Annotated in this window: 58 protein-coding genes, 1 pseudogene and 1 riboswitch (2 of these 60 cut by a window edge); of the genes and pseudogenes, 48 read left to right on the top strand and 11 right to left on the bottom strand. The window is 44.4% G+C overall.

Annotated elements, in window-relative coordinates:
* Positions 1-1,401, bottom strand: the start of a protein-coding gene (locus KO518_RS15320) for an ATP-binding protein (protein WP_216026658.1). The gene continues 2,310 nt to the left of window position 1, outside the view; 1,401 of the gene's 3,711 nt are visible here — the first part of the coding sequence; its start codon is at positions 1,399-1,401; its stop codon lies beyond the left edge, outside the window.
* Positions 1,402-1,492: 91 nt separating this feature from the next.
* Between KO518_RS15320 and KO518_RS15315 the strand changes: the two genes are divergently transcribed.
* Both KO518_RS15315 and KO518_RS15310 read left to right on the top strand, forming a co-directional pair.
* Positions 1,493-2,440: a diguanylate cyclase domain-containing protein gene (locus KO518_RS15315; protein WP_216026657.1), complete on the top strand. Its 948-nt coding sequence runs from the start codon at positions 1,493-1,495 to the stop codon at positions 2,438-2,440.
* A 178-nt stretch (positions 2,441-2,618) separates the two neighbouring features.
* Positions 2,619-4,298: a response regulator gene (locus KO518_RS15310; RefSeq protein ID WP_371742338.1), complete on the top strand. Its 1,680-nt coding sequence runs from the start codon at positions 2,619-2,621 to the stop codon at positions 4,296-4,298.
* An 18-nt stretch (positions 4,299-4,316) separates the two neighbouring features.
* On the opposite strand, the gene KO518_RS15305 is transcribed toward KO518_RS15310, so the two are convergent.
* Positions 4,317-5,687: a DUF2252 family protein gene (locus tag KO518_RS15305; RefSeq protein WP_252736140.1), complete on the bottom strand. Its 1,371-nt coding sequence runs from the start codon at positions 5,685-5,687 to the stop codon at positions 4,317-4,319.
* A 247-nt stretch (positions 5,688-5,934) separates the two neighbouring features.
* Between KO518_RS15305 and ahpC the strand changes: the two genes are divergently transcribed.
* Both ahpC and ahpF read left to right on the top strand, forming a co-directional pair.
* Entirely contained in the window at positions 5,935-6,498 is a 564-nt protein-coding gene (ahpC, locus tag KO518_RS15300) for an alkyl hydroperoxide reductase subunit C (RefSeq protein ID WP_216026656.1), read from the top strand.
* A gap of 96 nt (positions 6,499-6,594) precedes the next feature.
* A complete protein-coding gene (gene ahpF, locus KO518_RS15295; RefSeq protein ID WP_216026655.1) occupies positions 6,595-8,181 on the top strand; it encodes an alkyl hydroperoxide reductase subunit F in 1,587 nt (528 codons plus the stop codon).
* A gap of 100 nt (positions 8,182-8,281) precedes the next feature.
* Here ahpF and KO518_RS15290 read toward each other — a convergent pair whose 3' ends face one another.
* Positions 8,282-8,755: a hypothetical protein gene (locus KO518_RS15290; protein WP_216026654.1), complete on the bottom strand. Its 474-nt coding sequence runs from the start codon at positions 8,753-8,755 to the stop codon at positions 8,282-8,284.
* 154 nt (positions 8,756-8,909) lie between these two features.
* Here KO518_RS15290 and KO518_RS15285 point away from each other — a divergent pair, with 154 nt between their 5' ends.
* From KO518_RS15285 to KO518_RS15265, 5 genes are all read left to right on the top strand, one after another.
* Positions 8,910-9,470 carry a TetR/AcrR family transcriptional regulator gene (locus KO518_RS15285; RefSeq protein WP_216026653.1) on the top strand — a complete coding sequence of 187 codons (561 nt, stop codon included), beginning with the start codon at positions 8,910-8,912 and terminating at the stop codon, positions 9,468-9,470.
* Positions 9,463-10,560: an efflux RND transporter periplasmic adaptor subunit gene (locus KO518_RS15280; protein WP_216026652.1), complete on the top strand. Its 1,098-nt coding sequence runs from the start codon at positions 9,463-9,465 to the stop codon at positions 10,558-10,560. Before KO518_RS15285 ends, KO518_RS15280 begins: the two co-directional genes overlap by 8 nt.
* Positions 10,557-13,610, top strand: coding sequence for an efflux RND transporter permease subunit (locus tag KO518_RS15275; protein WP_216026651.1), 3,054 nt, complete (start codon positions 10,557-10,559; stop codon positions 13,608-13,610). Before KO518_RS15280 ends, KO518_RS15275 begins: the two co-directional genes overlap by 4 nt.
* Positions 13,611-13,771: 161 nt before the next feature.
* A complete protein-coding gene (locus KO518_RS15270) occupies positions 13,772-14,356 on the top strand; it encodes a hypothetical protein (RefSeq protein WP_216026650.1) in 585 nt (194 codons plus the stop codon).
* A 10-nt stretch (positions 14,357-14,366) separates the two neighbouring features.
* On the top strand, positions 14,367-15,785 hold the full coding sequence (locus KO518_RS15265) for a PepSY domain-containing protein (RefSeq protein WP_216026649.1): 1,419 nt from the start codon (positions 14,367-14,369) through the stop codon (positions 15,783-15,785).
* Between the two features lie 7 nt (positions 15,786-15,792).
* Here the strand turns inward: KO518_RS15265 and KO518_RS15260 are convergent, their stop codons facing one another.
* Positions 15,793-18,000, bottom strand: a complete 2,208-nt coding sequence (locus tag KO518_RS15260) for a YgiQ family radical SAM protein (RefSeq protein WP_216026648.1) — start codon at positions 17,998-18,000, stop codon at positions 15,793-15,795.
* A gap of 153 nt (positions 18,001-18,153) precedes the next feature.
* Positions 18,154-18,585, bottom strand: coding sequence for a hypothetical protein (locus KO518_RS15255; RefSeq protein WP_216026647.1), 432 nt, complete (start codon positions 18,583-18,585; stop codon positions 18,154-18,156).
* A gap of 166 nt (positions 18,586-18,751) precedes the next feature.
* On the opposite strand from KO518_RS15255, the gene KO518_RS15250 reads away from it, so the two are divergent.
* The 4 genes and pseudogenes from KO518_RS15250 (at position 18,752) to soxR (ending at position 20,431) form a co-directional block, all read left to right on the top strand.
* Positions 18,752-19,231, top strand: a complete 480-nt coding sequence (locus KO518_RS15250; RefSeq protein ID WP_216026646.1) for an EVE domain-containing protein — start codon at positions 18,752-18,754, stop codon at positions 19,229-19,231.
* Positions 19,232-19,241: 10 nt separating this feature from the next.
* The gene (locus tag KO518_RS15245) at positions 19,242-19,457 is read left to right on the top strand and encodes a hypothetical protein (protein ID WP_216026645.1); all 216 of its coding nucleotides are present in this window, start codon (positions 19,242-19,244) and stop codon (positions 19,455-19,457) included.
* Positions 19,458-19,529: 72 nt separating this feature from the next.
* Positions 19,530-19,625, top strand: a pseudogene (locus KO518_RS20275) (catalase); the annotation flags it as partial.
* Between the two features lie 371 nt (positions 19,626-19,996).
* Positions 19,997-20,431, top strand: coding sequence for a redox-sensitive transcriptional activator SoxR (soxR, locus tag KO518_RS15240; protein ID WP_216026644.1), 435 nt, complete (start codon positions 19,997-19,999; stop codon positions 20,429-20,431).
* A 40-nt stretch (positions 20,432-20,471) separates the two neighbouring features.
* On the opposite strand, the gene KO518_RS15235 is transcribed toward soxR, so the two are convergent.
* Together KO518_RS15235 and KO518_RS15230 are read right to left on the bottom strand one after the other, a co-directional pair.
* On the bottom strand, positions 20,472-21,218 hold the full coding sequence (locus KO518_RS15235; RefSeq protein WP_216026643.1) for an MBL fold metallo-hydrolase: 747 nt from the start codon (positions 21,216-21,218) through the stop codon (positions 20,472-20,474).
* A 58-nt stretch (positions 21,219-21,276) separates the two neighbouring features.
* On the bottom strand, positions 21,277-22,194 hold the full coding sequence (locus tag KO518_RS15230) for a LysR family transcriptional regulator (RefSeq protein ID WP_216026642.1): 918 nt from the start codon (positions 22,192-22,194) through the stop codon (positions 21,277-21,279).
* 212 nt (positions 22,195-22,406) lie between these two features.
* On the opposite strand from KO518_RS15230, the gene KO518_RS15225 reads away from it, so the two are divergent.
* Together KO518_RS15225 and KO518_RS15220 are read left to right on the top strand one after the other, a co-directional pair.
* Positions 22,407-23,510 (top strand): L-dopachrome tautomerase-related protein, encoded by a 1,104-nt coding sequence (locus KO518_RS15225; protein ID WP_216026641.1) that lies wholly within the window; start codon positions 22,407-22,409, stop codon positions 23,508-23,510.
* A 68-nt stretch (positions 23,511-23,578) separates the two neighbouring features.
* Entirely contained in the window at positions 23,579-24,604 is a 1,026-nt protein-coding gene (locus KO518_RS15220; RefSeq protein ID WP_252736139.1) for a zinc-binding alcohol dehydrogenase family protein, read from the top strand.
* A gap of 103 nt (positions 24,605-24,707) precedes the next feature.
* Here KO518_RS15220 and KO518_RS15215 read toward each other — a convergent pair whose 3' ends face one another.
* The 4 genes from KO518_RS15215 to flgA all read right to left on the bottom strand — a co-directional run bounded on the left by KO518_RS15215 (position 24,708) and on the right by flgA (position 28,865).
* Entirely contained in the window at positions 24,708-26,897 is a 2,190-nt protein-coding gene (locus KO518_RS15215; RefSeq protein WP_216026640.1) for a prolyl oligopeptidase family protein, read from the bottom strand.
* Positions 26,898-27,184: 287 nt separating this feature from the next.
* Positions 27,185-27,634: a flagellar export chaperone FlgN gene (gene flgN, locus KO518_RS15210; RefSeq protein WP_216026639.1), complete on the bottom strand. Its 450-nt coding sequence runs from the start codon at positions 27,632-27,634 to the stop codon at positions 27,185-27,187.
* Positions 27,634-27,924, bottom strand: coding sequence for a flagellar biosynthesis anti-sigma factor FlgM (gene flgM / locus KO518_RS15205; protein WP_216026638.1), 291 nt, complete (start codon positions 27,922-27,924; stop codon positions 27,634-27,636). Before flgM ends, flgN begins: the two co-directional genes overlap by 1 nt.
* A 59-nt stretch (positions 27,925-27,983) precedes the next feature.
* Entirely contained in the window at positions 27,984-28,865 is an 882-nt protein-coding gene (gene flgA, locus KO518_RS15200; protein WP_216026637.1) for a flagellar basal body P-ring formation chaperone FlgA, read from the bottom strand.
* Positions 28,866-28,874: 9 nt separating this feature from the next.
* Between flgA and flgB the strand changes: the two genes are divergently transcribed.
* The 33 genes from flgB to fliF all read left to right on the top strand — a co-directional run.
* Positions 28,875-29,210 carry a flagellar basal body rod protein FlgB gene (gene flgB / locus KO518_RS15195; RefSeq protein WP_252736230.1) on the top strand — a complete coding sequence of 112 codons (336 nt, stop codon included), beginning with the start codon at positions 28,875-28,877 and terminating at the stop codon, positions 29,208-29,210.
* The gene (gene flgC / locus KO518_RS15190) at positions 29,210-29,626 is read left to right on the top strand and encodes a flagellar basal body rod protein FlgC (protein WP_216026635.1); all 417 of its coding nucleotides are present in this window, start codon (positions 29,210-29,212) and stop codon (positions 29,624-29,626) included. Before flgB ends, flgC begins: the two co-directional genes overlap by 1 nt.
* Before the next feature lie 9 nt (positions 29,627-29,635).
* Positions 29,636-30,298, top strand: a complete 663-nt coding sequence (locus tag KO518_RS15185; RefSeq protein WP_216026634.1) for a flagellar hook assembly protein FlgD — start codon at positions 29,636-29,638, stop codon at positions 30,296-30,298.
* Between the two features lie 18 nt (positions 30,299-30,316).
* Entirely contained in the window at positions 30,317-31,615 is a 1,299-nt protein-coding gene (locus KO518_RS15180; RefSeq protein WP_216026633.1) for a flagellar hook protein FlgE, read from the top strand.
* Between the two features lie 12 nt (positions 31,616-31,627).
* Positions 31,628-32,359: a flagellar basal body rod protein FlgF gene (locus tag KO518_RS15175; protein ID WP_216026632.1), complete on the top strand. Its 732-nt coding sequence runs from the start codon at positions 31,628-31,630 to the stop codon at positions 32,357-32,359.
* A gap of 15 nt (positions 32,360-32,374) precedes the next feature.
* The gene (flgG, locus tag KO518_RS15170) at positions 32,375-33,160 is read left to right on the top strand and encodes a flagellar basal-body rod protein FlgG (RefSeq protein WP_216026631.1); all 786 of its coding nucleotides are present in this window, start codon (positions 32,375-32,377) and stop codon (positions 33,158-33,160) included.
* The gene (locus KO518_RS15165; RefSeq protein ID WP_216026630.1) at positions 33,160-33,834 is read left to right on the top strand and encodes a flagellar basal body L-ring protein FlgH; all 675 of its coding nucleotides are present in this window, start codon (positions 33,160-33,162) and stop codon (positions 33,832-33,834) included. The genes flgG and KO518_RS15165 overlap by 1 nt, the downstream gene beginning before the upstream one ends.
* Before the next feature lie 21 nt (positions 33,835-33,855).
* Positions 33,856-34,947: a flagellar basal body P-ring protein FlgI gene (locus tag KO518_RS15160; protein WP_216026927.1), complete on the top strand. Its 1,092-nt coding sequence runs from the start codon at positions 33,856-33,858 to the stop codon at positions 34,945-34,947.
* Between the two features lie 8 nt (positions 34,948-34,955).
* Positions 34,956-35,384: a rod-binding protein gene (locus KO518_RS15155; protein ID WP_216026629.1), complete on the top strand. Its 429-nt coding sequence runs from the start codon at positions 34,956-34,958 to the stop codon at positions 35,382-35,384.
* Entirely contained in the window at positions 35,381-36,715 is a 1,335-nt protein-coding gene (gene flgK / locus KO518_RS15150; RefSeq protein WP_216026628.1) for a flagellar hook-associated protein FlgK, read from the top strand. Before KO518_RS15155 ends, flgK begins: the two co-directional genes overlap by 4 nt.
* Positions 36,716-36,723: 8 nt before the next feature.
* Complete coding sequence (gene flgL, locus KO518_RS15145; RefSeq protein ID WP_216026627.1) at positions 36,724-37,620, top strand: flagellar hook-associated protein FlgL; 897 nt, start codon at positions 36,724-36,726, stop codon at positions 37,618-37,620.
* Positions 37,621-37,624: 4 nt separating this feature from the next.
* Positions 37,625-38,668, top strand: a complete 1,044-nt coding sequence (locus KO518_RS15140) for a hypothetical protein (RefSeq protein WP_216026626.1) — start codon at positions 37,625-37,627, stop codon at positions 38,666-38,668.
* A 392-nt stretch (positions 38,669-39,060) separates the two neighbouring features.
* A complete protein-coding gene (locus KO518_RS15135; RefSeq protein WP_216026625.1) occupies positions 39,061-39,903 on the top strand; it encodes a flagellin in 843 nt (280 codons plus the stop codon).
* A gap of 69 nt (positions 39,904-39,972) precedes the next feature.
* Entirely contained in the window at positions 39,973-41,265 is a 1,293-nt protein-coding gene (gene fliD, locus KO518_RS15130) for a flagellar filament capping protein FliD (RefSeq protein WP_216026624.1), read from the top strand.
* Between the two features lie 20 nt (positions 41,266-41,285).
* Positions 41,286-41,672, top strand: a complete 387-nt coding sequence (gene fliS / locus KO518_RS15125) for a flagellar export chaperone FliS (protein WP_216026623.1) — start codon at positions 41,286-41,288, stop codon at positions 41,670-41,672.
* 286 nt (positions 41,673-41,958) lie between these two features.
* A complete protein-coding gene (locus KO518_RS15120) occupies positions 41,959-42,294 on the top strand; it encodes a hypothetical protein (RefSeq protein ID WP_216026622.1) in 336 nt (111 codons plus the stop codon).
* Entirely contained in the window at positions 42,291-43,643 is a 1,353-nt protein-coding gene (locus tag KO518_RS15115) for a flagellar hook-length control protein FliK (protein ID WP_216026621.1), read from the top strand. The genes KO518_RS15120 and KO518_RS15115 overlap by 4 nt, the downstream gene beginning before the upstream one ends.
* Before the next feature lie 28 nt (positions 43,644-43,671).
* Positions 43,672-44,100: a flagellar basal body-associated protein FliL gene (gene fliL / locus KO518_RS15110; RefSeq protein ID WP_216026620.1), complete on the top strand. Its 429-nt coding sequence runs from the start codon at positions 43,672-43,674 to the stop codon at positions 44,098-44,100.
* Positions 44,101-44,111: 11 nt separating this feature from the next.
* Positions 44,112-44,831 (top strand): FliA/WhiG family RNA polymerase sigma factor, encoded by a 720-nt coding sequence (locus tag KO518_RS15105; protein ID WP_216026619.1) that lies wholly within the window; start codon positions 44,112-44,114, stop codon positions 44,829-44,831.
* Positions 44,832-44,848: 17 nt separating this feature from the next.
* On the top strand, positions 44,849-45,706 hold the full coding sequence (gene motA, locus KO518_RS15100; protein WP_216026618.1) for a flagellar motor stator protein MotA: 858 nt from the start codon (positions 44,849-44,851) through the stop codon (positions 45,704-45,706).
* Positions 45,703-46,695 (top strand): flagellar motor protein MotB, encoded by a 993-nt coding sequence (locus KO518_RS15095; protein WP_216026617.1) that lies wholly within the window; start codon positions 45,703-45,705, stop codon positions 46,693-46,695. Before motA ends, KO518_RS15095 begins: the two co-directional genes overlap by 4 nt.
* Positions 46,692-47,102, top strand: a complete 411-nt coding sequence (locus tag KO518_RS15090) for a PilZ domain-containing protein (RefSeq protein WP_216026616.1) — start codon at positions 46,692-46,694, stop codon at positions 47,100-47,102. The genes KO518_RS15095 and KO518_RS15090 overlap by 4 nt, the downstream gene beginning before the upstream one ends.
* 1 nt (position 47,103) lies before the next feature.
* Positions 47,104-47,979, top strand: a complete 876-nt coding sequence (locus tag KO518_RS15085) for a FliM/FliN family flagellar motor switch protein (protein WP_216026615.1) — start codon at positions 47,104-47,106, stop codon at positions 47,977-47,979.
* Positions 47,976-48,335, top strand: coding sequence for a FliM/FliN family flagellar motor switch protein (locus KO518_RS15080; protein WP_216026614.1), 360 nt, complete (start codon positions 47,976-47,978; stop codon positions 48,333-48,335). The genes KO518_RS15085 and KO518_RS15080 overlap by 4 nt, the downstream gene beginning before the upstream one ends.
* Position 48,336: 1 nt before the next feature.
* A complete protein-coding gene (gene fliP / locus KO518_RS15075) occupies positions 48,337-49,077 on the top strand; it encodes a flagellar type III secretion system pore protein FliP (RefSeq protein WP_216026613.1) in 741 nt (246 codons plus the stop codon).
* A complete protein-coding gene (locus KO518_RS15070; RefSeq protein WP_216026612.1) occupies positions 49,074-49,343 on the top strand; it encodes a flagellar biosynthetic protein FliQ in 270 nt (89 codons plus the stop codon). Before fliP ends, KO518_RS15070 begins: the two co-directional genes overlap by 4 nt.
* Positions 49,340-50,119: a flagellar biosynthetic protein FliR gene (gene fliR, locus KO518_RS15065; protein WP_216026611.1), complete on the top strand. Its 780-nt coding sequence runs from the start codon at positions 49,340-49,342 to the stop codon at positions 50,117-50,119. The genes KO518_RS15070 and fliR overlap by 4 nt, the downstream gene beginning before the upstream one ends.
* 3 nt (positions 50,120-50,122) lie before the next feature.
* Positions 50,123-51,253 (top strand): flagellar biosynthesis protein FlhB, encoded by a 1,131-nt coding sequence (gene flhB, locus KO518_RS15060; protein ID WP_216026610.1) that lies wholly within the window; start codon positions 50,123-50,125, stop codon positions 51,251-51,253.
* Between the two features lie 17 nt (positions 51,254-51,270).
* Complete coding sequence (locus tag KO518_RS15055) at positions 51,271-53,343, top strand: flagellar biosynthesis protein FlhA (protein ID WP_216026609.1); 2,073 nt, start codon at positions 51,271-51,273, stop codon at positions 53,341-53,343.
* Positions 53,344-53,497: 154 nt separating this feature from the next.
* Positions 53,498-53,586: riboswitch (cyclic di-GMP riboswitch) on the top strand.
* A gap of 108 nt (positions 53,587-53,694) precedes the next feature.
* On the top strand, positions 53,695-54,582 hold the full coding sequence (locus tag KO518_RS15050) for an OmpA family protein (RefSeq protein ID WP_216026608.1): 888 nt from the start codon (positions 53,695-53,697) through the stop codon (positions 54,580-54,582).
* Between the two features lie 2 nt (positions 54,583-54,584).
* Complete coding sequence (locus KO518_RS15045) at positions 54,585-55,898, top strand: sigma-54 dependent transcriptional regulator (protein ID WP_216026607.1); 1,314 nt, start codon at positions 54,585-54,587, stop codon at positions 55,896-55,898.
* Positions 55,899-55,909: 11 nt separating this feature from the next.
* Positions 55,910-56,221: a flagellar hook-basal body complex protein FliE gene (locus KO518_RS15040; RefSeq protein WP_216026606.1), complete on the top strand. Its 312-nt coding sequence runs from the start codon at positions 55,910-55,912 to the stop codon at positions 56,219-56,221.
* 11 nt (positions 56,222-56,232) lie between these two features.
* On the top strand, positions 56,233-57,671 hold the 5' portion of the coding sequence (fliF, locus tag KO518_RS15035) for a flagellar basal-body MS-ring/collar protein FliF (protein WP_216026605.1). Its footprint extends 313 nt past the window's final position; the window shows 1,439 of its 1,752 coding nt (coding positions 1-1,439); its start codon is at positions 56,233-56,235; the stop codon falls past the right edge of the window.

Genomic DNA, 57,671 nt, shown 5'->3' with positions numbered 1-57,671 from the left:
AATGGTCACTACATCTTTTGTGTCTGGGTTGCGAAGCAAGTGTTCGATGTGGTGGCTCATTCTTTGTCGATCATGTGGGTGGATGAGGGTTTTTATTCCGTCTTCCAGGCTGTCGAGGTGAGCGTGGGTGTAGCCGGTGATAACACTAAACTGAGCGTTGATAAACAGGTTTCGCCGTTGTATTACGTCATAGATGTATACACCTGCAATGGATGCATCTATAACTCGCCGGTTGATGCTTTCTTTCTCAATGAGTTGCGCTTCAAAATGTCTTTGCTCGGTAACGTCGCTGAACATCATGACTACGTGAACTTGTGTGGCAGAAAATACGTTCAACTTTAGACTTTTATTTGGAGGAGGGCCGGGCAGGGTAACCATCAGAGCAGAAGGCGCGTTATTTTCGGTGAAAAAAGATTGGATTTCTGGCAAAGCAGTAAAATCGGTAAGATTGGTTTGTTCCAGTAATTCTTTGGCTCTGTTGTTTTTGTGGATCAATTGGTAGTTGTTATTTATCTGCTCATAGATGTGAATTCCCATTGGCAGGTTTACAATGAGCTTATCTGTTAGCAATTTGGCCAGAAAGAGCGCAGACTCTGTTGCCAGTTGCTCTGACATATCTTCCACAGATACGTACAGAAAATTACCGATACCGCTGCTGCGCGCCAGTTTTATCTTAACGGGAAGTTGGGATCCATTTTTCCGTGTGGCAAAACGGGGTTGGGTTTCATATTCTTCGGTATCGTCAGTCCCTGCACATTGTTCATTTAAGCCCAGAAAAGTATGAATATCCCTTATATCTATTACCTCACCGATGAATTTTGACTGCAGTTCTTCACTGTCGTACCCAAGCATGGTACAGACTTGGACGTTGGCAGTATCTATCACTCCGTCCGGTTGCAATACAAGAATGCCAGTATGGATGTTGTTGATACTATCTTTGCGAAGGATTCTTTGGTCACGGTGATGAGATGCACGCAACGTCTGAATTGTGATCTCATTGGCGTTTTCTAACGTTTTTTTAATGTGATCAGGATTTGATAATTGCAGAGCTCGCGGAATGGAACTATATACTTTATAAGCGGTTATGCAGGCAACGATTGCGATGAGAAATTTACAGATGCCGTAAATGCCTGATATATCATGCCAAAGACTAAAAATACTGATGGCATGGCTGAGGCCAAATAGTGCGAATAACAAAGCGGAAAATATGATCAGGCCGCGGAATTTAAGATCAGGGCGCTTGTTGAGAAAGAAGTATAGCGCCATGGCAACCGACAAACAGGTTATTGAAATAATTCCGTCTGATATTGCGTTTAGCCAAAGCATTTCAGGTGACGCCAGATTGAAGTGACCATGGTGGTTTAAGTTGCTATTGAACAAGTTATCCAGAGCTGATGACATAGATAAGCACGGTGACTAATGATAGTTACATAATAGGAAAATAATATTGTGACAGCGAGTTTTACAACAAATAAACATAGGGATTGTTGATATGCCGATGTCTAAATCACGTGTTCTTATCGTAGATGACGATATCACCACAATTAGTCTTATAGCGGATGCGTTATCTGTAGATTACGAAGTTTTGGTTGCAACTGAAGCAAAAGAAGGGCTGACATTAGCAGCATTTTCGAAACCCGATTTGATTTTGCTTGATGTCATGTTACCAGGAACCAGTGGTTTTTCATTGTGCAGGCAACTTAAGTCCAACGAGCAAACGTTCAATATTCCGGTCATTTTTGTATCGGCATTGGCTGAGGCGAAGGAACAAACTCGTGGTTTTGAATTAGGTGCGGTGGATTACATTACTAAACCTATCGAGTTATCGACTCTTCGCGCTCGGGTTCGAACACATACCCGACTGTATAAACAAACATTGCAGTTGGAATCCCTGGCTGCAACAGACGCGCTTACCGGGTTGGCTAACCGGCGCAAATTTGATGAATGCTTGGCAAAAGAGATAGAGCGAGGGGTTCGGGCACAGTCAGACATATCTGTTCTTATGGTGGATATCGATGACTTTAAAGCTTATAACGACCGCTACGGGCATGGCAAAGGCGACGATTGTCTCATTCAGGTTGCCCGGGTGATAAAAGATGTCGCCAGAAGATGTTCAGATTTGGTTTGTCGTCTCGGGGGGGAAGAGTTCGGTATTATTTTGGGGGAAACCGAAAGAAGTGGCGCCATGACAATTGCTGAAGCCATTATTAAACAGTTCAACATCAAAAAAATAGAGCACAGAGCCGCAACCACTGAGCAGTATCTCACTGTGAGTATTGGCGCGACTTCCCTTAAACTTACTCCGGAGCTTTATCACGTGATAGATGCCCGTCAGTTAGTTGATACTGCAGATGAAGCACTTTATGAGGCCAAGTCTTTGGGGCGAAACAAAGTGAATTTCCACCCGTTTATCATTGGCGATCATAAAAAGATAAGCTAGCTGCGCGCTATGTGGCGGATTATTCATTTCTGTGTTGCCACGGGCCCTTATTCCGTTTATTGTTGAAAACAATGTGGTACTTACTCGGTTGAATAAGTATAGGTGTCAAACACCTCGCTTGCTGGCAGCAGGTGTTAAGTACTGTACAGTTTACAAGTGACCTGCTCTGGATGTAATCGTGGAAATTTTGTCGCACTCAACCCCCGTTCATGAACTCAATGCGCTTATCATTGACAATCAAAATCTAGTTCATGATGTACTGGGAAATGCCTTAAATGAAATAGGTATAAACAATGTGAGCAGCGCATTTAACGCTTACCACGCGTTGCGATTGTGTGAAGAGCAAACCTTTGATTTTGTGCTTATTGCATTTAACGTCAGTTGCGACAAAGACGGTTTTCATCTGTTTGAAGAGTTAAAACACCTGCAACACATCACAGAGAAAACCACAGTGGTATTTCTCAGTGCGGAAACAAGTCAGGAATTGGTGAATTGTATTGTCGAATTGCAGCCTGACGACTTTTGGGTAAAGCCTTTGGACAGTAAGCGCGTAGTGCAGCGGTTAACCTGGTTACTCAAAATTCGTCAGTCGTTACACAAGCTCCTCAATTGTTTGTACAACAAAGAATATGCCAAAGCCATATATTACGCGGAAAGACAACTACAAAGCGACGAAGTCGCTGAATTTCACCCGCGACTCAAACGTATAATTGGCGACTGCTATTTTTCACTGCGGGAATTTGGCACGGCGGAACAGTATTTTCGAGGCTTGTTGTCAGAATACAATCACGCATGGGTGCATATTGGGCTTGTTAAAGCGCTTATTAAGCAAGAAAAAATGGAAGAAGCTGAAACGCTTATCGAAGATTTAATTGTGCGTGCAGATACCCGTTTTCACGTTTTTGACTTGCTCGCCCAATATTACATTGAAAAATCTCAGTTTGAGAAAGCGTATGAGCAAATGCAACAGGCGTGTAAACTGGCACCTCGAAATATCGAGAGGAATAAACGGTTGTGGGATCTGGCTCGCCTCAACCATGACAAGCCTGGCCAATTAGCCGCAGTACAGTCGATGGCTAAATTTGCCAAAAACTCTATCCACGATTCTCCTGAACTGAGTTTAAATGTAATCAGAGCGACTCTTGACATGGCAACGGCGAGCTCTGCCGCGGAAACAACTACCCTCATAAGAAAAGCAGAAAGTGATATTGCGTTGTTGGAGAAGCACAAGGGGTTGGAGAAGGTTCTCGCTGAACAGTTTTCGGTCATGCGGGCCCGTGTACTTTGTCTGAAAAAAGAAAAGAAAGCGGCCGAAGTAATCATGAAAAGCAAGAAGATGCATACCGATGGGTTATCCATGGAAGATAATCTGGATAAAATGAAGGCCTTTCATGAACTTGGCATGCGCGAACAGTGTCTGGCGCTGTTGGATAAGTTACGCAACCAGATAGAAGGTGACACCTTTGCCAGTCAGGTCGTGGATGAATACATTCAGCAGGAATCTATTGAGCGCAAGGACATTAGTTTTACCACTGTTGAACTCAAAGAAATGGCGTCGGTGAATTATAAGGAAAACAGATTCATCCCAGCCTATAATAATCTCAAACAAGCGTTAACGTTGTCGCCGAGCAATAAACAAATTGCCCTGAGCCTGCTTAAGGTGTTGGTTCAACTCAACAAAAAAGAACCGTTAAACAATGATCAGCAAGATCAGGCAATAAAAGCCGCCATGTCATTGCTTAAAGTGTCACTAGCAGAAACTCAGGCGGCAAAACGGGACGAATATATTCGCTGCCTGCACATTCAGACAGCGTTAGATGAACTACGTGCTGAGCCTTCTTCTTTGCTCGCCTCATGACAATACCATCACAAAGGGTTAGGTCGAGGACGATGGATATGTCAATGCTTGTAACCACAGGGCGTGGTCTTTGATCACTTTATCTGCATAGCTTTCCGCCAATTGCTTGAGTGCCATTTTGTTGCAATCAAGGGCTGCTAACATGGCAGCTTCAAATGCAACGGATCGCCTGTCTCCCCTGGCATGGGCATAGGCCAATGCTTCGCCGCACAACTGGGCAAAATCCACAAATCCGCCATCCACACTTTTGTTACCAATGCCAATGTCTTCAGGGCCGATCCCCACGCGAGCATGATGCCGGGAACGGATGAGCCAGTGATCTTCCAGCCACTCCGCTTCATCGAGTAACAAGTCTGGATTTCTTTGCATTTTTCGTTGACAGCGTGCTGTCAAGTGGGCTGGGTTTAATCGATTTACTGGTGTCAGGCCAGGAAAAAAATACAAGGGAGCAGCTTCTCGCTGTTGCTTTACTTCAACGATATGGCAGCGAGCAAAGCTGGCTTCAGTATGGGGCTTTGCCGGGCCGACCAAAAAATAAAAACGGGAGAGATTATTTGAACCTGTACCGGCCTGATTTCGTTCAACAATATCGATGACATCTTCATCCATGTAGGGAGAAAATGCATCAAAAACACGGGTGAAATAGTGAGACGCCAAGGGTGAATATTTTTCAGGGTTACGGCGAAACGCCAAACCGTCGTCACGCATCTGAACTGCTTTTGCCAATGCACTTTTAGTCAAAAATTCATCACCTCCCGCGGCCCGAGCGCAGGCTTTTAAATAAAATTTGTGCAAGCGAGTTCCCTCGGTGATGGTATCAACTGCATCGTAAAGTGTTGTTGGATCGTCTACTACTCGTTGACATACCGTGCCATAGCCATCGAGAAATGCGTCCATGGCAAGTTCAAAGTGATCGGATTCTACAACTGGTTTAGAGGTATTGGTTTTATCTCCGCGGTAGCGACCGTGTTTTACGCCCTGGCAGTGATCGATAGCCAGCTTTAGCGACACCATGTAGCGGCATAAATCCCACGCGGCATGACCAACACAAGCGTCATCATAATCGTTTGGGCTGAAAATAACGTTATCACCGTGGGAACCTTCTTCTGTCATAAAACCAAAATTTGCCGCATGGCAGTCACCCAGTACACAGGTTAATGGAACCTGAGTGAGAGCGTCAGGAATGGGAAGGATACCCGAAGCTATATCGGCATAAAAGAGTTGTGCACTGCCGCGGAAAAAGAGAAAAGGCGACGTAGCCATCTTTGCGTGCTTGCTTAAAAGCGGATCAGCTTTTCGGCCGTCGATTCTTTTTATCTGTGTCTGAATGGTTGCTAAACGCGCCCTTTCTGAACTTGTCATTTCTGTCATCTTATCTGCACTTGTCATCGTCATGTTGCCTAATTTGTATTCTTGTTTTTTATTTTATCTTTTAATCTAGAAAATGAATTAACGCATTCAACAATACCAATTATATTTTTTCTCCTGCGCCAACTATTATCATCACCAGTTAAGCACATCAGGGTTTTGCGAATGTAGCAAACCAAGGTTGCTTTTTCATCGTAAATACCGTGTCCATATGCAATCAGCTTTGGAGCGAAAGACACAAACTAAACTAACTTAATGGAGATTAACAATGGCAATTATTAATACTGCTATCAAGCCTTTTAAAGCAAATGCATTTAAAGATGGCGAATTTGTTGAAGTAAGTAGTGAAGACATCAAGGGTAAATGGGCGGTATTTGTATTCTATCCTGCAGATTTTACCTTCGTATGCCCTACGGAACTTGGCGATATAGCCGACAAATACGAGGAGCTGCAGTCTCGTGGCGTAGAAGTGTTTTCTGTATCTACCGACACGCACTTCACACACGCTGCATGGCACGCGTCTTCTGATACCATCGGTAAGATCAAGTTCGCTATGATCGGCGACCCTACAGGTGAAATTACCCGTAACTTCGATTGTATGCGCGAAAACATGGGCTTGGCTGACCGCGGTACATTCGTCGTTGACCCTGACGGTATCGTACAGGCAATGGAAATTACTGCAGAAGGTATCGGTCGTGAGGCGGACGATGTAGTACGCAAGGTTAAAGCCGCTCAATACGTTGCGTCTCACCCAGGCGAAGTGTGTCCTGCTAAATGGAAGGAAGGTGAAGCTACACTTGCTCCTTCTTTAGATCTGGTAGGCAAAATCTAAAAAAACGTTGTTACCAACGCTTTGAGATGGTGCAGGCTTTACCTGCACCAACCTAACACTAAAGTCAGCAAACCCTAAGCAAAAGGCAGAATTACCGTGTTAACTAAAGAAATTTTACAGGCATTGAAAGGCTACACCGCGTCAATGCAGAAAGAAGTAACATTCGTTGTACAAACTGGCGAGCACAGCAAGCGCAGCGAACTGGTTGAATTTCTGTCTGGCGTAGCAAGTGTAAGTGACAAAATTAAGTTGGAAGAGCGCGATACACAAGGCGTTTTACGCAGTGCGACAAGTTTTTTGCTTGAAGCAAACGGTGACGATACCGGTATTCGTTTTTCCGGCATCCCGGGTGGTCACGAGTTCAATTCGTTAATCCTGGCCATATTACACGCGTCAGGCACACCACTAAAAGTGGATGAAAATCTACAAAATATTGTTAGAGAGGTCAATGAGCCTCTGCATTTTGAAGTGTTCATTAGCTTGAGTTGTCACAATTGTCCTGATGTGGTTCAGGCATTGAATCAGTTCGCATTGTTAAACCCTAATATTACGTCTGAAATGATTGATGGCGGTGTTTATCCTACCTTAATTGAAGATAGAGATATTCAGGGCGTACCGAGTGTTTATTTAAACGGCGAACTCTTTGCCAACGGCAAGGTTGATGCGTCCATTCTGATCAACAAATTGCTCGAGCGCAATCCGTCGCTGAAAGAGGCGAACAAAGGCAAGCGCATGCCATTGCAGGATGTAACCGTGATAGGCGGCGGTCCCGCGGGTGTTAGCGCCGCAATCTACAGCGCGCGAAAAGGGTTAAATGTGACCATTGTTGCCGACCGTTTTGGTGGTCAGGTTAAAGATACCATGGGCATCGAAAACCTGATTTCTGTGCCAAAAACCACAGGGCCCGAGTTAGTCGGAAACCTGTTGGAACACATGAAAGATTATGACATCACGTTAAAAGAACACGTGAAGGTGGAAAACATTGAACGGGGCGATATTAAAATTGTCGCTTTATCGTCGGGCGAAGAAATTCGCACCCGCTCAATTATCGTAGCGACGGGAGCACGCTGGAGAGAACTCGGTGTTCCCGGCGAAAAAGAAAACATAGGAAATGGCGTGGCGTATTGCCCCCACTGTGATGGGCCATTTTTTAAAGGTAAAGACGTTGCTGTAATAGGTGGCGGTAACTCCGGTATTGAAGCTGCACTGGATCTAGCTGGTATTGTGAAGTCGGTAACTGTATTTGAATTTATGCCAACTTTGAAAGCTGATGAAGTATTGGTTAAACAAGCAGAGAAACGCGACAACATTACTATTTTACGCAATGTGGCCACAAATCAGATTGTTGCGGAAAATGGTAAAGTCACGGCTATTGAATATACTGACCGTGAAACCCAGGAAGTCTCCACGTTACCGCTGGCGGGAGTCTTCGTTCAAATTGGCTTGGTGCCGAACAGTCAGTTCATGCAGGGTGTGGTCGATATGACCAAGCACGGTGAAATCATCGTCGACAACAAGTGCGTAACATCAGAAGCTGGGATATTTGCCGCTGGTGATGTGACGACTGTCCCGTACAAGCAAATTGTTATCTCTATGGGTGAGGGCGCCAAAGCGTCATTGTCGGCCTTTGAGTTCTTACTGACTCATGAAGTAGTTGAAGGGGAAAATGGCAGTGCTGCCTGAGGTCAGGTGTTAGTTTTTCCAGTGTAATAAGAAAAGCAGTAGCCGTTCTCGGTTACTGCTTTTATCTGATACTTTAACCGATGAAACCGCTTAATACGCATTAATTTTGCCATACCCAGTTTTCCTGACTTAAGCCAAGTACCGCAATACAATGTGTGTAATCGTGATCCCCCATAGCCTTTGCTACTGTTTTAAATTGTGTTTTTGCGCGAATGGCTTTCACCTGCAGTAATTGAAGACGTTTCTCTGCGTTGGTGTCAAAACAACTGTCGATAATGCTGTCAACTTTTTCTTGAGCTTCCCAGTATTCCAGCACGTAGTTAATTAAGCGAGCGTAAATATCGGCCATACGCTTAGCTGGCAAGGTGCTTTCAAGCCCTATTGTAACGACGGCTTGATGAAAAGAATAAACCGTTTCGTGTTCAATAACGCGGGAAAGTGCCGCTAACTCATTTTTAAGGGCGGTGAGAAGACGGCTGTGAGCAAGCCGGGAATATGGCTGCTGTTTAAGGGCGTCGATATCTGACAATAGCATGTCTACATTGACCAAATGCCGTTGTGTTGTCGATGTCATGTTCCGGGTGATTGTGATAGCAAAATTAAATAATAAGCATATCACGACTCTAGGTCCTCGTTTTCATTTTCTATTGGCTTAAACAAAACATCATTTGACTTTTTTTCTTGGATCATTTAAAAACCGACCAGTTGGTTTGTAATGGGAAACGAAAATGTCTGATTCGAAATTGGAAACCTCACGCGAGCGAATTTTGAAAGCGGCTACTGCCATTGCAGTGGAAGACGGGCCTAAGCAATTGACGCTGGACAACGTGGCGAAAAAATGTGGTATGAGTAAGGGTGGGTTAATTCACCATTTTCCCAATAAAGATGCGCTTCTTACCGAGATGCTGGCGTGTATGATGAAAACCATGAACAGTGATATGGAACATGTACGGGATCAACATAGCGATGTGCTAACCATTACTACAATGATGCGCAGCCGAAAACTGAGTCACGAAAAGTTGCTTCTACAAGAAGCGAAAGTGTTGTTAGTGGCGGCCATTGAAAATCCGGATCTACTCGCTCCAATGTGTCACATGATGACAACTAAAAAAGACGCAATATTCTCAGAGCCTCATACTGACAAAAGCCTTTTACTATGGCTTGCCGCAGACGGCTTGAGTTTTCAGGAACTCCTTGGCGTTAGCCCGTTTGACGAAAACGAGCGTTCGACATTGAGAAATAAATTAATTGATATGGCGGTTGCACTAGAGGATGACCAGGGTGAATAAATTATTGGTAAGCATACGTGCACTTGTGTTAGTGGGATTAGTGGTAGCAGGGGTAACGGGTTGTTCTCAGCCCGAGGGGCATGAAGAACAAAAAGCCCCCCCCATGGTTCAGGTATTTACCGTGAGCGACGATGACCAAACTGTGGTAAGGCATTTTGTTGCACGAGTTGATGCGTTGAGCACGGTAGATATGGCGTTTCAGGTCGCCGGTCGTATTAATAAACTCGTAGATCGCCAGGGGGTAGTTATTCCTCAAGGCGAGGCGTTAGCCGCGCTGGAGCCACAGGATTACAACCTGGCACTAAAACAAGCGGAGGCAAGTTTTCGCAAGGCGAAATCAGATTATGAGCGCGGGCTGCAATTGCAAAATGACAACTACATTAGCCAGAGCGATTTTGACGCGCTGAAAACCGCTTATGAAAATGCCGAGCTTGCAGTTGAAAACGCGAGGCTGAATGTAGATTACACCGTGCTCCATGCGCCTTTCGATGCATTGATAACCAACAGATTAGTTGAAAAATTTTCTTATGTGCAGCCCAACCAGCCAGTGCTACGGGTGCAAAATATCAATTTTCTTCGTATTCACGTTAACGTACCTGAACAACTCATGCGCTATGCGGCTGAAAAAAATCCCGCCTATCAAGTATTTTTAGAAAACGAAGACGGTGAGTTACTGACCGATAGGCACGGTGAGGCGGTGTCGTTAACCTATTTGGAAAACAAAACGGAAATTAACACGGCCACCCAGACCTATCAGGTGACGTTCAAGCTGCCCCGGGAAGAAGGGTTAGATTTGTTACCGGGCATGGTATTAACTGCTCGTGTGGTGATTGCGAATCCTACCATGGATACCGGATTGTGGGTCCCAGTGAGTGCTATTGATTCAACCGGTAGAAGTGAGTTTGCTGTTTGGCTTGTGGACAACGGGACGGTGTCCTATCAACCCGTTGAAGTGGGATTGGTTCGCGAAGGTAAAGCGCAGATAACACAGGGGATATCTACCGGAGATAAGATTGTTGCTGCCGGTGTATCCGCATTGCAAGAGAGCATGGCAGTACGTGAATTTACCAAAGAGAGTCCGGTTTTATGAGAATTGCCACGTATTCCATTAATAATCAGTTAACTGTTTGGTTGCTGATGATCATTTGCTTGGTGGGCGGTGTAATAGGCGTCATTAAAATCGGCAAGCTGGAAGACCCGGCATTTGCGGTTAAAACAGCTATTGTTACCACTAATTATCCGGGGGCTACTGCAGAAGAAGTAGAACAAGAGATTACTGAACCACTTGAGTCAACCATTCAGCAGTTGGCTCAGCTGGGCGATATAAATTCTCGTTCGCTACCTGGTCAGTCGCAGATCACGGTAGAAATCCGAGACGACTACAGCAGTGCGCAGCTTCCTCAGGCTTGGGATGAGTTGCGACGCAAAGTTAATGCGGCGGCTATGCAGTTGCCGTCAGGCGCTTACACGCCTGTCGTAAATGACGATTTCGGCGACGTATACGGTATGTTTTACGCGGTAGTTGCTGAGGGATTCAGTAATAAACAGAAGCAAGAACTGGCAACCCGGTTACGCAGGGAAGTACTTACTGTGCCCGGCGTTACTCAAGCACAGTTGGGCGGCGTGCCAGAAGAGACTATTTACGTTGAAGCGACGCAGGAAAAACTGGCTAGTCTGGGCATTTCCATGTCGTCAATAGCCAGTGTTTTTCAAACTGAAAGCGCTATTGCCGATGCGGGAAGTATGCGACTTGGCGACAAGCGTATCCGCTTGGTCGTACCCGCTGGTGATGATTCCGAAGCATCCATACGCAATTTAAAATTTGGCGTGCCAGGTACCACTGAACAACTTCACATTGGTGATATTGCATCTGTGTACCGGGTTGAATCTGAAACTCCAAGTCAAATTGTGCACTTCAATGGCAAAGAAGCCTTTAGCCTGGCAATAGCCGGTCGAAGCGACTTGAATATCGTAGACATTGGTCATAACGTTGAAGTTCACTTAGACAAACTGCGTGAAAAATTACCCTTGGGCGTTGAAATTTTACCTGTGTATGAGCAACACAAAGTAGTAGACGATGCCATCAATGAGTTTTTGGTTAATCTGGCGGCATCTGTGGCAATTGTGGTGGCAGTGTTGCTATTGGTTATGGGGTGGCGTGTAGGATTAGTCGTGGGCTCGACATTATTACTCACAGTACTGGGTACTGTGCTGGTGATGTGGATCTTTGAGATACAGATGGAACGTATATCGTTAGGGGCTCTGATCATTGCGATGGGTATGTTGGTAGATAATGCCATTGTAATAGCTGAATCTATGCTGTTGAATATGCACAAAGGTCAGGATTCCGTGACGGCAGCAGAAGATGCTTCCCAGCAAACGCAGTTTCCCCTGTTGGCCGCCACAGTGATTGGTATTCTCGCTTTTGCCGGAATTGGCTTGTCTCAGGATAGCACCGGTGATTTTATGTTCTCGCTGTTTGCTGTAATCTGCATTTCCCTTTTACTAAGCTGGATCCTCGCGGTTACCGTTACGCCTTTGTTAGGTCATTATTTCTTTGACCAACGCGACGGGGATGATGAGCAGGATCAGTACGCAAGCAAAGGCTATGGCATGTATAAAGGCCTTTTGCGTGCTGCACTGCGCTTCCCTCGAATTACAGTACTTATTTTAGTGGCAACCACAGCGGTTAGCTTGATGGCATTTGGTATGGTGAAACAATCATTTTTTCCACCGTCCAATACACCCATTTTCTACATAAACTACACATTGCCCCAGGGCAGTGATATCCGGGCAACAGAAGATGACATCGCGGATATCGAAAAACTGGTTCTGCAACAAGATGAGGTAGTAAACGTAACCAGCTTTATCGGCATGGGGGCGAGCCGCTTTATGCTGACTTACTCTCCTGAATTACCTAACCCTTCCTATGGGCAGCTGATTGTGCGTACAGCCAGCCTGGAAGAAATACCTGGGGTAATGAAGCGTCTTAATAAAGAAATTCGACAGCGATATCCACAGGCGGAAGTGTACACCGAAAGACTATTCTTTGGTCCGGCAACAGGTGCACAGATAGAGGCCAGGTTCAAGGGGCCAGACTCAGATGTGTTGCTCGAACTAGGTGCTAAGGCAGCGGGAATAATGCGCGCCGAACCCACTATTGTTGATGTGCGTCAGGACTGGCGGCAACGGGAATTCACGCTTTATCCTATTGTTGATGATCAAAAAGCCAAAGTTGTTGGGTTATCACGCACTGATATTGCCGATTCTTTGGCCTTTGCCACAGAGGGACAAACCGTTGGCATTTATCGCGAGGATGATCGTCAGATCCCAGTAGTCATACGGCCGCCTGTTTCCGAACGTCAAAATATGGACTGGCTGAGAGACCGGCTCATATGGAGCGAGGTTCAACAAGACTTTATTCCCATTACACAAGTGGTGTCGGAGTTTGATGTGCAGGCTCACAACGGTATTATTAAACGTCGAGACAGAGTGAGAACCCTGACTGTTCAGGCCGAACCTGCAGATGGGCTTACCGCCGCTGAGGCGAGGGCGAACGTGCTGGAGGCCATGAATGCGATGACATTGCCCGATGGTTATGCCCTTGAATGGGGGGGAGAATACGAAAGTTCCCGAGACGCTCAAGCAAGCCTTGGACAACAATTACCTCTGAGTTTTTTGAGCATGATCCTCATCACCGTATTGCTTTTTAATGCGTTGCGCCAAGCATTGCTGATCTGGTTCATTGTACCTATGGCCATTTGCGGTGTAACGGCCGGATTAATTTTTACCGGTATGCCCTTTAGCTTCACTGCGCTACTCGGTCTGCTGAGCTTATCGGGTATGCTGATCAAAAATGCCATTGTTCTGGTAGATGAAACGGACTTGAGGCGTCGACGGGGGGGACCTCTAATCGATGCTATCATGGGAGCCAGTTTGAGCCGCGTCCGGCCAGTAATGCTGGCAGTACTTACTACAGTGCTGGGAATGATACCTCTGCTCTGGGATGCTTTTTTTGCCAGTATGGCCGTAACTATTATGTCGGGATTGACGTTTGCAACCTTATTGACGCTGGTAGCTGTACCCGTGCTGTATTTGTTGTTCTTTAGAGCAGATTACAAAGACACTTCTCCTACCTGACTTTTCTATAAATCCTCATAGTATGTGTCGCTTTTCCCTTGGGCAAAGCGACATCTTTTTCCTGGCAAAGTATACATCTTGCACAATATTGAGATTGCGAGTTATTATCATTTACATACTCGGTTTCAATTTGTAATATGCCCATCACGTACAGCAGGCCAGTGGGTGACATCAAAACCCTGGCCAGTGAGAAGGTATTCGGCATGTTTGGTATTTTAGCCGCGTTGTTGGCGAGTCTGGTGGCCGTATTTGGCTTTTACTTGAGCTGGAAAAAGCAGCACGGAGGGGTGTTTTATCTCAGTCTCGTATTGCTAGCTGGCTCTGTCATTACTTGGAGCGTTAGTGAAGGTTGGGAGTTTGGCGTAGTGTATGCGTTGTGCACGCCTGCGCTACTGGTGTGGCCCTTTATTGGCGTGAACCAGGTTTCCTTAAGTGCACCCGCTTCTGTGCCTTTGCCTCGCGCAGTTGCTTACAGCAACAGACTCATGTTTCAACACTTGGGTCACACAGCTGTTGTTTTGTTGCTATTACTTGTGACCAGCGTTCTGGCAAGCCTGGCTATTTGTTTACATTTGCCCATTGCTGTTGACGGACAACTCGGTGCATGTACGGTATTGTTACCGCTGTTGTGGGGTGGGTTGGTGTATCACTATTTTGCAGTGAATAACAAAATCAAAGCGCTGATAAGTTATATTGTAGTTGCCGGGCTTAGCTTAGTTTGGCTAATTTTTTTACCGGCATTCTAGAGCGGATAAAATGAATAAAGACGTTAAGCAAGCAGCGCTCAATGCCCATAGTTGGGTGGGGGTTTTTCTGGGGGTACTGCTGTTTTTAGTATGTGTATCCGGCACCATTGCGGTTTTTCACCTCGAGTTTGAGCGCTGGGAACAACCTCACATACAAGAAATGGATACGGTGAACCCTGAAGCCGTCGATACAGCGCTTAAGAACTTTCTTGCTAGGCACCCGGAAGAAACGCACCACCTTTTCATTGTATTCCCGACCTCGGGAATTCCTCGATTTGTCGTAGAAAATGACCATGTGGCCTATTTTGCAGATGGAACCGGCCAGTTGATCGAAAAAGAAAGCGTGTCTTTCACACAGATGCTGGTGGATTTACACCTTTATCTCAACTTACCCCAAAGCTGGGGAATGATTTTGGTGAGTGCACTGGGCGCAATCATATGTACGCTGGTATTCACCGGAATTATTGCGCATAAACGCATTGTTAAGGATGCGTTTAAGTTGCGTACTGGCGGAAATGGCCAGCAATATAAAATTGATTTACACAATCGCTTTGGCCTGTGGGCGGCTCCTTTCCACTTGATTATTGGGGTTACTGGTGCTTACTTTGGTTTAGCTGGCGTATTATTGGTATTGGTTTCTCAATTGTATTTTGGTGGTGACCAAGATGCCATTGTGAGCAAGATTTTTACTCCTGATCCCGTAGTACAAAATGGTGAAACTGTCCCTCAAGTAGGTGATGCGTATGCACAAATGGCGCATATCGCACCCGACAGCAAGCTTATCTTTACCACGGTTCACGAAGTTGGAACAGCAAAGCAATTTATTGAGGTATACGCTCACGTACCAGGAAAAATGGGCTATTCAGAGAACTATCGCTTTGACAGCGAAGGTAATTATCTAGGCACTGCTGGGTATTCAGACGGGCATTGGGGAAAACAGCTTTTATGGTCAATGTATCGGCTACACTTTGGTGATTTTGCGGGTATTGCAAGTAAAAGTTTGTATTTTGTGTTGGGCATAATGCTTACCGTATTGTGTGTTACCGGGGTGGAAATATGGTTGGGTAAAAAAGCCCACCCGCCGTTGCTCACCCGACTTTGGTACGGCCTTGTATGGGGCAGTATCAGTGCCCTGGCGTTAACTGCCATTGCTGACATGCTGGTTACGGTACCGTTATTTGTCGTATTCTGGGGGCTTATGGTATTGAATCTCACTTCAACAGTGAGTATTAAGGCGCTCAACCAATCGGCGTGGTTACACATCGCATCTGCCAGTGTTGTGTTGTTACTCGTCGTGTACATGGTCAATCATGGCAGTGCCGCCTTGACCGTGGCTTCATTGCAACTAAACATCCCCTTGGCATTGTTTGCGGTATGGGCAATGTGGAAAGGAGCGCGCTTGCGGCGCAATGCGCAAGCGGTTGCCTGATATATACTTACTTTTGGGGCGTTTTGGCTTTACCACCATTGCGTCCAGAATTTTTACCTTTGCGCTGATAAGTACTTTTTGTGTCGCGAAAGCCTTTTGGCGGTAAGCCGGTATGCTTCGTTAACGCCCGCTCGCCTCGCTTTCCTTTCTTGGCAGTTTGACGCTTTTCTTCTGCCGTTTCTGGCGGCACAAGATGCTGAGGGCCCCGACCTATCAAATCCTCCCGGCCCATTTTTTTAAGCGCTGCACGAATTTGAGCAAAGTTTTTCGGGTCGTGATAACGCAACATGGCTTTGTGTAAGCGACGGTGAATTTCACCCTTAGCTGACGGAACGTGCTCACTGTCTTTGGTTACCTTCCTAAGTGAATTGACTTCCGTATGGTACATGGTCGTTGCTGTAGCCATGGGCGAGGGGTAAAAATTCTGAACCTGATCAAGTTTAAAGCGATTTTCTTTAAGCCAGATCGCCAGGCTCAGCATATCTTCGTCCGTTGTTCCGGGGTGAGAAGCAATAAAGTACGGAATAAGATATTGCTTCTTGCCCGCTTGTTCTGAATACTTGTCGAACATCTCCTTGAATTGATAATAGCTTCCCATGCCGGGCTTCATCATTTTGCTCAAAGGGCCGTCTTCGGTGTGTTCCGGTGCAATTTTCAGGTAGCCACCAGTGTGATGGAGGGCGAGTTCTTTTACGTATTCCGGATCTTCCACTGCTAAGTCATAACGAACACCTGACGCGATGAGGACTTTCTTTATTCCCGGCAACGCGCGTGCGCGGCGATATAAGTCAATGGTCGGTTTGTGATCGGTATCCATGTGGGCACAAATACTCGGATAAACACAGGATGGACGGCGACAGGTGGCTTCTGCTTTCGGGCTTTTGCAGCGCAAGCGATACATGTTTGCCGTAGGCCCGCCTAAATCTGATATCACGCCGGTAAATCCTGGAACTTTGTCTCGGATCTCTTCCATTTCGCGAATGATAGAGTCTTCTGAACGACTTTGAATAATTCGGCCTTCGTGCTCGGTTATAGAACAGAATGTGCAACCACCATAACAACCCCGCATGATATTAATGGAGAAACGTATCATGTCGTAGGCGGGAATTTTAGCATCGCCGTAAACCGGGTGGGGAACGCGTTGATAAGACAAGTCAAACACCGCATCCATTTCTTCGGTTTCAAGAGGCATGGCGGGTGGGTTAATCCAGATATGTCTGTCGCCATGTCGCTGCATCAGCGCGCGGGCACATCCAGGGTTAACTTCCTGATGCAAAATACGTGATGTATGTGCATAGAGGACTTTATTGTCTTTCACCACTTCAAAAGCGGGTAGTTTTACATATACGTTTTCCCACGGCTTTCTTCGCTCAGCCGGTTGAATCACAATGGGCTGGGCAACGTCACTGTTTGGTGACGGGTTACCGTCCTCTTTGTCGCACTCGGGAAGTTCCTGATACGGGGAAGGAATTGGCTCAATTTTTCCGGGCTTGTCGAGGGAAGTAGAGTCTACACCCTGCCATTCCGGGAGTGCTTCTTTGACGATAATGGCAGTACCCCGAACATCGCGAATATCGCCGATGGCTTCGCCTGCTGCAAGGCGGTGAGTTACCTCGACCAAAGGCCTTTCTGCATTACCGAAAAATAGCATGTCTGCTTTACTGTCAAAAAGCACAGAGCGGCGCACTTTTTCTGACCAATAATCATAATGAGCGATACGGCGCAAACTGGCCTCGATGCCACCAATGATAACAGGAACGCCCTTAAAGGCTTCCCGACATCGTTGCGCATACACGGTAACGGCACGATCAGGGCGCTTGCCGCCCACATTTCCAGGGGTGTAGGCATCATCATGGCGAAGTTTTTTATCGGCAGTATAGCGGTTAATCATTGAATCCATGTTACCGGCGGTTACGCCGAAATATAAATTGGGCTTACCCAATTTCATGAAGTCATTTTTATTGGTCCAATCTGGCTGTGAAATAATACCTACACGAAAACCATGGGCTTCAAGTACCCGGCCTATTACCGCCATTCCAAAACTGGGGTGGTCGACATAGGCATCGCCAGTTACCAGAATTACATCGCAACTGTCCCAGCCAAGTGCATCCATCTCTTCCTTTGACATGGGTAAAAAAGGTGCGGTGCCATAGCAATGAGCCCAATACTTTGGGTAGGAAAATAAGCTACGGTCCGCTTTGATGGTTGCTTTCATGAGGTAAAACCGGAAATATCAAAAATAAAAGCAGGATTGTAACATTTTCGGTGTGTCAGGAGATAGTTAAATAGAAAAGCGAAGCTGTGAGCCAGCTCCGCCTGAATAGTCATTTTCCCCAGCGGCAACAACCTTCCGTTAGGTACGGTAAGACTATGCCGTGGTGTTGATACTTATACTGGAAGAAAGGGTTTCCATCAAAGTGGATTCAGCACTGCCAAGCATTGAGGTTGACGCGTAGTTACCAGCTTGATTAGCTGGCGGAGGAGGTGGCATGCTTCCTCTTTGATTGTGTTGTTCGTGTTTTTGCTCAAAAAAGCTCTTTAGATCAACACCGTTTTCCTCGGCATACTCTTTCATGGAGGCGGGGGCGTTGGCTGCAAGGCTTTCGGCATCAAACGTCCCTGAGGCTTCCATTTCCATGACACTTTCCATAAACGCTTTTACTTCAGTGTCCTCCGACGACTCATCCATATAGTCGGAGAGCTCATCTTGCGGTGGTGGCGGGGGCGGCCTGCTTTGGGCTGTACTAGTGGCGGAAATGCCATTGCTTTGCAGCATTCCGCTAAACTGTGATATTTCCATAGTGAAATCTCCAATATGACATGCCAATATCGGCACAATAGTAGAGTAGCAATGGGTATTCCCTTGTGTGTCAAGACTGTGTAAATGCATGTAAAGGTCAAAATACGCCTGCTGAAAGGGTATAATGCCAGTGTTTTTTCAACCGTTTTAATGGAGCAAAGCCATTATGGCCTTTTGGTTATTCAAGTCTGAGCCCGATGCTTTTGGTATCGATGATTTAGCCTCTCGCCCGAATAAGACAGAACCCTGGGATGGCGTCAGAAACTATCAGGCGCGAAACTTTTTACGAGATAAAGTAAAAAAAGGAGATTTCGTTTTCTTTTATCATTCCAGTTGCAAAGACGTCGGCATTGCGGGCGTGGCAACAATAGTACGTGAAGCGTATCCCGATGAGAGTCAGTTTGAGCCAGAGAGTCGATATTATGACCCCAAAGCAACACCTGAAGCCCCCCGTTGGTTTTGTGTTGATGTACAGTTTGTAGAAAAATTTGACCAGGTATTGTCTTTACAGGCAATTAAAGCCATGTCTGAAATTACTCAACTTGGCGTTGTGAAAAAAGGACAACGATTGTCGGTTATGCCTGTGGAAACCGATGAATGGCAATTGTTATACAAAAGCGCAACGGGTATCGATTTTAGTAGTTAAATTAGGACTAATGATGAAAGTGTATTTGACTTTGTTTTTACTGTGTGTCTCCAGCCCATTGTTCGCCGCTACAGGTACTACAGCTATAGGCATGATTATATCGGTAGTATTCGTTTGTGTGATGCTGGTGGTTTTCCTGCTGGTAGTTACCGAATTTGGTGGCAAAAAAAAGCACATCTCAAACGCAGAGAAGCAGAAAAAAAGTAAAGGCAGCGAAACTCAGTAACACCGCATTTCTTATCATGCAGGAGTCTAAAAACGGTTATTACCTCAGAAAGATTGGGAAAGTAACGAACCTGAGTTTTATGCTCAGGACGACAACAAAGAAAAGTTTGTGAAAGATTTTGTCGCGGCATGGACAAAAGTCATGAATGCAGATCGCTTTGATACTTAACGATTAATCAATAGCGAATAAGCAGCCCCTGGACGTTCTGCATCCGGGGGCTTTTTTGTAGGAACAAGAATTTCTGTTTGTGTAAGACAACAACTTTTAGCTTCACTTACTTTAAAAAGGACATTGCTTTCGCATACTTGCCGAATACGCTCAGCAGTTTGTTTATTTGCTCCTTATGCCGCTTAGTTATACCGACTTTCTTTGTTTCTTGATCTGTGCTCCGTGTTCTACATTCACAGCTGTAATTCATTTGGTTTTCCATGTTTTTCTCCTGTGTTTTTGTGTAGGCTAAAACCTCAACTTATATTGAGGTCAAGGGATTATTTCATTAAAGTGATTAAAAATGACAAAGTGACAGGCGAGGAAGCGAGATGGAAACGTTATTGAAAGTGGGTGAGGTGGCAATGCGCAGTGGCGTAAGCGTATCTACACTGCATTTTTATGAAAACAAAGGGTTGATAAAGAGCAGCCGGAATAATGGCAATCAGCGGATATATCCACGTGCAGTATTACGTCGAGTTGCCATTATCAAGGTTGCTCAGCAACTGGGCATGTCGTTAAGTGAAATCAAAGAAGCTATCAAAGTGTTGCCGATGAATAAAACAGCCAGTCAGGCTGATTGGCAGCAATTATCGCAATTTTGGCACAATCAACTGGAAGCTCGCATTGCCAAACTCACAAAATTAAAAGACGAGTTATCCAGTTGTATTGGCTGCGGCTGTTTGTCTATGAAAGCGTGTGCATTGAGAAACCCACAAGATGAACTGGCTGAGCATGGCGCAGGCCCTATTTTATTTAAGAAGTGAGCCACTAGCTCAATAGCAGTGTACATTTAATCTCGCTAAATTATCTGGAAAAGGCGCGGGTCAGACGCATCTTACTGGCATGCCAGTGATTGATCGGGCGTCGTGGTGCCTGGGCGATGAGCCGTGGGAAATTGATTTCTTCGGCATTGAGGGGTTTTACATGAGCACAGAAAATCGTACTTGGAGCGAGTTGCTGTACACGCTGTAACGAGCCCTTGTATTGGTTTGGATGGCACACCGGATACGGAAAGGTCAGACGTTTTTTCACCGATACAATGAGGTCGGCAACATACATTTTGTGCGTTGGCTTGTGTAACAGTGAAATATCGTGGTCGGTATGACCGGGCGTGTAAATAACCTGCCAATCTTCAAACTCTGGCAGTGCCTCATTGTCACAAAGCGAGATATCAGGCTGAAAATAAGGCTTATACCAGATATGACAACGAGCCTTGCCTAGCTTGTCTGCAACCCACCACGTGAGCGCTACATCAATGGCATGGGCGGTACGGCCGCTAACGCCGCGATACCATAAGGGCGCCTTCGGGTGGCATGCGATACGCGCACCAGTGCGGTTTTGTAACCGCTTTGCTCCGCCTGCATGATCAGGATGCATATGGGTGACGACAATGAGTTTTAACGTCGTTAAAGGCAACGACAATGTTTCGGTAATATAGTGACACACGGTATCCACATCTGCACGGCTGCAGCCATCAAGTAGCATCAACTTACCGTTGTCTTCAAAAAGGTAGATGTTTTCTATATATCCCGTGATCTCGTGAAGTTGCATACACCCTCGTTTATTACCTTTACGAGATGATATTAGCAAAGCTCTTCTGGTCAAACCACTATAGAATTCCCCTCGACGTGAGCTGTCCTAATACCGAAGCCGTTCTTTTCTTCAAAAAATCCCGCAACAAGCGTATGGCTGGTGTGATAGTTTGCCTGCTCGGGCAGACAAGCCACAATTCTGTAGAAGTTGGTTCATATTCAGGCATGACTTTGACGATGTTACCGTCTAAAAGATCTGCGGACATGTCTAGACACGATTTCCGAGCCAACCCTTTGCCTCTTACGCACCAACGCCGAACCAAATCTGCATCATTTGAAACCCTGTTACTTGCGGTTTTCACTTTGTAGGTTTGGTTTTCCCGAGTAAAACACCACTCAGTATCGATAAGTTCGTGAAACTGGAACAACAGGGCATTGTGATTGGCAATATCTTCAGGTGTTGTAGGTTGACCGAATTTCTCAATGTAGCGGGGCGAAGCGCAAAGTACTCTGCGCACGTTGCAAATTTTAAAGCCATAGAGATTGTCATCTGTTAGCGCACCATAGCGAATGGCGAGATCTACGGGTTCACGGTAGAAGTCTATGTTGCGATCAGCGATATGGATTTTCAATTTGAGGTTTGGGTGTTCCTCAGCAAACTCATCTAACCAGGGGAGAATAATATTTCGTCCCAAATCAGATGGTGCGGATAACCTCAGTTCACCGCTCACCTCTTCCTTTTCATGTTGTATGTTTTGCTTAGCAATATCCAGTGACTTCAGAGCTTCCATGCATTTGGGCAGATATCTTTCGCCTGCTGCTGACAACCTAAGTTGTCGCGTCGTTCGAATGAATAAGTCTACTCCCAGCGCTTTTTCTACTCTTTTTACTGCTGCACTGGCTGTAGCAGTGCGCATATTTAAGCTATCCGCGGCGGCCGTAATACTCTTAAGCTCAGCTACTTTCACAATAATGGTTAAATCTTCCAAGAGCATAAATAGTCTTTAGGAATCAATTTGGGAGAGCACATTATGCACAAAATCATGTGACTGATAAATTAGATTGTCAAAAAATATTAGATAAAGATTCAATCGTTAGGCTGTTTTTGTTTGTTAGTTGGGTGGTTAGTATTCGCTCAGTAGTTAGAAAATAACGACACCACTGTTACACGTGGTGGCTTGACCAAATTCACGAAAAAGGAAAACTGATGAAATTACTAAATACAACAGCACTGGTTGGCATGATTGGGTTCTCAGCGTTAGCGGCAAATAACGTTAACGCGGTTGAAGTAGGGCAGTTAGAAGCGGTAACACAGTTCAATGAGACACGGGGTGGTGGCATTACTGTTACACCCGATGGACGAATCATTATTAGCATGCATCCTTTGGATAATCCGAAATATCGGGTCGTTGAAGTTATGGCAAACGGAGAGAAAAAACCCTTTCCAAACATTGATTGGGCAGACGGTCCGGACTCGGGGAACGTTGGGCTTAGCGCAGTCATTGGTGTACACACAGATTCAAATGGAATTGTGTGGATGCTGGACATGGGTAGTGAAAAATCACCGGCTCAGTTAGTTGCTTGGGATAGTGTAAATAACTCGCTCCATACCACCATTAAAATTGACAAGAATGCATTGCAGCCAAATTCGTTTATTCAGGATTTTGCTATTGATGAAAATCGCGGAAAAGTTTACATCGCTGATATGACTTTCGGAAATTTCCAGGGAGCAACCAAGCCAGCTTTTATCGTCGTTGATCTGGAAACAGGGATGTCACGGCGGGTATTGGAAAGTGCTCATCAACTGATGCCAGAAGACAGAAATATCGTGATAGAAGCGTCGTTACTTGCCTCTAAAACAGAAAGCGGTGAAACGAACAGCTTGCGATTCGGTTTGAACCCGATTGCCATTGATGATGACTTTGAGTGGGTTTATTTCGGCGCATTTACAGGCACTCAGGTTTATCGTTTACCGGCGTCAGCCCTTGCTGACAACAATGCTTCAGATCCGGATTTGCTTCAAAAAATTGAAGTTTACGGCCCTAAAAATCCAAGTGATGGCATAGCTTATGCGCCTGGTGTAGGCATTTTGGCAACTGACCTGGAAAATAGCGCGATTGGGCTCACGACACCAGGACATTATCAGACCCTAATCGAAGACAAAAAATTGTCATGGCCTGATAGTTTAGCGGTGAGTAACGGGTACATATACATTACTCAGGATCAATTGCATCAGCACCCGGCGTTTAGTCAGGGCTTGGGCAATGCAAAAGCGCCTTACACTTTATATCGATTCAGTTACCAACCATAAAGCCAGGAAGTTATCGCTTTTCTTCTGTATCTATTGAACCTTATAAATTTTTGATTTGGAGCTTTAGTATGTTACCCGAAAAAATGAAAGCTATCGGTTTTGTTGAATCGAAACCCATTGATGCCGAAAACAGCTTAGTTGAATATACTGTAGACCTGCCTTCAGTTGGCGACAAGGATTTACTTGTAAAAGTCAGCGCAGTCTCAGTGAATCCGGCGGATACAAAAATCCGTGTTCGTGCCGCTAACGACAAAACCCTTGCTCAACCTAAGATTCTTGGGTATGACGGTGTAGGTACCGTTGTCGCCATGGGTAAAGATGTAACGGGTTTTGAACCTGGCGACCGGGTTTATTACGCTGGAGATGTATCCCGCAATGGTTCTAATGCTGAATATCAGGCTGTAGATTTTCGCATTACCGCACATGCGCCAAAAAGTTTGTCAGATGCTGAAGCCGCTGTGGTCCCATTGGTCGCATTAACGGCGTGGGAGGCACTTTTTGAACGTTTACGTATTCGTCCCACGGAAAAGAAAAAGCTGCTTATTATTGGTGGTGCGGGGGGAGTGGGTTCAATGACTATCCAACTCGCAAAGCAACTCACTAATTTAACAGTTATTGCCACTGCTTCACGGCCAGAAACTGAAGCTTGGGTAAAAAAATTGGGCGCGGATCATGTCGTTAACCATCGTAATTTGGTGGAATCCATGAATGAACAAAAACTCGGGGAAGTTGACTATATTTTCAATGTTGCTGACACCTTAGGGCATTGGGATGCAATGGTTGAATTGATAGCTCCACAGGGGTTAATAAGTTCAATTGTTGAGTTCGACGGCGGCGTAGACCTATCTAAACTTCAGGCTAAATCCGTTGGTTTTATCTGGGAACTTATGTTTACCCGCTCGCTGTTCAATACTGACGATATTCAACAGCAGCAAAGTATCTTGTTTCAGGTGGCGAATCTCATTGATGCCGGGCGAATTAAATCTACGTTGACGACTTCTCTTGAAGGTCTTAGCGCGCAGACATTTAAAGAAGCCCATGGGGTGCTAGAAACCGGTAAATCCATAGGGAAACTGGCGATTTCCTTCAACTAAATTTGTAAGTCAAGAAATATTAGACGCAAAGTCTTAGATCCAAAGTCACAGCAGCAGGCTGTGGCTTTGGCGAAGGTTTGTAAACAGTCATCCGGTCCTAGCGCTACTTAGTGGTTTTAGGCATTAATTTCTCAGTTAAGTAAGTAAACTGAAGTGCGACGCGGTGGGCTGTTTCCTGCAAGTTGGCCGATGCTGCATGGCCGCCATCCGTGTTTTCATAATAGAGAAACGGCTTGTTTGCATCTTCGAACAATTTCGCCATTTTCCTCGCGTGGCCAGGGTGTACCCGGTCGTCTTTTGTGGATGTAACAAAAAAAGGTTCCGGATAATCTGTTTGAGGGTCAAAATTGTGATAGGGCGACATTTTCTCTAACCATTCGCGTTCCTCTGGTACATCCGGCGAACCATATTCTCCAACCCAACTAGCACCAGCTAGAAGAAGGTGATAGCGAAGCATATCTAACAGGGGCACTTGCACAATAACAGCATTAAATAAATCCGGGCGCTGGGTCAACATTACCCCCATAAGTAAACCACCATTTGAGCCCCCTTGAATGCCCAGGTGGGCCGCAGAGGTGAGTTTGTGCTCGACAAGCCACTCGGCCACTGCAATAAAATCATCATAGATCACCTGGCGATTGGTTTTAAGGCCTGCCTGATGCCATTCGGGGCCGAATTCGCCGCCCCCACGAATGTTTGCAAGAACATATGCGCCACCTCGTTCAAGCCAGAGTCTACCTAGAATGCCGCTGTACTGAGGAAGCATGGATACCTGAAAACCGCCATAGCCATAAAGAAGAGTGGGTGTACGCTCATCGTGTCTGACGCCTTTCTTGTGGACGACGAAAAAGGGGATCATTGTTCCATCTTTAGAGGCAACCTGTTTTTGCTCGACCACCAGGTCATCGGCATCAAACCACGTGGGTAAACGCTTCAACGTTTTGATCTCTCCGGTGGATACTGAGTAACTCATAAGGGAGTCAGGCGTTAAAAAACCTTCGTAAGTAACAAATGCCGTATCTTCCTGTTGGTCGGTAAAAGTGACTTCCAGCTTGCCATCTTGTGGAAGATCAAGTAGTTCGGATATCCAGCCATCACTATCTTTAGTAATCGCAAATAGCTTACCCACAACATTATCGTTGATGGATAAGAGAACCTGACCTTTCGTTAGCGATACCTTTTCGATGGATTGACGTTCATTGGGTTCGAACACCACTTCTGGTAGGGTATCTTTGGTTATTTCAGTGGTAACAGAATACGGCATAGACAGAAGACTGCCGGTTTTGTACTTGGTTTCTGTACTACCGATAGACACCTGCCAATCTTGGTTTGTTGTGAAGAGCAGTTGACCCTGATGGAGCCCAATGACGTCTGACTTTTCAGGAAGAGGCAGTTTTATAACGCTTTCACCAGCAAGCACATAGTATTGAGTAGTGAAAAAAGTAGGTGTCTGCAGTATCATTTCAATTTTACTGCCGTCGGCGTTATTCACAGTAAAAGGGAATACGGCAGTGTCTGATTTTTTTCCACTAAATACAGTCTTCGCTTTTTCTAAGGGCGTGCCGCGGGTCCAACGCTTTACAATGTAAGGGTAACCTGATTCTGTTAAGGCGGAGCCGTCTGCCCCCCAATTGGTGGCTACGAGAAGGGTGTTGTCATCTACCCAGGCTGTAGTTAATTTCGCTTCTGGCAACTGGAAGCCCTGGTCGACAAAGCGTTTGGTTGACAAGTCAAATTCGCGAACAGTTACTGCATCCTTGCCGCCGTCAGATAAACTTACCAGACATTTATAATCTGCCTTGCCTTTGGCTGAGTAGCAATCAACACCCTTAAATACCCAATTTTTATTTTCAGATTCAGCAAGGGCGTCAAAGTCTATTAGAGTTTCCCACTCAGGGGAGTCTGTGCTGAAACTCACCAGTGATGCTCTGCGCCACAGACCCCGAACATTTTTCTCGTCTTGCCAGAAGTTATATACCTGGCCATTGCGAATACTGCCAAGTGGGATCCTTTCTGAAGCATTAACGATATCAAGTGCTTTTGTTTTAAGGTCTGTATATATCGGGTTGGCTTCAAGTCTTGATAAGCTACGTGTATTTTGTTGCTTTACCCACATGAGGGCGTTATCACCTTCTATTTCTTCCAGCCATAGATAAGGATCTTCCATAGAAATAACCTTCACTTCTGTTGCTTCTAAACGTTCAGTGTCTGCAATCGGGTTCTCATCTTGCGATGTACATCCGATCATTCCGAGCAATAGCAGGGGAGCAACCGACTTTCTGATAAATTCCATTGTATTTTTCCTTTTCCGTCGCGTTTTCTAATTCGCTTTTTATATCCAACAAGTCATTCCACCTAACTTGCTTGCTCTGTGGTTATAGCCTAAGAAAAGCATACTACGAAATATTGGTTTTGTATTTTTTGTGATCAATTTTTTGGGGCGAATGTCATAGCCTGATTACTTTGCGATGAGAAACGGATGTGCTTGCATATACCGAATATCAACTACATCAGTACGCGGTATTTTGTCAACGCATTGAGAAGTGTAAAAGCGTCCTACGCCTCATACTGGCCTAGGTATCAACGGTGAATGTTGAAGGGTAAATCCGGATAACTTTGTTTATCAGGGTTACCGGTTAGTCGAGAGATTATCTGGCGCTGCGTGGACAACATATGCCCGGATTTTTCGTTCATCATACAACACACACTGGATTTCATCGCCAGTTCTTCAAGCAATTTGGCCATGGCTTCTTTTAACGGAGAGGGTAATTTTTCCTTTAGCATCTGCATACCACTCTTGTTTACAGGCAGGCCAAGCTTGCGTAGATAGGCTTCTCTATCCTTATTTGATTCGTTGAGATTGTCCAGTAAGCTGAGTATTTCGTTGTTCAGTTTTTTCAGTTCGTCTGTTCTTCTGGCACTGAGCAACTCATATTGCTTTTCCAAAGACGATATAAGAACATTCAGTTTAGCAACATCCTTTTGTAAATTATTTAATAGAGATTTAATAATTTCGACATTCTGTTTCATTAGTTATGGATATCTAACAAGGTATTAATTAAAGCATCTTCATCTAATTGCAGTTCACCATTGGCAATTGCTTGTTGCATTTGTTTTACTTTTTCCAAATCAACATCATCTTGTTGTGATAATGTTTCAAACGCTTGTTGTGCAGTTTTGCTCATGATGCTCAGTTGTGCATTTTGGCTGGGTTGAGCTTTGTGCTCTCCACCTAGTGTAGATAGCTTGACTTGGTTCTGCTGCTTACTATCAGTACTAAGCTTGTCAATTGGGACTGTCCCGTACATGTTTATTTTCATTTTTGACCGCCTATAAATTTGTATATAACGACGAATAGCGACACGCTTTGGCAAAAACTTTAATTAATTTTCAAATTCGTTTCTACCACACCTGATTCAATCACAATGCCCTCTATTATTTTACCTGAACTGTTGTTTTCTACTTTTATCTGCTGACCTTTTATGCCGTTTTCCATGGCCTTACCTTGTGCACTTGCACTAAACCCATTGGCGCGAATTAATAAGGTTACGATATCGCCTCTCTTAACAATTTCCGGGCTTTCTAACAAAGACCAACTTATTGCATGACCTTGTTGAATACGTCTTTTGACCGCCATACCCAGTATTTCATCCATAGTCATAACTGGGTCTCGATTTAACGTGCTTAGGTCTACCGACTCAGTCTTTAGCATATCATGACGCAACTTTTCGTTGCGTTGTAGCGTCCTGCTGGCCACAACAATATTTGCCCATAGTTGGATCCGCGCTGTGGCCCGGCTCTGCCAGCTTGACGGCGCAGTGCATTCAATTCGGTAGCTGATTCGTCCAACGGGGGCCGAGTTGGCTTGTGGTCGTGAAAAAATCAAAGTATCGCATTTCTGTTTTTCTAACCCTGGTGCCAGCGTTAGATTGATTTTTTGCTGGTTACTCTTTGTACCTAATTGCTTTAGGTATTGTTTTATTTCCTGCTGAATATGCTGCTTTAAAGCCTGATCTATTTCTTGAGGTGCGGCAATTGCCGTGCTTGATAGCCCTAAAATCGATCCAGATAGTAGGAAGTAAAGGATTTTCCGGTGCGGAAAATACGCTTCCGCATTGTGATTACTTTTTTGTGTAAATGAAAGGCAATATATTGATAAATATGTATTTTTTAAATTGGCATAAAGCTTGTTGTAACGAAAGAAAGTAAACAAAGCTGAGAGGCAACTGTGGGACTTTTTGACGAGGCCTTTGGTGTACATCCTTTCTCCATGGAGTTGAGGTTAAACCGAGCGGAAATTATTTCAAGCAATCTGGCTAATGTCGACACACCAGGATTTAAAGCCAGGGATGTTGACTATAAGCAAATTATGCAAAGTGTGGCATCAGAACTGGATACGTCTTCGCAGCCGGTGTCTGTTGGACTTAGCCAAAACGATCAGTTGATGTTCCGCGTACCATATCAGGCATCTGAGGATGGTAACACCGTAGAACTGAACGTGGAACAGGCTAATTTTTTCTCCAACAGCATGGATTTCCAAACCAGTCTGACGTTTATGAATATGAAGATTAACGGCTTATACAAAGCCATCAAAGGAGAATCTTAATGTCCTTTAATAGTATTTATGAAACGAGTGGCAGCGCCATGCGCGCGCAGGTTATGCGCTTAGACACGATTGCCTCTAACTTAGCCAATGCAGATACCGCCGCATCCAGTGCTGATGAAGCTTATCGAGCAATAAAGCCAGTTTTCTCTGCGCTGTACGAACAAGTAAATGACGGACAGAGTTTGTCCGCTAAGGTGCAGATGTTAGGCATTGTTGAGTCTGACAGAACCGTAGAACAACGTTATGAGCCAAATAATCCGTTGGCGAATGAAGAGGGCTACGTGTTTTATTCAAATGTTAACGAGTTAGAAGAAATGGCTGACATGATGTCGGCATCGCGTAGTTACCAAACCTCGGTTGAAGTGATGGGGCGAGTGAGCAGTATGCAGCAAAGTATTCTTAAACTCGGCCAATAAGGGATAAGTATGAATGTCGATAGCACTTCTGTGTACACCAATACGGTTAACAACAATCAAACCATAGTAGGTAACAATGCCAGCGGCGAAGACCTTTCCAATATGTTCTTGGAATTGCTCGTTGCCCAAATTAGTCATCAAAATCCGCTCGATCCTTTGGACGGCACGGAATATGTAAATCAGTTGGCTGAATTCAGCAATGTTGAATCATTACAAAGTATCAGTCAAAACACCTCAGCCAGTCTGGATTATATGGACAGCTTGATGGTGTTAGAAACCACTTCCATGGTGGGAAAACAAGTTGATGTACAAACAGACGCGATTGCCCTGGAACAGCAGGGTGATATTAACGGAACCATCAATTTACCTTATTCAGCTGATGCCGTAGTAGTACAGCTATTCAACCTTGACGGCGACTTGGTAGAACAACAGCAACTGGCTTACAGCGGTGTTGGTTCACTCAGTTTTGGGTTTGAAAATCAATCGGCCGGACGTTATCAGGTGCGTGCCTATTCTACGGTTGATGGTGTACCAAACAGTTTAGACCCCTGGCTTAAAGGTGAAGTGGAACGCGTATCTGTTGGCAGCTCGGTTAACGATATTTCGTTGCAAGTAAACGGACTGGGCAACTTTTCTTTGTCAGACATTAATCAATTAGCTAATCAGGGCTAACGAGTAAGGAGTTTTACTATGTCAATGTTTCAAATTGGATTGAGTGGTTTGAAAAGTACGCAATCAGCGCTTGAAGTGACCAGTAATAATATTGCCAACTATTCAACTTCCGGCTTTAAGTCTGGCACAACAGAGTTTGCTTCGGTATACAACGGTGGCCAACGTGGAGGTGTAAAGGTCGCTGATGTTAAGGATAATTTTAGTGAAAGCGGTGAAATGGTGAACACTGGGAATGCACTTGATTTGGCCATTGCAGGAAAAGGTTTTTTTACTGTTGAGGAAACCGATGGGCAGTTGGCGTATACCCAAGCGGGCCAGTTTAGCCTTGATAACAACTTGTATGTTGTTAACGCCAATGGAGCTCGGTTGCAAGGTTATGGCGTTGATGATAGTGATGATTCCAGTATTGTATCGGGCATTCTTACCGATCTAAAAATTGAAGGTAGTAACCTAGGTGCAAAACCCACAGACGGAATCGCCTTTTCTGGTAACTTAAGTTCTTCTAGCGATGTTATCGCTTATCCGGCGTTGCCTGTTCTATTTGATCCCACCAATGGCTCTGCCTATAACTATTCACAATCTACAGAGGTTTACGACTCGCTCGGCAACAGTCATGTAATTACGCAATATTTCAATCATACCAACACGAATACTTGGAGCGCGATGTACTTTGTTGACGGACAGCCTTTATCAGCTTCGGATTTAAGCTTCCCCGGAGGGGGAGGGACTATTAGTACTCAGGATGTGGACATTAATGGTACTGCTGTTACAGCTGGGGTGGTGGAAATGAGCTTCGACGCAGATGGTCAGCTAATTCCATTTGGAAGTGAGAATGAGGTTCAGCTTAGTTTTGCTCCTGGTGGTGGTGCCGCTAACATGAACGTTACTTTTGATTTAACCAACACCACTCAATATGGCAGTAGTTTTGCTATGTACGAAAATGATCCAAATGGTTATACCGCAGGTGAGTTCAGTGGCGTAACAGTTGATGAAGACGGCAAGGTGTACGCTACTTTCACAAATGGTGAATCTAAGCTGCAAGGACAGCTGGTATTGGCTTCATTTGCCAATGTTGATGGTTTGCAGCAAGGCAATAATACCGTTTATTACAACACCCAGGAGTCGGGTGCGCCACTGTATGGTGTACCTGGAACTGGTGTGGCGGGTGATTTGCTATCAGGTTCCTATATGGGATCCAACGTCAATATTAGTGAGCAGCTAGTTGATTTAATGTCGTTCCAACAAAATTACCAAGCCAATGCCAAAACCATCAGTAGTGCTGATGAAATGATGCAAATTCTATTTGGTGCAGTGTAGGGGCTAAATATCATGGAAAGACTCATCTATACCGCTGTTTCCGGAGCCGAGTTAAACAATACTGCTTTGAGAATAGCGGCCAATAATTTGGCCAATGTCAGTACCCCTGGCTTCAAAGCGGATATGGAACAGGCACAGGCCAGCATGATTTCTGGCGATGGTTTTCGTACGCGCTATCAAGCTAAATTGATGCCTGTTACCACGAGTTTGGCACAGGGCTTAGTGATGGATACCGGGCGGGAGCTGGATGTGGCCATTAGCGAAGGGGGGTATATTGCCGTGGCAGATGCTAATGGCGATGAAGCATACACCCGAGCTGGCAATCTATCGGTTGATGCCGATGGTTTCGTCAATATTAATGGCTACCGCGTGCAGGGTGAAAATGGCGACATTCAATTACCTGAATTTGGCGACATCAGCATTAGTGACGACGGTACGATTAACGTAATGCCAGTGGGGGGAGGGGTAATTGCCCAAGAAGGCAAAATTAAACTGGTTAGTACTGAAGGCAATCTATTTAAAGGCGCTGACGGTTTACTGCGCGATGCTGACAATCCGGTTTTACTGCAAGATAACAGCATTCGTTTACGCAGCGGCAAATTAGAAGGCTCGAACGTTAATGCGATTGAAGAAATGATCAACACCATGAATATCAGTCGTAAGTTTGAAATGAACATAAGCATGATGAAAACCGCCGATGAACTAGCTGTTAGCGGCAATAAGTTAGTCAGTGGACAGGTATAGCAGGAGTAATCACCGATGAATTCAGCACTTTGGGTAAGTAAAACAGGTCTGGCAGCTCAAGATCTCCGGATGGCTACGATTTCGAATAACCTGGCCAATGTTAGTACCGCAGGATTCAAGAAAGATCGTGCGGTATTCGAAGATCTCTTTTATCAAATTCAACGTCAACCAGGTGCGCAGGCCGATGAATTAAATCAGGTACCTACCGGTATTCAGGTAGGCACTGGGGTAAGAATTAATGGTACTCAGAAAGTATTCACTGAAGGTTCTTTTGAAACGACTGGTAATGAATTGGACGTGGCAATTGTTGGGCAGGGCTTTTTCCAGATTGAAAGCCCAGATGGTGAAATTCTTTATACCAGAAACGGACAGTTTCAAGTTAACTCTGAATCTTTAATTGTAAATGGTAATGGTCTGCCATTGCTGCAAAATATCACCCTACCTGACAATACTACTAAAGTGTCTATTGGGACTGACGGTACGGTGAGTGCAGTGATTGCTGATGAGATTGACCCTGTTGAAGTCGGTCAAATACTCACGGTTAATTTTGTGAATCCAGCAGGGTTGGAAGCGTTGGGCGGAAATTTATATCGTGCTACGGCAGCGTCGGGGGAAGCCATCGAAGGGGTACCTGGCGAAGATGCGCTAGGAGAAGTACAGCAAGCTACTATAGAAGGATCCAATGTCAGCGTAGTGGATGAGATGGTCAACATGATTGCTGTCCAACGGGCATATGAAATGAATGCCAAAGTGGTTTCCGCTGCTGATGAAATGTTACGTTTTCTGAATCAGAGCATGTAATGATGAAATCTAACTTATTGTATCCCTTTATTATTTTATTAGCAGGATGCAGTAGCACGGCGGAGGTGAATTCGCAATCCACCGGAGAGACAACATTCCCTGAAGCAATACATGCGACAAGCGTCCCTTCGTTACCTCAAACTCAGGGTAGTTTATACAGTGATGGCTACATGCTGACATTGTTTTCTGATAAACGGGCTTATCGAATTGGTGACATTCTCACAGTGGTCCTGGACGAACGGACCCTGTCGAGTAAAAGTGCCGATGCCAATATTGATAAACGCAGTAATTGGAATGTGTCAGTCCCGTTAGCCGGACGTTTGAACGTTAATGATTTGGGAGTAGAAGTTGATTCTTCTACAGATTTTGAAGGCGAAAGCAGTGCAAGTCAGCAAAACTTTTTAAGTGGAGCTATTACAGTAAGAGTAATTGAGGTTCTGTCAAATGGCGCGCTTGCTATTAGTGGCCGTAAGCAGATTCGACTGAATCAAGGTGATGAAGTGATTGAACTCAAAGGCATTGTCAGAGCGGAAGACATTGATGTTGCCAATCGAATTTCGTCGCGTCGTATTGCAGAAGCGCAAATTAGTTATGAAGGGAAAGGTACGTTATCTAATGCGACCAGAGCAGGGTGGCTAACCGAGTTGTTTTCCCGTTACCTGAATCCGTTTTAGGAGACCAAGGTGAAATTTAGAATTGTCACAGTATTGCTGAGTTTATTAACCATTGGCCAAAGTTTGGGAGCCACCAGACCACTACTGGATTTAGTAGATGTCCAGGGGGTTCGGGAGAACCAGTTGGTTGGTTATGGACTAGTAGTCGGTTTGCCGGGTACTGGCGATAAAACTCAGATTAAATTTTCAGCCCAAACACTGAACAATATGCTGAAACAGTTTGGCATTCAAAACGATGAAGGCAGTTTACCCAAATCAAAAAATGTAGCAGCGGTGGCTGTGCATGCCACATTACCCCCGATGGCAAGTCCTGGGCAATCTATAAATGTGACAGTGAATTCATTGGGTGATGCAAAGAGTCTTCACGGCGGTAGTCTAATGTTAACGCCGTTACGAGGCGTTGATGGCCAGGTTTATGCCCTGGCACAAGGAAATTTGGTGGTAGGGGGAATTAATGCTGGGGGTAAAAATGGTTCATCGGTGACTATTAATGTTCCCACCTCAGGCATTATTCCAGATGGTGCCATTATCGAACGTGCAGTTCTTGGTATACAGGGAACTGAGGGGCAAGTTGTGCTGAATCTAAAAGAGCCTAATTATCAAACCGCTCGAAATATAGTGAAGGCCGTCAACAACGTTTTTGGCCCTGATATTGCCAGCGCCGAAAACTGGGGGCGTCTCCGTGTTAGCGCCCCTATCGATGCAAATAATCGCAATACTTTTATGTCTATGTTGCAGGGAATTCAAGTAGAACTTGGTACCGAGCAGCCTAAAATTATATTTAATAGTCGCACCGGTACTGTGGTGATGAATGATCAGGTAAGGGTAAAGCGAGCTGCGATCAGTCATGGCAATTTAACGATAACCATCACTGAAAGTGAGGGGGCTAGTCAACCAGCGCCATTTGGTCGTGGTAATACTGTCCCGCTACAAGCCAGTAGCGTAAGTGTCGATGAACAACGCTCCAATATGATGTTATGGCCAGAAGGAACGTCGCTGGACAATATAGTGAAAGCGGTCAACGCACTTGGAGCCACGCCAGCGGAACTCATGTCAATATTAGTCGCACTGGATGAGGCGGGAGCGATCGATGCTGAATTATTAGTAATTTAGGAAGGATTATGACAATTGAGACTTCTCTTAACCACAGATTGGCGATTGATCCAACGGAAGTAAATCAAATCTATGCAAATTTGAATGAATCGGACAGTTTGAAACAGGCAGCGCAACAGTTTGAAGCCATTTTTTTACAGTTGGTGTTAAAAAGTATGAATAACACGACGAATGAGCTGAGCGGCGATGCAAATCCATTTTCAAGCAGAGAGCAACAGCATTACCAAGATATGTATAGTGCACAATTATCACAACAGTTATCTTCAACAGGACAAATAGGGCTTGCTGAGCAAATTGTGCACCAGACAGGAGAGAAAATATCGGAAGTAAAAAATAAATTTAAGGAAATGGCAGAACCGGTCGCTTATTCAGGACACAGTGAGGCGTTTTATCAGCCTCTGATAAGTCCTGTTACCAACGAAGGAATCAATAAATGAGCCTATTATCGAATGCACTTTCGGGATTGAATGCCGCGAATACCGCGTTATTGGTTTCTGGGCAGAATGTGTCTAATGCCACAGTGGAAGGATACAGTCGACAGGCCGCAGAATTTGGCACAGCTCAAGGTGCATATAACGGAGTGAGTGTTATTTCAGTAGACCGTATAGTCAATTCATTCCTAAACGACGATATATGGCGGACACAGTCTGATTTATCTCATTACGAGGGCTATCAGACCTATCTAGGTTATATTGAAGAGTTAGTTGGTACTGATTCCCTAAATTTTAATGACGCAATTGCCAATATTACCAATGCGCTAAGTGCTTCTATGTCCAATCCTGAGTCAACCGCTTATCGACAGGAGCTATTAGCAACATCTGAGGGCTTGGTACAAAAAATAGCTCAGCTTAACAGTGCTATGGAGGATCAAACCATTAAGCTGGGTAAAGAAATGAATGATGTGGCAAAAAATGCCTCATCTGTGTTGTCGTCTCTAGCACAATATAACTCAAAAATTGCCGTCGCCACTGCGAAGGGTGAACCAACCGCTCAATTAGCGGATGCAAGAGAGAGGCTGGTTACAGAATTATCATCACTTATAGGCGTATCAACTAATTTACGGGCTGATGGAAGAATGGACATCAGTACTGTAAATGGAGCGCCTTTGGTTATTGGCGATAGCCCTGCAGTTATCACCACGAGTGGCACAGATGTTGAAGTGGCACTGGGTAACGAAATATTCACACTAGGGGATACCGTTGGCGGGCGTTTGGGTGGCTTGATAGCTGTAAATGAACAGATTTTAGTGCCAAGTGGCGTCGCTATAGATGATATCATTAGTCAATTAGCCGATGATGTTAACAATGCCCTACATCAAGGGTTTGACCTCAACGGTGACCCTGGCATTCCCTTGTTTACATATAACGCCACCGATCCAGCAGGTACGTTTGCGGTTAATTCTGCAATGGAGGTCGACAAGCTTGCGTATATTGGCGGGAAGTATGATGCTTTTGGGGTATGGGTTCCTACGGGCAGTGTTGGCGATAATCAAAATATTGAAGGAATTATCGCGGCTTTTAATGGTCAGCAGGACAAATACACCACTTTAGTTGGCGACTTGGCCACCAGTAGTAGACAAAATCAGAACAGTGTATCGACTGCCTCTGTACTGAGCGAAAATGCGGTGCTGGCAAGAGACAGTATAAGTGCTGTGAATCTAGATGAAGAAGCAGCCAATATCATGCAGTTTCAGCAGTTATATCAAGCAAATGCCAAAGTAATTAGCACGGCAGATGAGCTGTTTAACACGCTTCTTGCTGCGTTTTAGGAGGCCATATGCGGGTCAGTTCTCACCAACTTTATCTTACTACTGTACGTAATATCCAGCAGGGAACAGAAGCTTTCAATAAGTATTCCGTACAGTTAGCGACATCAGAGCGTATATTGAAACCTTCAGATGATCCGTTAGGAACGATGACGGTGATGAATCTGGATACGCAACTAAAATCATTAGAGCAGTATAAATCCAATATGGATGATGTTGAGTTTACACTGGGGCAACAGGAAACTCAGTTAACGAGTATTGTTGACTTACTTATCTCTTTACAGGGGTTGGTGACGACTGCTGCGGATAACTCCATGGGTACCGATGAGATTCTTGCATTGGGTCAGGAAATGTCCGTCTTATTTCCAGGGATAGTCGACTTGCTGAATGCGACCAATGGCAATGGAGAATACTTTTTCTCTGGCAGTGAAACGCAAACCATGCCTTTTCAATTGGACGGTGCAGGTAAATATCAGTATATGGGAGATGATAATATCCGTATGGTAGCGACATCGGATGACTCCAGCGTGTTCAGCAATGTGGTTGGTAGTGATATTGCGCCAAATGCTCAGTTTTTGAATGATATGAATGATTACCTGGCAATAGTTGCTAGCCCGCCTGCAACAGGTGTCGGGAATGAATCGCGTTATATGCTTGATAGTATAGAAGATTTCTTGGGTACACTGACTGGGCAAATCACCCGGATTGGCGGAGTCCGATCTTCAATTGAGTTAATGGCTTTAGGAAATGAAGATATCGCGTTATTTACTCAGGGACTGAAAGATGACATCAGCGAAGCAGATACTGCTGAAACCTATATAAAAATGAACGAGGCTATGGCGTCTTATGAATCTTCGTTACAAGTATATTCTAAGATTAGTCAGCTCTCTCTATTTTCGTTAATTTAATGTCATGATGCATGTTCAAAATACACCGGCTCCACGAGAAGTCGCTAAAACAACCAATAAAGGTGCTTTGCAGCTTGAGCCGGTTAATGAACAAAAAAATCAACAAAAGGAAACATCTGAACCGCAAGCTAGTTCACGTCAACAGCGCCAGTTCTCGGTGCTGTCCCGTTGGTCTGTTATGGCTAGTTTGGCAAGAACTCTGGCAGAAAGTGAACAATCAGAACACACGCTTAAACAGCTGTATAGCCAACTACAAAAATTGGAGCAGAAAGTCGTTTCTGAGCAGTCGTCAGGTAATACCAAACAGTTAGCGTCTTGGGTAGAGCAAAGTAGTACGTTGATGTCAAAACTCGCTAAACACCCCAGTTCTGGCGTCGATTGGCAGTTACAACCCAACAGTGATGGCGCAAGACAGGTGACTCGCCAGTTGCCCGACAATATTGACATGCTATCAATTCGTCCTCATGCTGAAAAAATCCAGTTGATGATGGGGCGCAGTGGTAAACACTTGACGCTTCACTTACCATCAGGCCAAACGCCACAGCAGAATCTTGAGCAGCTTAAACAGGCATTTTCAACTCGTCAGATTGATGTGGACCTGGACAGCGAGCAGCGTTTGGTATTTAGTGCCTCAGAAAAAGACGGTTGGGCGTTAAAAGAGCCGTGGATAATGACAGGTACCGGCGTTCGTATTGCGGCGGGAAATCCCGTGTCGGTTTCGTTGCAAGAACCGCCTCATGTACTCGACAAGTTGACAGACTTATCTAAGGATACTGCGAGTTTAAAGATGTATCGCGATGAAATTAGTCAGTTACAGCGTCGTATTCGTGCTTCACTACAACGGATTAGCGAACAGCGTAAAGAGCTACAGGCTTCACTCCGTCGCATTCAGCAACAATTGGATGATGAGCAAAAAATGCAGCAGTTAAGTCAAAATATCCGATTAAATATGCATCATTCCGAGCAGTATTCTGCCGCGGCAATTGTTTCTCAAGCGAATACTACCCGTAATCTGGTGTCGTTCAGTCTCAAATTTCACGCTGATTAAATCAGTATAAATAGTCCAGCGTTAGTACGTTTATGCTGATTGCCATTTTTTTATGTTTTTTCTCTTCCACTTTCAATCCGTTTAATACCTTTACTCTGGCAAACAGCATGTCTGTCATTTGGCCATCGTTAAAATAGACTTTTTATTATCTTAAAAAGTCGTCTAAGTGTTGGGATCACTATCTTAATGCGACATTATCTAATGCAATATCGATGCTATCCAACATTAGATAACAATGAGAAAAGCAATCTGAATATACTTTCTAGCATCCCAATATATCGACCTGGCAAGCTTAAAACACAAAAATACCATTTTTTCTAAAAATAAATTTTAGTTTTTTCTGGAGTTGGACGCCTTTAACTATTGAGCATCTAAATCACAGGAGAATAAAGATGGCTTTATCTATTCAATCAAATATGGCGTCTCTGTCAATTCAAAACCAGTTGGGTCGTACGAACGATTCTCTATCTACAGCTTTAGAGCGTTTGGGTTCTGGTTTCCGTATCAACTCTGCGAAAGACGATGCAGCTGGCCTTCAAATTGCCAACCGCTTAAATGCTCAGGTAACAGGTCAAGAAGCGGCTATCTACAATGCTAACAACGCCAATTCAATGTTGCAAACTGCGGAAGGCGCATTGGATGAAATGACTAACATTGCGTACCGTATGAAGGAGCTCGCAGTTCAAGGCGCTAACGGTACGAATAACGCGTCTGAGTACACTGCATTAAACGCTGAATATACAGCACTGTCTGAAGAACTAACCAATATCATGAGTAACACTTCTTATGGTGCAGGTACCACATTGTTAGATACTACAACGGGTAAATTTGGTTCTGGTGCCGTGACCTTCCAAATTGGCTCTACCGCAGCGGAAACGCTGTCTGTGGATGTCTCTACTGAAATGGGGGCTATTGACACTGCGATCACTGGTTTAACTGGATTGGCTACTCAGGCAGATTCAACCACATCAATGGCTGAAGTGGATACCTTGATTGATAATATCGGTGCGGCTCGTGCCAGCATGGGTGCAACGATGAACCGTCTCGATCACACAATCACTAACGTGACCAATATGAAAGAAAATACACAAGCAGCATCGTCTCAGCTGATGGATGCTGATTTTGCTGAAGAGACTTCTAATATGACTAAACAACAGTTATTGATGAACTCTGGTATTTCTGTACTAAGTACTGCTAACAGCACATCTTCAATGATTGGTTCATTACTGCGTTAATAGTAATGACATTCGTTACGCCGCGAGCTTAGCTCGCGGTGCCTTGCCTTTTAGCTAAAGGAATTATGTATGTCTTCATCTTATCTTAGTATCGATCCGGCAACACTCGCGAGCCAATATACCCAAATTGATCGGGCTGCAAAAGACGCTGCTTTATCCGAGAAATATAATTTGTATAGTGGCCAGATTAGTGCGTTCAATAGTTTAAAAACAACGATGGCTGATTTTGTTACTTCGCTAGAGGATATGCAGAATGATAATAGTGCTCTGGTCAATCAGAGTGCGATTGATAATGAAACCGTATTGTCCGTTACCACTGACAGTTCAGCTATAGCAGGGACGTATGATATTTTTGTTGAGCAACTAGCTCAGGCACATCAGATTGCGTTAAGTTTTGATCCTAATGATGCCTTACCCACAGATGGAGAACTCAGTATTGATTTATCGGGAGATGAATTTGTAGTGGACTTATCAACGCTAGGTCCAGGCGCAAGCTTGACTGACCTTGCGTCAGAAATTAATACCCACGTTGATAACACTGGGGTGAAGGCGACGGTGATGCGTAGTGACTCGGAAACCTTTTTGGTGCTCACCAGTGAAGAATCTGGTGCGGCTAATCAGATAAGTGTTGGTTTCACTCCTGGTACTGATCCCGCGGCTTCTAACTTTACCACTGCAATCGCAAGCCAACATGAACTAACGCAGGCTCAGGATGCCATTGTTCAATTTGGTGCATCATCGCCGGTGACTATTATTTCAAGCAACAATCAATTAGAAGACGTCATTGAAGGGGTGACTGTTGATCTTAGGCAGGCTCAGGAAGCAGGGGATAGCGCGGTAAAATTAACAGTAGGTCAGGATCTCGATCAATCCGAAGAGAACATTAAGAGTTTTACGGATCAAGTTAACAGACTGATTAGCAGCATCAAAGAAAATAGTAATTTACAGAATGACCCTATGGCAAAAAGCTTAATGAGTCAGTTAAAAACGGCATTCCAGGGAACCGTAGAAGGTAAGACATTATATAGCATCGGTATCGAGTTTGATCGTTTTGGCAATATTAACATTGATTCAGATCGACTCCAGGAATCGCTACAAACAGATCCTGAGCAAGTTGCAGCAATGTTAACAGGCGATAACGGTGTTATGGCACAGATAATTGATAGCTTAACGCCTTATACCAGCAGTTACGGTATTATGAGTCAGAAAACAGAAACTTTACGAGCCAGTTTAAATCTGGTCATAGATCAACAAGAACGTCAAAATTACATTATGGAGCAGCGCTATAATCGTTATCTTAGCCAGTTTACCCAAATGCAGGTTACCATTGCTCAGCTCGAAAGTAGTATGAGCCAGTTTTAATAATTAAGAGAGTGATTACTATGTTAGGTAGTGGATATGATGCATATCAAAATACCGCAGTGGAAGCAAAAGCAGCCGGTGCCGATATACACACGTTAGTATTGATGCTATTTGACGGTTTTTTGGAAGAACTGGATAGGGTAGCCGGGCATATCGAAGCTAATCGCTATGATAAAAAAGCCGTGGGCGTGGAAAAAATGATGCGAATATTGGGCGGGCTCGAAGCTTCTTTGGATCAGGAGAGTGGCGAAGCCGTTGTTGAACAAATGCAGCAACTCTATCAGCATTGTGGGCAAGCATTATTGCAAGCGAGTTTAAAAAATGATATCCGATACATAGAAAACGTCAGAATGATTATGACTAATCTGCAAGAAGGATGGCAGAATTTGGGCAGTAAAGCGGCGTAGTTCCCACAATTACAACAAACATTTTTTTATCTTACCAGCCACTTATTTCAAGTGGCTTTTTCATATCTGAAGTTCCCCTATTTTGGTACCGGAGGAAGTGAGTTTACCGAATTTCCGTATTGCGGAAATTGATTTTCCGCCTTATGCCTCGCTTTTTCTATATTTCATTATAAATCAATAAGTTGCATTTTGTCTTGAAGGTTGCTTTTAGTGTTGTTACCAGCTATTAGGTCGTAGATGTTGCAATACCTCAGCCTGAAATTATATGGAAGAAAGAGGATTTTTGATGGGTAGCAAACACAAGGTGGAGCGCCAGGCTACAGCGGCGGTATTAAATATGATTTGGGTCAAACTTCGTGAAATGGATGGCGCGGTAAACAGTCGTCGCTGGCATAAAGTGCGGGCCTATGATCGTTATCTTCAAAATTTAATTCAATTGGCTAACAAGGAAGGGTGGTGGCAGGACAATATGGAAGCACAAGAAAAAGTGCGTTCACGGTATACCCAAATGATTGAAAAAATTCAATCGATGAAAAGTGACAGTGAAGTTAAGTCACTTCAACTATTGCGGGATCGTGAGGGGATTATTGCTTACGGCTTGGCCAAAGAGGATAAAGCATGATGAAAATACTGCTGCCGACGCAAACAATAGCAGGTAATAAAACAAATGTTTCTGCTCAACCTGTGTCAACGGGTGAGGATTCGAGCACATTGGTCTTTTCGCTATTGACGGGACGGCAACAAGTACCTCAAGACCTCTCACAGCAAAATGATTACACAGACGATAGTGCTCAACGAGAAATGATGGGCTCGTTGCCTGATACCACAAACATGGGTGTCGAATTGACAGAGACCGCCGCGATAGAGCTAAAAACAATTGGCATAGATCGTACCGTTAGTGACGTGACGGAAATCAATACGACTGACATTAATGATAATGATGTTGAGACGCTATCAACAATCCATAGTGAACTGCTTCATATGGACTTGGTTGAGAGTGACGCACAGGGTCACGATTCAGTAAGTTTAGATTTAAGTAGTAGTCCAGCGGTCAGCTTCGTCAATGAGCAAGCACAAATTGATTTGAGTAGTAATGCGGGGGCGACAAATGTTTCATACGCAAATATTAGTGCGATTAATTATCAGCAACAGGTGTCAATAGCTCCGACAGGGGATGCAATTCCGAATCAGGAAAACCTTCGCTCGCCCGTGGTTACTGTGATGCCTCAAACACCACAAGATAATAGATTGCAAAACGAGCAAAGAAAACGCGATAGCGTGTTAGCCCCAATAGGCACTTCAGTACAAGCGTCATCTCAATCAAACGAATTGCCTGCAAATACTGCTAAATCCCTGATGAGAATGGATAATTCAGTTTTGAATGTAAATCGGGATACGCTTAGCGCCTTGCACCAGATTAAAGTGACCACTAACAGTGGGCAATCAGTTGCAGAATCCACAGTAGCCAGTGATAGCACGACTTTTCGAACCATAATGAATGGCGCAACAGCCAATAGCGATAGTATTTCGCAATGGAAAGCAGACGCTCTGGGCTCAAACCCTGTTCAATGGGGACAAAGGTTATTAACTATGCTGAGCGACAAAGTGCAACTACAAGTGGGGCAGCACTTGCAAAAAGCGCAAATTCGTCTCGATCCACCTAATTTGGGCACGATTGACATCAGTATCAGCGTCGAAAATGAGCGTACGACGGTCAATTTGGTAGCTAGTCATCAGCAAGTTAGAGACGCTATATCGCAAACCCTGGATCAGTTACGCCATAACCTGGGCGTAAAACTAAATACAGAAGTGAATGTTAGTTCGCAGTCAGACACTTCTGGGCAAGGACATTCACGTCAGCCTACCGGATTTAAGGCAAATACAATTGCAGGCCAGTGGTACGAAGAAAATAACGAATCCGCGTCATCGCAAACAGATAAAAACAGCGAATGGTTAAACAGATTGGTTTGATAGTAGACGTGTTCAGGAGAGTGAATTAATGAAAATAGTGATCGCGATTATCGTAGCTTTATTGTTAGCGGTTGGAGGTGTTGCTGCCGGCGCGTACTACAGTAAAAATAATGAATCGAAAGTGGTATCAACACATGTCGACCCTCTGTTTTTCCCTATGGATCGATTTATCGTCAGTGTTGGTAGTGATGGCTACTCCCGATATTTGGTGCTGGATCTGTCTCTTGCCACCAAAGATCCACAGTTTTTCGGCTTATTGAAAAAGTTTTCCCCATTACTACGTAATGTTCTGGTTAAGCATTTTGCCAATATAAATAGAGAGCAGGCGAAAAGTATGTTCGCAGATATCATTGCAGTACAAGAAGCATTGCTTGAGGAGTTCAATACAACGCTACTGAGTCAGGGGGTTGATACAAAACTCGATCAGGTGCTGGTAACCAACGTATTTATTCAATAGGAAGAATGATTATGTTGGCTAAAGAACAGTGGACAGATATAGAAGAACAGCGTGACTTAATGTCTGCGGCAAATGAGTCTGAAGTATTAGAAAAATATGCCTATCTGGTTAAGCGTGCTGTTGCCCATATGCGGACTCAGATCGGTGTGGTCGTCGACCGTGATGATATTCAGCAAATTGGCTTGATGGCATTGTTAACGGCAATTCGTCGCTACGGACGAAATGCAGATGCTCAATTTGAGTCCTATGCATTTAAGTGTATCAGAGGCGCTATGTTAGATGAATTTCGTCGCACAGACTGGCGTCCACGGCAATTGCGACAACAGGCACACCAGTTTCGGGACAAAGTACGTCAGTTGAGGAAAGAGCTAAAACGCGAACCAAGTGACAACGAAATATGTGAATTGTTGCAGTTGACACCGAAACAGTACACCGAGCTGCAATATGTTGCGCAAGCAGAAGCGATTGAGAGTTTTGAACAGACATTGGAGATGGCCGGCAATCAGTTCGCGGTTGGAGGATCGAATGAAGGTTCAGAACTGGATACAAAGATGTCACTAAAACGCGCTATGGAGAGTTTACCAGCGCGCAACAAATTGTTATTGCATCTGTACTACACCCATGAATTGAATATGAAAGAAATAGCTTTGACTCTTAATTTAACCGAGTCCAGGGTCTGTCAGCTACATAAACAATCAATAGAGATACTGACTAAAAAACTCCAAAGCTAATTATAGGAAAGAAACCCATGCAAAAAGTGATTGGATTGATCATCGTATTGGCGACCGTTGTCGGTGGTTTTATATTCGCGGGTGGAAACGTTGCGACATTGTGGCAGCCGGCTGAATTTATCATTGTTTTTGGCGCGGCTATTGGTGCGTTGGTGGTGGGAAATTCCCGGTATGTACTGGTCGAAACCTTGAGCCAGTTGCGTTATCAGTTTAGTAAAGTGAAAGATCAAAATCGGCTTTATCACGATTTACTGGTGTTGATGTACTCCCTCCTGGATTTGGCGAAAAGACAGGGTTTAAAAGATTTGGACGAACACGTAGAAAACCCTGAAACAAGTTCAATTTTTTTGGCTTACCCTTCGGTATCCGAATTTCCACAACTAGTGACTTTTATCTGTGACAATTTGCGCTTGTATAGCATGGGGAAAATCAGTTCACATGACTTTGACATCATGATGGAACAGGAAATATACAGTATAGAAACACAAAAAATGAAGCCATCACATGCCTTGGCAGCCATAGCAGAAGCATTACCTGGTTTTGGCATATTGGCTGCGGTGGGAGGAATAATTATCACCATGCAACATTTGGATGGCGCTATGAGTGAAATTGGTTTTCATGTAGCGGCTGCTTTAGTGGGCACCTTTATCGGTATTTTTGGTTGTTATTGTTTGGTATTGCCGCTGTCATCGTCTATGGAGCAATTTGTTAAGAAAAATGTTGCATTACTAGAATGCGTTCGGGCGATGCTAGTTGCTCATGCGAAAGGACATGTTGCTCTGGTTGCGACTGATTCAGGACGCAAGCTGATCAGTGAGGAAATCAAACCTAGTTTCAACACAATGGAAGAATGGATAAATAACCGGGCAGCATGATGAAAAAAGATACGCCTATTATCATACGACGCCAAGCGCGACGTGCCGAAAATACTGCCCATGGAGGCGCATGGAAAGTGGCTTTTGCTGATTTTACGTTGGCCATGATGGCATTTTTTATGGTGATGTGGATTATGCAAGTGTCCAGTACCAAAGAGCGAGCAGAAATAGCCCATTATATGCGTACGCATTCTATTTTTGATGGCAGTCCTGCATTGTTTGAACCCGGCAACAGCCCTTTTCCAGTAGATTTAGGAGGTTCTCCTTCGATTATCGATCACGAAGCTTCTAATCGATTACCTCCTGATAACCCTTCTCCTGGTATGTCCGAATATCTCAATGTACCTAATGGGGAATTTTCACCCCAGGCGGGCAAAGGGGATAAATTGAATTCACTAATTGAAGGAACCTTTTCTACGCCATCGGAGTTAGGCATGCTGCTTAAGGTGTTTGAAGAGGTAGCCAAACAACAAAATGCGCAGTCAAACATTGTTATCGATGTGGTGCCATCGGGGTTGCGCGTGATTATTAGAGACGACAAAGAGCATCAGATGTTTGAGCGGGGAGAAGTGCATATGACCCCCTTTTTTGAAGACTTGCTTTTTAGCTTGGCGCAAGTATTTAAGAACGTAAAAAACAAGATTATTGTCTCAGGTCACTCTGATGCGACTTCCTTCAAGGGGGCAAGCTACAGCAACTGGGAGCTCTCCGGAGACAGGGCTTTGCAGGCGCGACAAGTTATGGTTGCTGGTGGAATGCCAGAAGATCGCGTTGCACAGGTCGCTGCTTTTGCGGCAAATCGTTTGTTAAATGAAGAAAACAAGGCCAGCAGTGAAAACCGTCGGGTCGAATTACTTATTTTAACACCCGATGCAAAAGACAAATTGGACAGTTTATTTTCATCGACGAGTGAAAATAACGCGGTTAAAAGTGCAGCCAAAGAAGCACGGGAAAATCAACCAATTGGTCGACTAGGAGGAGCACTGTGAGCATAGATAAAGTTGACAGAAAATACAAGCGTGTGCCGCTGACACAGGAAACCACGCCCTCTGAAATGCAAGCGAAAGGCGTACCGGCTGAATTACTACGTCATTCGATATTTAATTATTCTATATGCAAAGCGGTATTGAAAGACATTAGTGTGGGCGGCGCAGGGGCTTTAGTTCCGGCATCAAAGAAAATTCCGAATAAAGTAAGAGTGTTGATCGCTGATAAAATAACGCTGAAAGCCAAGGTAGCTTATCGCAACACGGTGAATGATGAATTGATTTTCCTTGGACTGGATTGGAGCAATGAATCAGAGAAAAAGTTTAATGAAATGATCAAGCTAGTTAGGCAATTGAGTTTTCAGAATGCAGGATATGGCGTTCAACGTCAAAGTAAGCCGAGAACTTAAAATGAATAAATTAAAATTAATTCCGGCCGACAAGGCAGCCGAATTTCCATATTTCCCCTTGACCCAGGAGCATCGCAGGTTTGAGCAGTCTGTTGAGCGTGCACGTATGTTGTTAAGTGATTTACGTCAGGTCATCAATGCAGAGTTAAATCAATTGATTAACGGAATGTCACTTGAGGTAGATATCAACCTGTGTCAGGGCAACAGCTTGGATTTATGGCTTAAAGAATCGGGGCGCTTAATGATGGGGTGCCCTATAGCTAATGAGTTCGACGAGCATACTTATCTGGCGATGGATAACATTAGTGCTCATCATTTGGCTGATATTTGTCTAGGGGGAGAAATCAGTCAATCTCTCGACCCAGATTCATGCATTGACCTAAGTGCAACCGAATGTCGTGTTGCCGGACGTTTGTTGCATCGCACTACGTTAGCAATACAGAAGCGATTCAACGGGAATAAGTCAGCTTTGCCAGCGCTGCGAATAGAAAAAATGGCGGCTCCGGCAAGCTACATTTATTTACCGTTTAAAGTAAGAGTATTGCTGGAAAAGGACGCATTGAGCTGGTTTTTGTGGTTGCCCTCTACCATGTTTGTCGCACCTGAAGAGCCCGAAATTAACCGCGATAAAATGCCCATAATGAGTAGTGACGAGCAATGGCTTGGATTTCCGGTAAAAGGACGAGTGGAAATGGCAAGTAGATCGATCAGTTTAAGTCTACTTAACGCCTGTATGAATGGGGCTGTCTTACCAATCGAAATGAGTAAAGAGGCGGTATTTAAACTCGATAAACAGGTGTTATTAAAAGGACGGGTTGTTGAGCAAGACAACTCATTGGCATTTCAGGTTACCAAAACAAAAGAGTTAACGTTATGAGCGAAGATATAAATGCAGCATTTGCCGATCTTAATTTAGCCGATATGGATGATTTTTCAGAAGAATCGACAGATTTTGACAAGGCAACTAAAACGAATGACTTGCATTTCTTTCAGGAAGTACCGCTAAAAGTCACCTTGGAAGTCGCCAGTGCAGAAATTACTTTAGGAGAATTGAGCCGTGTTCAGGATGGTGATGTATTACCGTTGGAAAAAATGGCGGGCGAACCTCTGGATGTGATGGTCAATGGGCTGTTATTCGCCAAAGGTCAAGTTGTTATGGTCGATGGGCGTTATGGCATTAAGTTTATTAAAGACACTTCTCAGTCTAAGGCTACTGAAAACAATGATGAATAGCATGCTCGTTAAGGTTGGTATTGTAATGATACTGGCCTTAATGCCTGAGTTTGTGCAGGCTCAGGACTTGACCTTGTTCTCGCTTAAAGACACAGCAGAGGGGCAGGATTACAACGTTAAGCTGCAAATTTTGCTGTTGATGACTGTTTTAACCCTGTTGCCCGGGTTGTTGATGGTTGCTACCTCGTTTACCCGAATTGTGGTTGTGCTGGCTATTTTGCGTCAGGCCCTAGGTTTGCAGCAAAGTCCTCCGAATAGGGTTCTGATTGGTATTGCGTTGATGTTAACCATGCTAATTATGCGACCTGTCTGGCAGGATATTTATCAAAATGCCTTTAAGCCACTTCAGAACGAAGAAATTGCTCTGGAACAAGCGCTGGAGCGTGCCGAAAAACCGCTAAGAGCATTTATGCTGGCACAAATTCGTGAGAATGAAATGCGACAGGTATTGTTGATTGCACGGGAACCTACCACCATGCAAGCCGCAGACGTGCCCTTTGATATATTACTGCCAGCCTTTGTACTAAGCGAATTAACCACAGCGTTCCAAATTGGTTTTATGTTGTTTATCCCTTTTCTAATCATTGATTTAGTGGTTGCTAGCGTCTTGATGTCAATGGGGATGATGATGCTATCTCCATTAATAATCAGTCTTCCGTTTAAGTTGATGATTTTTGTACTGGCAGATGGCTGGTCAATGGTTACTGGAACTCTTGCTTCAACGTTCGGAGCACAGTGGTGAGCCCTGAATTAGCTGTGGAGTTAATATCTGATGCAGTATTTACCATCATCAGTATGCTGTTGGTTATTATTGTGCCGGGATTGATTCTGGGGATTATTGTTGCCGTTGTCCAGGCCGCAACTTCAGTTCAAGAGCAAACACTGACTTTTTTGCCAAGAATGATATTGACCCTGTTAATGGTGGTTTTCACTGGACATTGGTTAATTAGTACTTTGGTCGACTGGTTTGCCAATTTGTCCGAAATTATTCCGGGAGTATTCGGTTGAACGGACTTATTTCGGTCACCAATAATGAAATTATGCAGCTATTGGGTAGTGTCTGGTGGCCATTTGTGCGCTTTTCAGCTTTTTTCTGGGCGATGCCGGTATTTGATAATCCCGCTATGCTGCCCAGAGCTCGTATTTTGTTATCTTTTTTTCTGGCCTTTTTAGTCGCTCCGCAAGTCCCCCCGTTCCCAGATATTGATGTCTTTAGTTTGGATGCGGCGGTTGTCACTGTCGAACAAATATTATTTGGTGTAGTGATGGGGCTGGCCTTGCGGATGCTATTTGAAGTAATGGCACAAGTTGGATTGATCTTGTCAATGCAAATGGGGTTGTCAATGGCACTGGTTGTTGACCCTGGAAGCGGTAACCAAATGTCTTTATTGGGAAATTTATTTTGGCTGATGACGGCATTGCTATTTTTTGCGATAAATGGGCATTTGATCAGTTTGCAGGTAATAGTAGATAGCTTTTATAGCTGGCCTATTGGTGCCAGTTTTTATCAGCTTAACTTAACTAACTTACTGTTGTTATTCGGTTGGATATTTAGTTCAGCATTGTTGGTGGCGCTGCCTTCGGTAATTGCCATGTTATTGGTTAACATGACCTTTGGTATCGCCAGTCGTGCCGCTCCTTCTCTAAATATCTTCGTACTGGGTTTCCCCATGTCATTATTACTGGGGTTTTTATGTGTGTTTTTAACCTTGTCGCAAATGGGCACAATATTTTCCGAAATGTGTTTTACCGTACTCGACAGTATGCGTGGAATGATGGAGTAGCTAATGTCACAAGATAATGCCCAGGAAAAAACCGAACAGCCCACCGAAAAACGCTTAAAAAAAGCGCGCAAAGAAGGGCAGGTAGCTCGTTCAAGAGAGCTGAATACTGTTGTGTTATTGATGCTTAATCTGGCGCTTATCCTGTGGTTTTCTGACTTATTTGTGAAGTTTTTTATCGAACTGATGGCAACGACTATGCAACTGGATAAACACACTTTGACCAACGCCAATCTGATGCCTGTGTCACTGGGCAATGCAGTGCTTTCCATGCTTAGTAGTCTGGGGTCAATGATGTTTATTTCATTCATGGCCATGTGGGTGGCTGGCTCAATGCCTGGCGGCTTTATATTTTCCCGAGAGTTGATAGGTTTTAAAATTAGCCGTTTAAATTTTATCAGTGGCTTAGGTCGAATGTTTGGTATGCAAAGTTGGGTTGAGTTACTTAAATCCATCGTGAAAGTGACATTATTAGCAACCTGTTTATACGCCTTTCTTACTCAGTTGTCTGACAAGTTAGTTAACCTGCAAAATCAAGCGTTACCCGCGGCGCTGCAGGAAGGCTTATCGCTGCTATTTTTATCCCTGCTTATTACAGTCACACTGTTGTTGTTAGTTGCGGCGATAGATGTTCCTTTTCAGCAGCATAAGTTAATGAGCAAAATCAAAATGACCAAGCAAGAGGTTAAAGAAGAACGTAAATCTTCTGATGGCAGCCCTGAAATTAAGAGTCGTATTCGCCAGATTCAGTATCAAACAGCTAATCGCAGGATCGAAGAACGAGTGCCCCAAGCTGATGTTGTTATCACTAATCCTACTCATTTTGCCGTTGCTATTCGTTATTCCGAAGACAAAGCCAAGGCGCCGTATTTAGTGGCTAAAGGTGTTGATGAAATGGCGTTGCGAATTCGGGATGTAGCTAAAAAATATAGTAAAGAAGTGGTGGAAATACCACCTTTGGCTCGGGCCATTTACCATTCAACCCGAGTCGATCAGGAGATTCCGGCCGGTCTTTATACCGCAGTTGCATATGTACTGACTTATGTTATGCAATTGAAAGGGTTTAAAGCCGGCAATGGTCAACCACCAGCACCACTACCAAATTTAAAAATCCCTTCTAATTTGATTAAAAACTAGTCGTTTGGAGTAACTAAGTGCACTGGCGTAGTCTGATTCAACCCTATACCGCAATTCCAATTTTGCTACTGGCTATTTTAGCCATGGTGATCCTGCCTTTGCCTGCATGGATATTGGACACTTTATTCACCTTTAATATTGTGTTGTCCATTATTGTTCTGCTGGTTTCAGTTTCAACTCGTAAACCACTGGATTTTTCAGTGTTTCCCACTATTTTGCTGGTCGCCACATTAATGCGCCTCACCCTGAATATTGCATCTACTCGTGTGGTGTTGCTGCATGGACATGAGGGCTCCGATGTTGCTGGACGAGTAATCCAGGCGTTCGGTGAAGTAGTTATAGGTGGGAATTACGTAGTCGGTATTGTGGTGTTCGTTATTCTGATGGTGATTAACTTTTTGGTTATTACCAAAGGGGGAGAGCGGATCTCTGAGGTTGCGGCCCGCTTTACGCTTGATGCGATGCCAGGTAAACAGATGGCAATTGACGCCGATTTGAATGCGGGATTGATTGGTCCCGAGCAAGCCAAAGAAAGGCGGGCTACTATTTCTAATGAAGCTGATTTTTATGGCTCAATGGATGGAGCTTCAAAATTTGTGCGCGGCGATGCCATTGCAGGATTAATTATTCTGGTGATCAACTTGCTCGGCGGCGTTAGCATCGGTGTATTTCAACATGATTTGACGATGTCGGAAGCATTTCAACGCTTCGCATTGCTAACCATTGGTGACGGTCTGGTTGCACAAATACCCTCATTATTATTGGCTGTTTCTGCGGCTATTATTGTAACTCGCATGAACGCTGAAGGCGATATGTCGGAAACCGTGGGGGGCCAGTTATTAGCTTCACCTAAAGGCATTGCTACGGCGGGTGCTGTGATGGTTGCACTGGGTATTGTGCCGGGCATGCCAACTGTTGCCTTTGTCAGTTTTGGTTTACCGCTATTTTATGTGGCATGGCGTCTGCACCAGCACGCACCAGTGGATGATCTTCGCGATGTCAGCCAACTTACTGACACCATAGCAGAAAATCAGCAGCAATTTAGTTGGAGTGATCTCCCTCATGTAGATCGTATCGCGATAGAGCTGGGTTTTAGGCTTGTCTATTTGGCTGACAAAGAAAAAGGCGAAGAGTTAATTATAACTTTACGTGGCGTACGCAAAACCTTGTGTGAGCAATTAGGGTTTTTATTGCCTGAGGTGCGAGTCAGAGATAATTTAAAATTGAATCCACAAGAATATCGGATTTTGCTAGGTGGTGTACCAGTTGCAAGTGGTCGCTTAAATCCGCAACAACTGTTGGCGCTGGATACTGGGGAGGTTTATGGCAATTTAGACGGTGAGCTAACCAATGACCCTGCCTATGGATTGAAAGCAATATGGATAGGAAGCGAGAGAAAATCCAAAGCACTAAATTTAGGTTATTCCGTTGTGGATTTAGCCACAGTGGTGGCTACGCATGTAGGTAAGGTGATTAAGGAAAATCTAGGTGAGTTGTTTCTATTTGAAGATATTCAGAACGTTAACAATCGTTTGAAGGAAATATCGCCAACCTTGGCAGAGGTATTGGAAAAAACGGTGAGTCCTCAATTGCAACTTAAAGTGTTCCGAAATTTGTTAAAAGAGCAGGTTTCTATTGCCGATGTAGATACCATAGCCAATGCTTTGGTTGACAGTGTAGATGTTACCAAAGACCCTATTTTGTTAACTGCCGATGTGCGCTGTGCATTGCAACGCTCTTTAGTGAGACAAGTGATGGGTGAACGGGATGAGTTAACAGCCTATAGCTTGGACGAAAAATTGGAGCAAACGTTACAAAGTAGTTTGAATCAGGCTATGCAGGGCGGAAAAATTGCACTAGACAGTTTCCCCGTTGCACCGAATCTACTTTCCCAGTTTCAGCGTTTAATGCCTATGATTCGTGATGAAATGCAGCGTACAGGCGTTTCTCCTGTGTTAGTTGTGATTCCACAGTTACGCCCCTTAATTGCAAGGTATGCACGTGCATTTACGCAAAATGCTTTAACCGTGCTTTCGTACAATGAAATTCCCGAATCAGTTAGAGTGAATGTAGTGGGCTCACTAGGATAGTGCAATCGCTATAAAGGTATAAGAATAAATATCATTGTATGTATTAGTAGAGCAAAATTGCCCATTTTTAAGGTGTATGTGATTGAAATTAATACCCTTATACACTAACGTAGTTATAGCTTCGCCTCTGCTTATTATTCAGAGCATAGCTAAGACAATTAAATGGCAAACTGATTGAAAAGTCAGGACGCAAAACTTCCGGTCTAAGGTTGCTTTGGCAGCTACGATAGCGGGGTTATATTAACTTAGCGGCAATTGACACCTCATTTGGTGTATCGGTTTATATTCCGCTGTTTAACGTTTATCCGGATATTTTATTCGGAGTAATTTGCTGTATTGAAGGAATGTAGAATGTCCACTCTATTGAGGAAAACACACGGATGGTTAGTGTTCAGCTTTCTCTGGGGGTACATGGGAGCACAGGCCGCGGAACTCAATGTGACGCAGCCATACGAACATGGCCGCTGGAATTTGGAAGGTGACGCTTTTGAGTGTCGTTTATCACAACAGCTAAATGGGATGGCCAGGGTCAGTTTCGTGCGACAACCCGGATTCCCTGTATTGTTACAACTGCAATTGTTGAATACTGAAGAAACCTTTAATTCAGCAAAGGTTCGCTTGCGCAAAGCGGACTGGCAGCCCGATAGCCAATCATTCGCAGGCCAATTTACTGAGCGTGGCCAGATCAATAATTTTAATGCCATTTTTAGCCAAGAGGCAGGAAAATTACTGAGTATGCTGCAACATGGATATTGGTTGGATTTTGAATTGGATATTGGAGGGACGTCTGTCCAGTTAACTTTGGCGAACATTCAGGCCAAACAAGCGCTTGAGGAATATGAACAGTGCAAGGTGATGATGTCACCTCTCACATGGGAACAGGCAAGGCAATATGAAGTGCATTTTGCCCCGGCTCAGCAAGTTGTTGAATCTCCTAAGGTACTGGATTATTTACGAAATATGGTTCGGTATATCGAATTGGATGAGCAGATCAGTAAAGTGTTGATTGATGGACATACTGATGACGTGGGGAATTCTGCTGCCAATAGAGCGCTTTCACAAGCCCGAGCTGATGAAGTGGCAAGTCGGATGGTTGAGTTTGGTTTGAAGCCAGAAATGATCGAGATACGGGCACATGGAAGCCGTTATCCGATAGTAAGCAATACGAGTGACGCGAAAAGATTAAATCGTCGCGTGACAATTAGACTAATAAAACAAAGTGAGCAACAAGGAGAATAAGTATGTCGGGAAGATATCTCCTTTGGATTGATCAACAGTCACCTAACTCTGATATATGTCAGTGTGTTAAAGATGAATCTTTAGCTCTATTGCATGCCAGCGATTTTTATCATGGGTTGGATTTGTTAGCGAGTCATCAGGTTGAGTTGATTTTTGTCGATTCTGAGCAAAAAGATATGCCAATGCTTGAAATGGTTAAGTTGCTCCACAAGCGCAACGAAAGTGTACCCATTCTGTGTTTGGTTGATTCCAGTCAAAGTGAATTGGCTTCCAGAGCGTTGACAAACGGCGCAATCGATTATTTGCTCAAACCTTATATTTCCAGTCAGCTACAGCGTTGTATCCGCAACGCAAAGGTCATGGTGGACAGGTTGGATGATATGGTCGTGGAATCTCATGTCAGTAAACAGATTTTACGTTTGGCCAATCGCGCAGCTCAGACTTCCGATGCGACTATTTTAATTCAGGGGCCTTCTGGAACGGGAAAGGAAAAACTGGCGCAATTTATTCACCAAGCTTCGGTTCGCTCTGAACAGGCTTTTGTTGCCGTTAACTGTGCCGCCATTCCAGAAAACATGCTCGAAGCCATGCTGTTTGGTTATAACAAAGGTGCTTTTACCGGTGCTGTAGCAAACCAGGTCGGTAAGTTTGAGCTGGCGAATGGCGGAACCTTATTGTTAGATGAAATATCTGAATTACCTCTTGATTTGCAGAGTAAACTTTTAAGGGTATTGCAGGAAAGGGAAGTTGAACGCCTTGGCAGCCATCAGGGCATTGCGTTGGATGTTCGGGTAATAGCGGCCTGTAACCGAAACCTTCGAGAACTGGTTGAACAAGGGCGGTTTCGTGAGGATTTGTACTATCGACTGGACGTACTACAACTCAACTGGCCGGCCTTGAGTGAGAGACGAGAAGACATTTTGCCGTTGGCAAATCACTTCATTGATAAATATGGAGATAGTAAGCATTACCTGAGTGAAGACGCTTGCAGTGTGATGTTGAGCTATAACTGGCCTGGTAATGTAAGGGAATTGGAAAATGTGATTCAACGGGCTTTAGTTATGGCCAGAGGGGTTGAATTACAGGTAGACGACTTAAATCTGCCTAAATGTAGTGTGCCTGCAGCAAAATTCTGTGCAGCACAATTGAAGCAAAACAAGCGTCAGGCCGAGTTTGATTATATTTACGAGTTATTGCATCGCTTTCGCGGTCACCGAAGCCGTACAGCAGAGGCTTTGGGCATGACCACTCGGGCACTGCGATATAAGTTAGTTGCCATGCGTGAAGTAGGCATGGATGTAGATTCAATTGCGTAAGGGGAAATGAAATGTCACCTATAGAAAGTCAACGCCTACTCATTGGTCAAATGAACGAACTGAAACAAATTGCAGCCAATGAACGTATTGCTCCAGCAAATGACATTGGAATAAGTGAAGATTTTACTCAAGTCGTGCGTTCTATCAATGCGCAGCAAAATCTAGCCTCTGAAATGATGCGAGCAGTAGACACCGGCGAGTCTGATGATGTGGTTGGGGCGATGGTTGCCAGCCAAAAAGCGAGTTTAAGTTTTTCCATGCTGATGGAAGTACGTAACAAGATACTCAACGGCATTGATGACGTAATGCGAATGTCGCTTTAAGGATAATTTAGATGAACGGCGAAATTGCAGTAAAAGAAAACAATATCGCAACTAACGATAATTTTCGCGCCAAAGTGGAGAATTTATCTAGTCGTATTGGTTGGCCTCAAAAAGGCGATCGAACTCTGGCTTCCATTGCTTTATTGGCAACATTGGTGGCCGCTATTATCGTTTTGATTCTATGGACGTCGGCTAAGAATTATGTGCCCCTATATGGCAATCAGGAAAGTTATGACAAAGCTAATATATTAGAAATTCTCGACAAAGAGCAATTCTCGTTCAGAATTGACACCGATACCGGAAATATCATGGTGCCGCAAGATAAACTGGCGGATGCCAGAATTACATTGGCAGCTCGTGGTATTAAAGCGGCTATGCCTGAAGGTCTGAACAATATCGGCGATAAGGTCAATATGGGAACGAGCCAGTTTATGGAAAGCAAGCAATATCAGCATGCTTTAGAAGGCGAGTTGGCACGTACCATTATTGATATGGATGGCGTTAGAAATACTCGGGTACACCTGGCTATCCCAAAGCGCAGCTTATTTATTGGACGGGAAGAACAAAAAACCTCTGCTTCGGTAATGGTAGAACTGACACCTGGGACAGAATTCAAAACACAGCAGGTAGAGGCAATAGTGAGCCTGGTTGTTGGTAGTGTTCCGGGGTTAGACCCACGCAACGTATCTGTTGTAGACCAACGAGGTAAATTGCTAAGTGGTGAGCTGTATGATGAAACACCGGTGGGTAAAGATACCAATAAAAAGCTCGCATTTATTGAGCGTCTGGAACGGAATATTGAGCAGCGGGCTTCTATTATGCTGTTACCGATTTTAGGGGAAGGTAACTATCGGATACAGGTTTCTTCTGACGTGGATTTTAGTGTCGTGGAAGAAACTCGAGAAAGTCTTGATCCTAATACAATTGTCATGTCTGAGCGAACTAAAACGGACAGTTCGCTGGATCAGTTGGCGGTTGGGATTCCTGGCTCTCTGGCCAATCAGCCCCCCGTGGGGCCGGATGGTCAGGATGACGAAAATGCCAACGAACGCACGAGCGAACGCAGTGAAGTACAACGGCAATACGAGAGTGGTCACTCAGTCACTCACACGCGCTATGAAGTAGGGCGTCTCAAGTCAATGAGTGTATCGGTTTTGGTCAATGATGCAGTAGCCTCAACACCTGATGGATGGAGTGAGCAACGTCTGGCTGTATTGGGAGAAATGGTACGAACCGCGACGGGCTTCCAGGCAGAGCGAGGAGATCAGTTTAATATTGCGAGTTTTCAGTTTGTTGTTCCCGACGCCACCATAACACAGGACGGAATGGAATTAGCGTGGTGGCAGATGCCTATTGTACAGGAATATGCTCGCTATCTGTTTAGTACGGTAATTGCATTATTGCTGATATTTTTTGGCGTTCGCCCGTTAGTTACGCACTTGATCAATGG

The sequence above is a fragment of the Aestuariibacter sp. A3R04 genome (genome assembly GCF_018860805.1).
Lineage (GTDB): Bacteria > Pseudomonadota > Gammaproteobacteria > Enterobacterales > Alteromonadaceae > Alteromonas.
The sequence above is the reverse complement of the archived record's forward strand: the minus strand, read 5'-3'. Positions and strand labels throughout refer to the sequence as shown.

Coding starts and splice junctions, on each gene's coding strand:
- ahpC (WP_216026656.1), top strand. CDS start 5,935: ATGGCAATTATTAATACTGCTATCAAGCCTTTTAAAGCAAATGCATTT.
- KO518_RS15155 (WP_216026629.1), top strand. CDS start 34,956: ATGACAATTGAGACTTCTCTTAACCACAGATTGGCGATTGATCCAACG.
- KO518_RS15255 (WP_216026647.1), bottom strand. CDS start 18,585: ATGGAAATATCACAGTTTAGCGGAATGCTGCAAAGCAATGGCATTTCC.
- soxR (WP_216026644.1), top strand. CDS start 19,997: ATGGAAACGTTATTGAAAGTGGGTGAGGTGGCAATGCGCAGTGGCGTA.
- KO518_RS15165 (WP_216026630.1), top strand. CDS start 33,160: ATGATGAAATCTAACTTATTGTATCCCTTTATTATTTTATTAGCAGGA.
- fliL (WP_216026620.1), top strand. CDS start 43,672: ATGAAAATAGTGATCGCGATTATCGTAGCTTTATTGTTAGCGGTTGGA.
- KO518_RS15040 (WP_216026606.1), top strand. CDS start 55,910: ATGTCACCTATAGAAAGTCAACGCCTACTCATTGGTCAAATGAACGAA.
- KO518_RS15115 (WP_216026621.1), top strand. CDS start 42,291: ATGATGAAAATACTGCTGCCGACGCAAACAATAGCAGGTAATAAAACA.
- KO518_RS15290 (WP_216026654.1), bottom strand. CDS start 8,755: ATGACATCGACAACACAACGGCATTTGGTCAATGTAGACATGCTATTG.
- KO518_RS15105 (WP_216026619.1), top strand. CDS start 44,112: ATGTTGGCTAAAGAACAGTGGACAGATATAGAAGAACAGCGTGACTTA.
- KO518_RS15250 (WP_216026646.1), top strand. CDS start 18,752: ATGGCCTTTTGGTTATTCAAGTCTGAGCCCGATGCTTTTGGTATCGAT.
- flgK (WP_216026628.1), top strand. CDS start 35,381: ATGAGCCTATTATCGAATGCACTTTCGGGATTGAATGCCGCGAATACC.
- KO518_RS15230 (WP_216026642.1), bottom strand. CDS start 22,194: ATGCTCTTGGAAGATTTAACCATTATTGTGAAAGTAGCTGAGCTTAAG.
- KO518_RS15315 (WP_216026657.1), top strand. CDS start 1,493: ATGCCGATGTCTAAATCACGTGTTCTTATCGTAGATGACGATATCACC.
- KO518_RS15095 (WP_216026617.1), top strand. CDS start 45,703: ATGATGAAAAAAGATACGCCTATTATCATACGACGCCAAGCGCGACGT.
- KO518_RS15215 (WP_216026640.1), bottom strand. CDS start 26,897: ATGGAATTTATCAGAAAGTCGGTTGCTCCCCTGCTATTGCTCGGAATG.
- flgG (WP_216026631.1), top strand. CDS start 32,375: ATGAATTCAGCACTTTGGGTAAGTAAAACAGGTCTGGCAGCTCAAGAT.
- KO518_RS15235 (WP_216026643.1), bottom strand. CDS start 21,218: ATGCAACTTCACGAGATCACGGGATATATAGAAAACATCTACCTTTTT.
- flgN (WP_216026639.1), bottom strand. CDS start 27,634: ATGAAACAGAATGTCGAAATTATTAAATCTCTATTAAATAATTTACAA.
- motA (WP_216026618.1), top strand. CDS start 44,849: ATGCAAAAAGTGATTGGATTGATCATCGTATTGGCGACCGTTGTCGGT.
- flhB (WP_216026610.1), top strand. CDS start 50,123: ATGTCACAAGATAATGCCCAGGAAAAAACCGAACAGCCCACCGAAAAA.
- KO518_RS15085 (WP_216026615.1), top strand. CDS start 47,104: ATGAATAAATTAAAATTAATTCCGGCCGACAAGGCAGCCGAATTTCCA.
- KO518_RS15050 (WP_216026608.1), top strand. CDS start 53,695: ATGTCCACTCTATTGAGGAAAACACACGGATGGTTAGTGTTCAGCTTT.
- flgM (WP_216026638.1), bottom strand. CDS start 27,924: ATGAAAATAAACATGTACGGGACAGTCCCAATTGACAAGCTTAGTACT.
- KO518_RS15120 (WP_216026622.1), top strand. CDS start 41,959: ATGGGTAGCAAACACAAGGTGGAGCGCCAGGCTACAGCGGCGGTATTA.
- flgA (WP_216026637.1), bottom strand. CDS start 28,865: ATGTACACCAAAGGCCTCGTCAAAAAGTCCCACAGTTGCCTCTCAGCT.
- flgL (WP_216026627.1), top strand. CDS start 36,724: ATGCGGGTCAGTTCTCACCAACTTTATCTTACTACTGTACGTAATATC.
- KO518_RS15245 (WP_216026645.1), top strand. CDS start 19,242: ATGATGAAAGTGTATTTGACTTTGTTTTTACTGTGTGTCTCCAGCCCA.
- KO518_RS15275 (WP_216026651.1), top strand. CDS start 10,557: ATGAGAATTGCCACGTATTCCATTAATAATCAGTTAACTGTTTGGTTG.
- KO518_RS15135 (WP_216026625.1), top strand. CDS start 39,061: ATGGCTTTATCTATTCAATCAAATATGGCGTCTCTGTCAATTCAAAAC.
- KO518_RS15265 (WP_216026649.1), top strand. CDS start 14,367: ATGAATAAAGACGTTAAGCAAGCAGCGCTCAATGCCCATAGTTGGGTG.
- fliP (WP_216026613.1), top strand. CDS start 48,337: ATGCTCGTTAAGGTTGGTATTGTAATGATACTGGCCTTAATGCCTGAG.
- fliD (WP_216026624.1), top strand. CDS start 39,973: ATGTCTTCATCTTATCTTAGTATCGATCCGGCAACACTCGCGAGCCAA.
- KO518_RS15175 (WP_216026632.1), top strand. CDS start 31,628: ATGGAAAGACTCATCTATACCGCTGTTTCCGGAGCCGAGTTAAACAAT.
- KO518_RS15180 (WP_216026633.1), top strand. CDS start 30,317: ATGTCAATGTTTCAAATTGGATTGAGTGGTTTGAAAAGTACGCAATCA.
- KO518_RS15220 (WP_252736139.1), top strand. CDS start 23,579: ATGTTACCCGAAAAAATGAAAGCTATCGGTTTTGTTGAATCGAAACCC.
- KO518_RS15260 (WP_216026648.1), bottom strand. CDS start 18,000: ATGAAAGCAACCATCAAAGCGGACCGTAGCTTATTTTCCTACCCAAAG.
- KO518_RS15285 (WP_216026653.1), top strand. CDS start 8,910: ATGTCTGATTCGAAATTGGAAACCTCACGCGAGCGAATTTTGAAAGCG.
- KO518_RS15080 (WP_216026614.1), top strand. CDS start 47,976: ATGAGCGAAGATATAAATGCAGCATTTGCCGATCTTAATTTAGCCGAT.
- fliS (WP_216026623.1), top strand. CDS start 41,286: ATGTTAGGTAGTGGATATGATGCATATCAAAATACCGCAGTGGAAGCA.
- flgB (WP_252736230.1), top strand. CDS start 28,875: ATGGAGTTGAGGTTAAACCGAGCGGAAATTATTTCAAGCAATCTGGCT.
- KO518_RS15185 (WP_216026634.1), top strand. CDS start 29,636: ATGAATGTCGATAGCACTTCTGTGTACACCAATACGGTTAACAACAAT.
- KO518_RS15045 (WP_216026607.1), top strand. CDS start 54,585: ATGTCGGGAAGATATCTCCTTTGGATTGATCAACAGTCACCTAACTCT.
- flgC (WP_216026635.1), top strand. CDS start 29,210: ATGTCCTTTAATAGTATTTATGAAACGAGTGGCAGCGCCATGCGCGCG.
- KO518_RS15305 (WP_252736140.1), bottom strand. CDS start 5,687: ATGACAAGTGCAGATAAGATGACAGAAATGACAAGTTCAGAAAGGGCG.
- KO518_RS15225 (WP_216026641.1), top strand. CDS start 22,407: ATGAAATTACTAAATACAACAGCACTGGTTGGCATGATTGGGTTCTCA.
- KO518_RS15140 (WP_216026626.1), top strand. CDS start 37,625: ATGATGCATGTTCAAAATACACCGGCTCCACGAGAAGTCGCTAAAACA.